The organism is Sphingomonas sp. ERG5, from assembly GCF_000803065.1.
Taxonomy (GTDB): Bacteria; Pseudomonadota; Alphaproteobacteria; order Sphingomonadales; family Sphingomonadaceae; genus Sphingomonas.
The window spans coordinates 1-42,341 of sequence record NZ_JSXI01000044.1; the positions used below are offsets into that span (position 1 = coordinate 1).

The 42,341-nt window shown below is 63.5% G+C and carries 40 protein-coding genes; 14 read left to right on the forward strand and 26 right to left on the reverse strand.

The genetic code is table 11. The annotated features are described in order from the left end of the window. From OO12_RS15305 to OO12_RS26955, 5 genes are all read right to left on the reverse strand, one after another. Positions 1-238 (reverse strand): hypothetical protein (locus OO12_RS15305; protein ID WP_152616464.1); only part of this gene is annotated, 238 nt, incomplete at its 3' end. A gap of 327 nt (positions 239-565) precedes the next feature. Beyond that, positions 566-1,195: a JAB domain-containing protein gene (locus OO12_RS27540; RefSeq protein WP_235364818.1), complete on the reverse strand. Its 630-nt coding sequence runs from the start codon at positions 1,193-1,195 to the stop codon at positions 566-568. Next, the gene (locus OO12_RS29140; RefSeq protein WP_235364815.1) at positions 1,090-1,578 is read right to left on the reverse strand and encodes a hypothetical protein; all 489 of its coding nucleotides are present in this window, start codon (positions 1,576-1,578) and stop codon (positions 1,090-1,092) included. Before OO12_RS29140 ends, OO12_RS27540 begins: the two co-directional genes overlap by 106 nt. Before the next feature lie 36 nt (positions 1,579-1,614). Next, a complete protein-coding gene (locus OO12_RS15315) occupies positions 1,615-1,956 on the reverse strand; it encodes a hypothetical protein (RefSeq protein ID WP_034159593.1) in 342 nt (113 codons plus the stop codon). Positions 1,957-1,999: 43 nt separating this feature from the next. Further along, on the reverse strand, positions 2,000-2,542 hold the full coding sequence (locus tag OO12_RS26955; RefSeq protein ID WP_052215917.1) for a helix-turn-helix domain-containing protein: 543 nt from the start codon (positions 2,540-2,542) through the stop codon (positions 2,000-2,002). 245 nt (positions 2,543-2,787) lie between these two features. Here OO12_RS26955 and OO12_RS15325 point away from each other — a divergent pair, with 245 nt between their 5' ends. Together OO12_RS15325 and OO12_RS15330 are read left to right on the forward strand one after the other, a co-directional pair. Beyond that, the gene (locus tag OO12_RS15325) at positions 2,788-3,669 is read left to right on the forward strand and encodes a TolB family protein (protein WP_160296821.1); all 882 of its coding nucleotides are present in this window, start codon (positions 2,788-2,790) and stop codon (positions 3,667-3,669) included. Positions 3,670-3,883: 214 nt separating this feature from the next. Then, the gene (locus OO12_RS15330; protein WP_034159594.1) at positions 3,884-4,093 is read left to right on the forward strand and encodes a hypothetical protein; all 210 of its coding nucleotides are present in this window, start codon (positions 3,884-3,886) and stop codon (positions 4,091-4,093) included. An 8-nt stretch (positions 4,094-4,101) separates the two neighbouring features. Here OO12_RS15330 and OO12_RS29300 read toward each other — a convergent pair whose 3' ends face one another. Continuing rightward, positions 4,102-4,224 carry a hypothetical protein gene (locus OO12_RS29300; RefSeq protein WP_268747925.1) on the reverse strand — a complete coding sequence of 41 codons (123 nt, stop codon included), beginning with the start codon at positions 4,222-4,224 and terminating at the stop codon, positions 4,102-4,104. Then, positions 4,221-5,306, reverse strand: coding sequence for a hypothetical protein (locus OO12_RS28925; RefSeq protein ID WP_200887485.1), 1,086 nt, complete (start codon positions 5,304-5,306; stop codon positions 4,221-4,223). Before OO12_RS28925 ends, OO12_RS29300 begins: the two co-directional genes overlap by 4 nt. 97 nt (positions 5,307-5,403) lie before the next feature. On the opposite strand from OO12_RS28925, the gene OO12_RS15345 reads away from it, so the two are divergent. Further along, a complete protein-coding gene (locus OO12_RS15345) occupies positions 5,404-6,345 on the forward strand; it encodes a LysR substrate-binding domain-containing protein (RefSeq protein ID WP_052215919.1) in 942 nt (313 codons plus the stop codon). Positions 6,346-6,430: 85 nt separating this feature from the next. Here OO12_RS15345 and OO12_RS26960 read toward each other — a convergent pair whose 3' ends face one another. The 4 genes from OO12_RS26960 to OO12_RS15365 form a co-directional block, all read right to left on the reverse strand. After that, positions 6,431-6,916 carry an SRPBCC family protein gene (locus OO12_RS26960; RefSeq protein WP_052215920.1) on the reverse strand — a complete coding sequence of 162 codons (486 nt, stop codon included), beginning with the start codon at positions 6,914-6,916 and terminating at the stop codon, positions 6,431-6,433. Then, on the reverse strand, positions 6,913-7,263 hold the full coding sequence (locus OO12_RS15355; RefSeq protein WP_034159595.1) for an ArsR/SmtB family transcription factor: 351 nt from the start codon (positions 7,261-7,263) through the stop codon (positions 6,913-6,915). The genes OO12_RS26960 and OO12_RS15355 overlap by 4 nt, the downstream gene beginning before the upstream one ends. A 203-nt stretch (positions 7,264-7,466) precedes the next feature. Then, a complete protein-coding gene (locus OO12_RS15360; RefSeq protein ID WP_052215921.1) occupies positions 7,467-8,663 on the reverse strand; it encodes an alanine racemase in 1,197 nt (398 codons plus the stop codon). Between the two features lie 110 nt (positions 8,664-8,773). Then, complete coding sequence (locus tag OO12_RS15365) at positions 8,774-9,106, reverse strand: winged helix-turn-helix transcriptional regulator (RefSeq protein WP_034159596.1); 333 nt, start codon at positions 9,104-9,106, stop codon at positions 8,774-8,776. Between the two features lie 108 nt (positions 9,107-9,214). Here OO12_RS15365 and OO12_RS15370 point away from each other — a divergent pair, with 108 nt between their 5' ends. From OO12_RS15370 to OO12_RS28100, 4 genes are all read left to right on the forward strand, one after another. Beyond that, a complete protein-coding gene (locus OO12_RS15370) occupies positions 9,215-10,084 on the forward strand; it encodes an NAD(P)-dependent oxidoreductase (protein WP_034159597.1) in 870 nt (289 codons plus the stop codon). A 59-nt stretch (positions 10,085-10,143) separates the two neighbouring features. Continuing rightward, on the forward strand, positions 10,144-12,636 hold the full coding sequence (locus tag OO12_RS15375) for a hypothetical protein (protein ID WP_034159598.1): 2,493 nt from the start codon (positions 10,144-10,146) through the stop codon (positions 12,634-12,636). 56 nt (positions 12,637-12,692) lie between these two features. Further along, complete coding sequence (locus tag OO12_RS15380; protein ID WP_034159599.1) at positions 12,693-13,328, forward strand: hypothetical protein; 636 nt, start codon at positions 12,693-12,695, stop codon at positions 13,326-13,328. Positions 13,329-13,500: 172 nt separating this feature from the next. Beyond that, positions 13,501-13,911: a hypothetical protein gene (locus OO12_RS28100; protein ID WP_152616465.1), complete on the forward strand. Its 411-nt coding sequence runs from the start codon at positions 13,501-13,503 to the stop codon at positions 13,909-13,911. Between the two features lie 229 nt (positions 13,912-14,140). Here OO12_RS28100 and OO12_RS15390 read toward each other — a convergent pair whose 3' ends face one another. Together OO12_RS15390 and OO12_RS15395 are read right to left on the reverse strand one after the other, a co-directional pair. Beyond that, positions 14,141-14,347, reverse strand: coding sequence for a hypothetical protein (locus OO12_RS15390; protein ID WP_034159601.1), 207 nt, complete (start codon positions 14,345-14,347; stop codon positions 14,141-14,143). After that, positions 14,344-16,665: a GH92 family glycosyl hydrolase gene (locus OO12_RS15395; protein WP_034159602.1), complete on the reverse strand. Its 2,322-nt coding sequence runs from the start codon at positions 16,663-16,665 to the stop codon at positions 14,344-14,346. The genes OO12_RS15390 and OO12_RS15395 overlap by 4 nt, the downstream gene beginning before the upstream one ends. 293 nt (positions 16,666-16,958) lie before the next feature. Between OO12_RS15395 and OO12_RS15400 the strand changes: the two genes are divergently transcribed. Then, positions 16,959-17,327: a hypothetical protein gene (locus tag OO12_RS15400; RefSeq protein ID WP_034159603.1), complete on the forward strand. Its 369-nt coding sequence runs from the start codon at positions 16,959-16,961 to the stop codon at positions 17,325-17,327. Between the two features lie 31 nt (positions 17,328-17,358). Here the strand turns inward: OO12_RS15400 and OO12_RS15405 are convergent, their stop codons facing one another. Beyond that, positions 17,359-18,444, reverse strand: a complete 1,086-nt coding sequence (locus OO12_RS15405; protein WP_235364816.1) for a cyanophycinase — start codon at positions 18,442-18,444, stop codon at positions 17,359-17,361. Between the two features lie 139 nt (positions 18,445-18,583). Here OO12_RS15405 and OO12_RS15410 point away from each other — a divergent pair, with 139 nt between their 5' ends. Beyond that, entirely contained in the window at positions 18,584-21,391 is a 2,808-nt protein-coding gene (locus OO12_RS15410) for a TonB-dependent receptor plug domain-containing protein (protein WP_034159604.1), read from the forward strand. Between the two features lie 95 nt (positions 21,392-21,486). After that, positions 21,487-22,476, forward strand: coding sequence for an MBL fold metallo-hydrolase (locus OO12_RS15415; RefSeq protein WP_034159605.1), 990 nt, complete (start codon positions 21,487-21,489; stop codon positions 22,474-22,476). Positions 22,477-22,703: 227 nt separating this feature from the next. Here the strand turns inward: OO12_RS15415 and OO12_RS15420 are convergent, their stop codons facing one another. Then, on the reverse strand, positions 22,704-24,230 hold the full coding sequence (locus tag OO12_RS15420; protein WP_052215923.1) for a M28 family peptidase: 1,527 nt from the start codon (positions 24,228-24,230) through the stop codon (positions 22,704-22,706). A gap of 76 nt (positions 24,231-24,306) precedes the next feature. Next, on the reverse strand, positions 24,307-24,855 hold the full coding sequence (locus tag OO12_RS15425; protein WP_034159606.1) for a hypothetical protein: 549 nt from the start codon (positions 24,853-24,855) through the stop codon (positions 24,307-24,309). Between the two features lie 322 nt (positions 24,856-25,177). Between OO12_RS15425 and OO12_RS15430 the strand changes: the two genes are divergently transcribed. After that, positions 25,178-25,576, forward strand: coding sequence for a hypothetical protein (locus OO12_RS15430; RefSeq protein WP_034159607.1), 399 nt, complete (start codon positions 25,178-25,180; stop codon positions 25,574-25,576). A gap of 29 nt (positions 25,577-25,605) precedes the next feature. Here the strand turns inward: OO12_RS15430 and OO12_RS15435 are convergent, their stop codons facing one another. Continuing rightward, complete coding sequence (locus OO12_RS15435; protein WP_034159608.1) at positions 25,606-26,919, reverse strand: sensor histidine kinase; 1,314 nt, start codon at positions 26,917-26,919, stop codon at positions 25,606-25,608. Next, positions 26,909-28,324 carry a sigma-54-dependent transcriptional regulator gene (locus tag OO12_RS15440; protein WP_034159609.1) on the reverse strand — a complete coding sequence of 472 codons (1,416 nt, stop codon included), beginning with the start codon at positions 28,322-28,324 and terminating at the stop codon, positions 26,909-26,911. The genes OO12_RS15435 and OO12_RS15440 overlap by 11 nt, the downstream gene beginning before the upstream one ends. Positions 28,325-28,739: 415 nt before the next feature. On the opposite strand from OO12_RS15440, the gene OO12_RS15445 reads away from it, so the two are divergent. Genes OO12_RS15445 through OO12_RS15455 form a run of 3 tightly spaced genes read left to right on the forward strand, consistent with a single transcriptional unit; the run spans position 28,740 to position 33,308 of the window. Further along, positions 28,740-30,092 carry an efflux RND transporter periplasmic adaptor subunit gene (locus OO12_RS15445; RefSeq protein ID WP_235364817.1) on the forward strand — a complete coding sequence of 451 codons (1,353 nt, stop codon included), beginning with the start codon at positions 28,740-28,742 and terminating at the stop codon, positions 30,090-30,092. A 3-nt stretch (positions 30,093-30,095) separates the two neighbouring features. After that, entirely contained in the window at positions 30,096-30,776 is a 681-nt protein-coding gene (locus OO12_RS15450) for an ABC transporter ATP-binding protein (protein ID WP_034159610.1), read from the forward strand. Positions 30,777-30,800: 24 nt separating this feature from the next. Next, complete coding sequence (locus OO12_RS15455; protein WP_034159611.1) at positions 30,801-33,308, forward strand: ABC transporter permease; 2,508 nt, start codon at positions 30,801-30,803, stop codon at positions 33,306-33,308. 20 nt (positions 33,309-33,328) lie between these two features. On the opposite strand, the gene OO12_RS15460 is transcribed toward OO12_RS15455, so the two are convergent. The 8 genes from OO12_RS15460 to OO12_RS15495 form a co-directional block, all read right to left on the reverse strand. Then, entirely contained in the window at positions 33,329-34,051 is a 723-nt protein-coding gene (locus tag OO12_RS15460; protein ID WP_034159630.1) for a FadR/GntR family transcriptional regulator, read from the reverse strand. 52 nt (positions 34,052-34,103) lie between these two features. Further along, positions 34,104-36,551: a TonB-dependent receptor gene (locus tag OO12_RS15465; RefSeq protein WP_034159612.1), complete on the reverse strand. Its 2,448-nt coding sequence runs from the start codon at positions 36,549-36,551 to the stop codon at positions 34,104-34,106. Positions 36,552-37,047: 496 nt separating this feature from the next. Then, a complete protein-coding gene (locus OO12_RS15470) occupies positions 37,048-37,986 on the reverse strand; it encodes a DUF4861 family protein (protein WP_034159613.1) in 939 nt (312 codons plus the stop codon). Between the two features lie 135 nt (positions 37,987-38,121). Beyond that, positions 38,122-39,129 carry a sugar kinase gene (locus OO12_RS15475; RefSeq protein ID WP_034159614.1) on the reverse strand — a complete coding sequence of 336 codons (1,008 nt, stop codon included), beginning with the start codon at positions 39,127-39,129 and terminating at the stop codon, positions 38,122-38,124. After that, positions 39,126-39,884, reverse strand: coding sequence for a 2-dehydro-3-deoxy-D-gluconate 5-dehydrogenase KduD (gene kduD / locus OO12_RS15480; RefSeq protein ID WP_034159615.1), 759 nt, complete (start codon positions 39,882-39,884; stop codon positions 39,126-39,128). The genes OO12_RS15475 and kduD overlap by 4 nt, the downstream gene beginning before the upstream one ends. A 66-nt stretch (positions 39,885-39,950) precedes the next feature. Continuing rightward, positions 39,951-40,790 carry a 5-dehydro-4-deoxy-D-glucuronate isomerase gene (gene kduI, locus OO12_RS15485; RefSeq protein WP_034159616.1) on the reverse strand — a complete coding sequence of 280 codons (840 nt, stop codon included), beginning with the start codon at positions 40,788-40,790 and terminating at the stop codon, positions 39,951-39,953. Positions 40,791-40,907: 117 nt separating this feature from the next. Then, positions 40,908-41,939, reverse strand: coding sequence for a LacI family DNA-binding transcriptional regulator (locus OO12_RS15490; RefSeq protein WP_034159617.1), 1,032 nt, complete (start codon positions 41,937-41,939; stop codon positions 40,908-40,910). 109 nt (positions 41,940-42,048) lie between these two features. After that, positions 42,049-42,341: enolase C-terminal domain-like protein (locus tag OO12_RS15495; protein ID WP_034159618.1), on the reverse strand; the 293-nt coding region annotated here is incomplete at its 5' end.

The window sequence follows — 42,341 nt, forward strand, 5'->3', positions numbered from 1 at the left end:
GCGTCGGGCACACCGCCGGCGCGCTCGTCGCGACATCGTAGCGCACCCGGTTGCCCGCCGGGTCGAAACAGGTCCCGGTCTGCCGGTTGGCGTTCGGCCCGCCGCTCAGCACGCTCCCGGTCAACCGTCCGAGATCGTCATAGCTATAGGTGGTCGTCTCCTGCGCCAGCGCACCCGCCGCGCCGCCGACCAGCGTCAGGCACGCCGCGCCGGCCAATAATCTGTGCTTCCGTTGCATGCGCCTCTCCGGGAACAAATCAGGATCAGCATACGCGAGAATCCGTGCGGATCCAGCGCTCAATCGGCGCTCCATCCGGAATGGACCATTCTTGTGTAGCAAGCGCGAAATCGGCTGAGGCCGTCACCTACCTCCGTCCTCGGGCGCGCCGTCTTTGCCCCTGCCAGGGTCTAGCGCACCCTTTCACATCATGAAGATATCAAGACGATCCCATGTCGAAGTCGCGAGTGTCGGTCTGGAGAATGATGGTCGGAACGGCTGCCTCTACGTCAAAAAGCTCTCGCCGGTCAGCCGACCCAAAGGGCTACCGCGTGGGCGCTATGCGCCCTACCACAATCCCAGGTCGACCATGCTCGCATGGCCGGTGCTGCCGATGATCACATGATCGAGCACGGAGACGCCGACCGTCCGGGTCGCGGCGGCGATCGACCGGGTCAGTTCCTTGTCCGCGATGCTTGGCGTGACATCGCCCGAGGGATGGTTGTGGACCACGATCAGGCCGCACGCGTCGAGTTCCAGCGCGCGCTTCACGATGGTGCGGATATGCACCTGGCATTGGTCGACGGTGCCGGTCCACATCACTTCGTCGCGGATCAGCCGGTGCCGCGCATCGAGGAACAGCACGCGGAACACCTCATGCCCGGCATAGCCCATCTCGGACCGCAGATAATCGATCACCACCGTCATGTTGGGCAGGAGCGGGCGTTCCTGCAGGTCAGTGCGCAGCGCATGGCGCATGGCGTTGCGGAACGCCGCGATCGCGCCGATCGCCGCCGTGTCCTGGCCCGATGCGCGCATCTGCGCCCGCCGGGTCGCGGCCAGCACGCGGGGCAAGCTGCCGAACTCGGCGATCAGCCGGGTTGCGGTGGCGGCCGGGTTTGCGGAAGCCCCCCGGGCAATGATCGCCTCCAGGATGCGTCGGCACCGTTCAGTGCTACGCGTCGCTGGTGGCGCCAGGTCGCCACAATCAGCAGCACCGCCGCCGGCCATCCCCAGAAGGACAGCATGATCTGATACGCGGTGCGGATGACGTGCGGGTCGAGCAGCTTGGCGATATGCCCGCCGACCGCCATCAGCATGAGGACGGTCATCCATATCGGCCATACCCGGTTGGCGGTAAGCATGACGGCGAGCACGGTGAAGAATAGCAGGACATCGACAATGAATACTCCTGTTTCTATGGCAAAATAGCGCTCCGGCTGCGAAGATCGCACGGCGATCGTCAACATATAAGCTGCGAGAAAAGCGTAGGCCGTAAGACGCTCCGGGCCGCCGCCGCGTTTAACGGCGTAGCTACAGGCGGCGATCAACAGCGCCAGGAAGATGGCGGTCCGTAACATCGACGGCGCGGACTGTATCATCCGCGCCGACGACTGTCACCCTATCGCGTGCAATCTTTCTCCCTTGGGATTATCGACCGGCGAACATTCGTCGCTGTCGCCGAACCAGGCGCGCAGGCCGACCGCGTCGCGCACCGCGGCAAGGTCGGGATGGAGCGAAATGACGTCGCGGCGCGCCTCGATCAGGCGAGTGGACAGCGCGTGCATGCGCGCCAGTTCGTCCAGCCCGGTGGCGAGCGGCACGCCGGACAGGGCCCGCGCTTCCATCATGGTGGCAAGGCAGCGGGTCGCGAGCATGGCGGCGTGATCGATCGCTTCTTCGGCGGGACGGAATGCGTCGGCAATCGACTGCGCGGCGGCCAGGCGTTGATTGAGCATAGATCTTCTCCCCACCGCGCGGGGGAGCGCGGCTGATCGGTTGTTATGAAGGGTAGGTCCAGCCGATGAGGAGCTGCTGCAGCTCATGGGCGATGGCCAGGAAACCCGCCACCAGTGCGACGAGCAGGAAGGTCGCGATGATCGAGACGATCATGCGGTGGCGATTGATCAGGTCATACAGGCCGGCCCTTTCCTGCTCGGCCCATGGCGGGGGCGGCGGGTGCGGGGTCGAATGGACGAAGGGAAGATGTTCCTCCCGCACCCAATCGACGCCGGCCTGCCGCCCATCGCCGACGGGCGGTGGTTGCGACGGCCGGTGTGCGGTGAAATCCCGGGGGGCGACAAGGTCGCGCGGTTCGTTGACGAAGGGTTCGTCATCGCCCCCGACAGGGTCGCGGAGCCGGTCGGCGGCCTCGAACCGGGTCGCCGCGCCGAGCAACCGGGTGGCGTTCTCGATGTCGCGGTGGATGGTGTGGTGCGACCGGCCAAGCAGGCGGGCAATATCCTTGGTGCGCTTGCCCTGACCGACCAGGCGCAAACATTCGCGTTGTCTTGCAGACAGTTGATCGAGTCGGTCGTCGCTCATTCGGTCACCGTCCGCCAAAACGGGGTGGAGGGGAAGCCGAACAATGATCGCCGACCGTGCAATATTTCTTTACGCATCCGTTTCGAATTGTCGCATTGGAAAGGAAAATAAATCCGTTGGGCAGCACAAGCGCGACAGGGTCGGCGGTGCGTGGCAGGAACGCCCGGAATCAAGGACGCATCGGCCGCACCGGGTTCCGCCACGGCGGACGACGTATGGCCAAGCCGGAGGAGGAGGAGGGACTGATGTCCGGAATGGTGAAGGCCGCGGTGCTGCTCCTGTTGCTCGCATCACGCGGCGGGGCCGCGCAGGACGCGCCCGCGGTGCAGGCCCGGGTCGAGCGGATGCCGTTCTCCACCGCCGTATCCGATGTGCGCCTCGCCCTTTCGCCGGACGAAACTCATGCGCTGTGGGGCATGGTCAACCGCGTGCCGGGCAGCGGGCTGGAGATCGTCGAATCCTGGCTGGCCGGCGGCGTGTGGAGCGCACCGGTGCCGGTGTCGTTCAATGGCCCGGCCAATGATTTCGACCCGTCCTTCTCGCCCGATGGCAAGCGGGTCTATTTCTTCTCCAACCGTCCCGGCGGTGCGGGCGGCGATGATTTGTACGAGGTTGCCTATGATCCGGTCACGCGCGTCTATGGCATGCCGCGCAATCTCGGGCCGCGGGTCAATACGCCGGGCGATGAATGGGCGCCGTCGCTGTCGCCCGACGGGACGGCCTTGCTGTTCTCCTCCAATCGCCATGGCCTGCGCGGCGGGCAGAACCTGTTCATCGCGCCGGTGAAGGGCGGGACGATCGGCATGCCGGTCGCGCTCGGGCCGGCGGTCAATGGCGCCGAGGATGATTTCGACGCGACCTTTCTCGGCAGTGCGCGGCGCATCGTCTTCACGCGCGGCGACGCGGCGGGGGACAAGGGAACCCGGCTCTATGCGGCGCACAAGGGGATGAAGGGCTGGCAGGTCGATGGCGTGCTGCCGCCGGAGATTAATTGTTCGAGCGGGCTGAACAACGGCCCATCCACCTCGTCCTCAGGCAAATTCTACTGGTCGGCGGCATGCGGCCCGGGCGATACGCGGCTCGACCTGTGGCGCAGCGATTTTCCGACCGCGACGGGCGCGCATTAGTCTTTTCCCGCCAATCGCTCGCCAAATCGCGCGGCAGCGGCTATACCCCGACAATCGCCGGCGCATAGCCTTGAGCATGCCGCGACTGAGGGCCGGTTTGTGCTCCCGCTTTACTGGCCCGCGATCATCGCTTCCGTCCTTGCCGTTCCCGACCGCCCGTCGGCGCGATCGCTGCACGTACGAACGGGAAGCGCGGCCGAGATGGAGAAGACCGATGTCGAGAATTCCCGTGCGCCCGTTCCTGATCAACAAGGATGAGACCGGCCAGTTCCGCCTCACCGTGCGCCACACGCGCTACAATTCGCAAAACTATCCGATCGTCACCGCGACATTGCAGGACGAAGTGTTCAAGACCGCCGCCGCCGCCAAGGTCTTCGCGCGCGACAATTTCGGCGCCGAAGCCGGGCAATACGCCACCAAATAGCGGCGCTGTCATCCCGGTCGGCCGCGGACGAGAGACAGATCCATCGACGTCGCGCCCGACCGCTGCCCGCTGAACGGCAGCCGGTCGCGCCGCGACCCGTCGAGCATCGGGGCGATGGCGGCGGTGTTCATGCCGTCCTCGTAAAGTCGCTGGTCCAGTTGACCTCCCAGGTCGCGCCGCCATCGGCCGACAGCGCCTGTTCCCAACGTGCCGAGGTGGCGGTGATGCGTGACCAGATGATCCGCGCCTTGACCGGTTTCCCCTCATGCACATCATCGCCGGTCAGCGTTCTCGACCCATTGGCGAATTTGCCGCTTACCGGCGCCGTGATTTCTTCCGGCGTGCGTCCGTCGAGCCACCAGCTGTTCCATAGGCCGGTCTCGCCGTCGAGCGCGCGCAGGCCGACGCCGCGGTAGCGGCCACCGGGCAGGTCGAACATATTGTCCCCGACATTGCCGTGCCCGCCAAGCACCGGCCAATTGGTCAGGGTGCCGCCAAACTCGATCCAGTCGGTGCTGCCGACCAGCCGCCGCGTCAGTTTGCGGTGCCGCACCGACCAGCTGCCGACCAGGAAATCCCAGTCGCCCGAGCCAGGCGCGGTGTCGGTTCTGGCGGGCAGGGGCACCGGCGTTGCCGAGGTGCGGGTGAACCAGTTGCGCCAGTTGATCTCCCAGGTCCTGCCACCATCGGTCGACAGCGCCTGGTCCCAATGCGGCCGGGCGCTATGAATCTCGTGCCAGCGAAACCGCGCGGTGACCGGGTGCCCTTCGAATATGTCCGGGCCGGAGAAAGCGCCTTCGTCGCCATGGAAACCGCCGCGCACCGGCGCGTCGATCCGCGTCGCGTTGCGCCCGTCAAGCCACCAGATCGACCAGGTCCCGCTGGCCGGGTCGAACGCGCGGATGCCGAGTCCGCGATAGGTCCCGTCGGGGAAATCGAGCGCATTGTCGTCGATCGTGCCGAGTCCGCCGAGCGTCGTCCACAACACGCTCTTGCCGGCAAACTCCTCCCACTCGGTGCTGCCGGCGAGGCGCGTCTTCAGTCTTTTGTGCGATACGTCCCAGCTGCCGCGCAGCCAGTCCCAGTCATGCGCATGGTCCACCGCATTGCCCGGCAGCGCCAGCACGCCGCCACCGGGCCACAATGCGCCGCCGCCGGCAATCGCCATGCCGGCCAGCACGTGGCGGCGCGAACAGATGAATGGCTCGGTCATGGCGGTGTCCTTGCAATATTCGTGTTGCGGGCAGGAATGACAGGGCGGGCCGATCACTGGCTATGCGAAGATGGCGGAGAGAGGCTAAGTCAGACTTATGGTCGATCCGCCCCGATTCCCGTCGCTCGCGTCGATCCGCGCCTTCGAATGCGCGGCGCGGCTCGGCAGCTTCACGCAGGCGGCGCGCGAACTCGGCACGTCGCCGGCGTCGGTCAGCTATCATGTCCGCCAGCTCGAGATGCAGATCGGGGTGCCGCTGTTTCGTCGCCATCCGCACAAGGTCGAACTGACCGAGCCCGGGGAGCTGGTTGCGCAGGAAACAGTCAATGCCTTTGCCGTGCTGCGCGCCAGCTTCGTCCGCGCCGCCGAACTGGACGAAGGGAAGCTCGCACTCACGACCTTGCCGACCTTCGGCACAAGCTGGCTGATCCCCCGGCTCGGCCTTTTTCGCGCTCAGCATCCGGAGATCATGGTCGATCTCGACTTGTCCGCCGAGGCGCAGGACCTGGGTGGGGGCGGGCATGACGCGGCGATCCGCAACGGGCATGGTCGCTGGCCCGGCCTGCGCACCATCCGGCTGATGCCGAGCCTCTTCGCGCCGCTTTGCGCGCCCGCGCTGAAGGCGGCCGTGGCGGGCCTGGCCGATCCGCACCTGGGGGCCGACGTACCGTTGCTCGGCCGGCCCGATTGGTGGGCCTTATGGTATCATGCCCTGGGCCACCCGGATGCAGTCCTCTCCGGCCGGTTCGGCACCAGGCTGGCGGCCGAACATCTCGATGTGGCGGGCGCCCTGGCCGGTCATGGCATCGCGATGGGCTCGCCCTTGCTGTTCGCGCAGGAAATCGCGGCGGGCCGGCTGGTGCTGGCGCATGATCTGGTGATCGATACCGGCCGGTCCTTCTGGCTCACCTTTCCGGTGACGCGTCAGCGCAGCACGAAGATCGCCCGCTTCCGCGACTGGGTATGCGAAGAAGCGGCGCGCGCGTGCGACGCGGGGGCGGACTTGATCGGCGGCGCGGTGCTGATGGAAGGCAGTTAGGACGGGTCATCGCTGGTTCGTCTCGAGCCCTGGACGCCTGCTTTTTTGCGGGCAGTTGAAGGGCTCGAAACGAACGGGGCAAGGCTCAGCGGCTCAGCAAGACCTCGACATAATCCGACAGCCGGTCGGCGATCGACGCCATGCCAGTGGCGATGCCGCCATCGACATGCTCGAGCCACATCGCCTCGCTGGTGAAATCAGTGATCACCGTCACGGTGGTCTTGCCGTGAAGCTCGTCGAACAGGATGGTCACGATCATCTTGTCCTGATCGGAATTCAGGAAGCCGTTATTGTAGACGATCTTCCTGTTCGGCTCGATTTCCAGATAGGTCCCGCCAAAGGGCGGTCCTTCCACCCCGTCGGGCCCGGTCAGCGCGAAGAGGATGTGGCCGCCGACCCGAAAATCCATCTCCACCCGCGTCGCCGGCCAGTCGCGGGGGCCATACCAATGGAGATAATGCTCGGGCGTCGTATGCGCCGCGAACAGCAGGTCGGCCGGCGCATCATAGACTCGAGCGACTGTCACGCGGCGCTCATCGCGATTCTCGTTGATGCGATTATAGGTCGTCATTCGGGCTGTTCCTTTTTCTTGCGTTTCAATTCTTCGACATAGTCGCCCAGCCGCTCGAGGCTCTCGTCCCAGAAGCGCCGGTAATTCCCCAACCAGGCATCGGCCTCGGCCATGCCGCGCGCGTTAAGCCGCACCGGGCGGAACTGCGCGGTGCGCCCCCGCGACACGAGCCCGGCTTGTTCGAGCACTTTCACATGCTGCGAGATGGTGGGCTGGCTGAGCCCGAACGGCTCGACCAATTCGTTCACCGTCGCCTCGCCGCGCGACAGGCGATTGAGGATCGCGCGGCGCGTGGGGTCGGCCAAAGCGGCGAAAATGTCGTCGAGCGGGTCACAGGTCAGCGTCATATATCGATTCTCATCTATATAGTCATTTGACTATATAGGAGTCGTAACGCGGTCAAGAGGGCAACGTCGCGAGCATTGCACGTTACCGGTCGCCGCTGGGATTTCCCGGCCAAATGTCCTTCTTACCGGGGCTCGATTTGATGTCGCTGAAGGCGCGCCCCACTCAGGGGAAGCGGATCAGATTAAACCCTTCGGCGCGCTCTTCATTCCGTAAAGGGCAGCCATTCGTCGACGACCCGGCCGTCTTCCACGACCTGAAGGGGACCAAATTGCAGCAAGGAACCCTCGGACTGATGCGGCCGTAGAAAGAGCCAGTCGTCAACCGTCAAAGGCTGTCGCTTGGGGCCCGAGAACATTGCCTGGTTATAGCTGACACCGAACCATTTGTTCGGCACGACTTCGGATGGCGAACATACTTCACCGCGCCAGTCGCCACCGTAAGTGAAATAGGTGCGTTCACGCGATTGCCGTCCGCCGAACAGCAGTGAGGAAAGCCATTGCGGGCCGGACAGATGAGTCCCGTCCCAGGCCTTGAGGATCGGCGACGCGATAAAGATCGCAGGTTCGAAATCGGCCAGCAGATCCAGGTCGAACATCGTTCCCTTGAGCAGGCACGCCCCGGCGCTGATGTCGTTGAGCGGTGACTCTTCGTTGTTGTGCAAGGCAACCGTCGGACTGCCCGCGCCATTCCAGCAAATGTCTTTGCTCAGTTCGGGAAACTGGGCGCGAGCGATGGTCTTGAAGGCGGCATAGGCTTGGTTTGCCTTGTTGAAACTGGTGCTCCGGCTTTCAACCAGCGACGGAATTTTGCCGACATGAGCATCATAGCCCATCAGCCCGGAGAATTGCAGATGATCGGCTGCCGCCCGAATGGCTTGCAGCATGGTCTGCAGCATGGCCGGATCGGTGACGCCGCCGCGGTGAAGTCCGACATCGATCTCGATGTTGATCCGCATGCGGATGTTCAACCCCCTGGCGAGCTGCAGATACTCGTCCAGCCGCTGTGGCGTATCCACCAGCCATTGTAGCTGCGTGGCCGGGTCGAAATGGGTATTGCCAAGATGGAGGTAGAAATGCCGCGCCGCCTGGGTGGGCATGGGTTTGCCCAGCAAGATGTCGCTGTCGGGAAAGCGATAGGCGGTCTGTCGCAGTTGCGGCTCGTGGAAGACCATCAGCGCCTGGGTTCCGGCCAATCGCATCAGCTCGTCCAGCATGGCGGGTACCGGCAATGATTTCTCGACCAGGCGGAGCCGTTTGGTCGGTGCAATAAGCGCCTTAAGTCGTTCAACGTTGCGCCGCATGCGGCTGCGGTCGAGCACCAGGGTCGGCCACGCAATGCCATGCTGACGCAGCGCGGACTGCAGATCGGCAAAGTAAGGCGCATGGGCGTTGTTCGTCATCGATCCGATCTCTCAAGCGACTGCAGCGAACCCGCCTTATAGGCTGGTAAAGCGAAGGCACAGCGGAGATCGCGGTCGCGGCGCTCGTCCGGGCGACCGTCGATCGAGCCTCAGCCCGGATAGCGCCCCATCGCCTTGGCATAGCGCTCGCCCCAATCGGCCACGGGCGCCAGGGCGGTGTTGAGCGTCATGCCCCAGTCGGACAGGGCATAATCGACGCGTGGCGGAACCTGATTGAACATGGTGCGGGTGACGAGTTCATCGCGCTCGAGCTCGCGCAATTGCTGGATCAGCATCTTCTCGGTCACGCCGATCACGCGGCGCTTGAGTTCGCCGAAGCGCAGCGGCCCGGCGTTCAATTCCCACAGAATGACCGCTTTCCACTTGCCGCCGACCACGTCGAACGCAGGGCCGATCCCGCAGGCATAAGTTTTTTTCGCCATGATTCCAACCTGACATACCAAAAGGTAAGTACCTGACAAAATAGTCGGTACTTGCTCGATCGAGTGCAGCTTTCCTATCTCCGCCGACACCAATTGAGGAGACGGAAAATGACTGACGTGACGATCATCGGACTGGGCCAGATGGGCCTGAAACTGGCGGAACTGATGCTGGAAGCGGGCAAGTCCGTCACGCTGTGGAACCGCAGTGCGGACAAGGCGGCCGAACTTGTCGCGCGGGGCGCGCAATTTGCGCCAAGCCAGGCGGCAGCGATCGCGGCCAGCCCGATGACGCTGATCTGCGTTTACGATTACGCGGCGGCGGATGAAATCCTCAACGCCGAGGGTGTGGGCGCGGCGCTCGATGGTCATCTCGTCATCAATCTCGGCACCGGCAGCCCGGAAGATGCGCGTGATGCCGAAGCCTATGTCACGCGGCGTGGCGGGCGCTATCTTGACGGCGCGATCCAGGCCGCGCCAAGTCAGATGGGGCAGGACGATACGCCGATCCTGATTTCCGGATCCGCCGCGGTGTTCGCCGAGGCGCTGCCCGTGCTGAACATATTGGCGGGCAATCCGACGCATCTTGGCGAGCGCATCGACGCGGCGGCGTTCATGGACCTCGCCACCTTGTCCTATGTCTATGGCGCATTCGGCGGCTTTCTGCACGGCGCGCGGATCGCCGAGTCCGTCGATATCAGCGTGGCGACCTTCGGCCGGATCGTCGCGCAAATCTCGCCGACGTTCGGCACGTTCTTCAAGCACGAAGCGGCGGTGATCGACTCCGGCGACTTCGCCATCACGGAAAGCCCGCTGCGCATTTCGATCCCGGCGGTCGAGCGCATCCTGCGTACGTCGGAAGGGCTTGGCATCAACACCGAATTGCCGGCCTTGCTGCACCAATGGCTTGGCAGGGCTGGGCAAGCAGGACTGGCGGACGAGGAACTGGCGGCGATGATCAAGATCCTCCGCGCCGGCTGAGCGGGTGCGGCGCGGGTCGATCGATTCAAACCGCCGCGCCGCGCCTGTAATCGGGGTGCATGCCAACAGTCCCGATAGAGCAGAACCGCATTGGCCTTGCCAGTGCCAGTGGAGCAACCCTTCGCCCCGGCGATTACAAAGATACCGGGCTGGAGGCCCTGGGCGCGGGGCTGAAGCAGCTCGGCGGGAGCGGTATGGCGGTGGCGGAGGAGGCGCATCGGCAGTTCGTGGTCGATGACGCGGCGGTGAAGGGTGCCTGGAATGGCTATTCGCGGGCGTCTCGTGCGGTGCTGGACGACCTGCAGCGCGATCCCGGCGATCCCGGGGCGAGTGGCGCGGCGACACATCAGATGCTGGGCGAGTTGCGCGGTCAGGTTCTGGCCGGGCTCGGCAATGACCGCCAGCGCGCGCTGGCGGCACGCTCGATCGACGAGCGGCTCGGGATCGACGCGCTGAAGATCCAGGGAATCATCGACGGCAAGCGGGCGGCGGCGCGGGAGCGCGAGACCTATCAGCTGCGCGACAATTCGGCGGATGATGCGGTCGCTCATGCCGAAGACCCCATGCTGTCGAAGAAGTTCGCGCGGACTGGTGAAGAGACGTTCGGCACGGCACATGAAGCGCTGCACTATCGCTCGGGCATCAATCTGCGCATCACCGACGCCCGGACGCGGACTGACCCACTGGCGGCGAAGGCGTGGCTGGAAAGTAACCGCGCGACCATGACGCCGGGGGATCTTGCTGCGGCGGAGCGGGCACTGACCACGCCGCTGGCCGATCTGCGCGCGGTGGCCGATGCGGATGCGCCGGAGCTGGCGCGAGCACCGCTCGCGCCGGTGACGCCGCCGATGGGCGGGACGGAAGAGCTCGACGCGAAGATGCGTGTCATCACGCCGCAGCTTATACCCGATGGCAAGGATGGTCTGGCGTCGCTGGTGCAACGTTATCACGGTGATGCGGCCAAGGCATGGGGTGCGATGCTGCTGGGCGCCGGCACGCTCGATGCAACGATCGCGCGCGAGGGCGACAAATGGTTCGCATCGCTTGCTGACAATGAGCGGGGTTTTATCGCGGAGAATATGGCGCTGCTCGGCGCAACCGCGTCGTCGCGCGTGGCGCTATCGCCCGAGCAGCGTGATGAGCAGCGGGGCTGGATCGAGGCGCAGCCATGGGACGAAACGCGCAAGGCCCGCGCGTTGGACGAGCTCGAGCAGCGCGATGCGCGCGAGGAGCAGCGCCGCACGCGAGCAGCAAGTGCCGCGAAGGACGCGGCATACGCGCTGACCGACGAACTGGGGACGGGGTTCACCTCGATCGCGCAGCTGCCACCGGAGATGCGTCGCGCGCTGGATGACGAGACACAGACGGCATTGACGCGGCAGGCCAAAGCGAATGCAAAGCCGGTGCCGGTTGAACCGCTGGGTGAGGATGCGCATGACCTTACGTTGCTCGCGGCGACCGACCGGCAGGAGTTCGTGAAGACGGATCTGCGGCTGTACCGCGACCGGGTCACACCGGAGGAATATGACGCGCTGGTCACAGCGCAGCAGGGCTGGCGCGCTTCGCCGCCAGCGATTTCTGTGGTGATGGGACAGCGGACCTGGGAGACGATCGGGCAGAAGACTGGGGAACTGGGCTTGCGATCGATCGAGCCGGCAATGCGCGCGCGACCCGAAAATGCCTTATACTTCCGGCGCTCTGGTGAGGGCGACGGTTTTCAATTTCATGAAGTTGCCGACAAGAACCGTACACCGTCCGGCTATATAAAGGATGATTATCGGACTCCAGCCGAACCCCGCGCATGGCTGGACGAGATCAAGCCGCCAGAAGGGAAGGAAGTTCCATATCCCGACGGCGGCCCCGGCGAGGAAGGGCTGACGATTGAGGGAAGACGTAAGATCAGAAAGGAGGTCGGGTATTTTTATACCCTTCCAGAGGTGAAAGCATTTCTGGATGTCCTCTCGCATACAGAGGGCACGGAAAAAGATGGATATAAAACAACCCATTTCCCTCGAGGGCCAGTAGACAATTTAGAGGCGTTCCCGAAGGAAAGGCTTCCATCCGGTCGATATCAAATAGAATATAGAAGATGGAAGAATCACGGCGGTGAATGGTTCTCCAGGACAGATTTTGAGCCTGTGACGCAGGATGTCGTTGCAATTACTGCCCTACGTCAAGGGAAAGTGATTTCCGCGTTACTTGATGGTGATTTGAACAAGGCGTTTTCGCTGTCGGCCAGAATATTCGCGTCGATCCCGATGAGTGCCGACGCTGATCGTAGCGGATTTGTCAGAGGTAAATGGAAGCCGAAAAATAACGACCCGAAGAAAGATGATGAGGGTCGTCAGCCGACTCCGGTGCGATTCAAAGATTTGCCAGCGTTGTTCGCTATGCGCCTGAACGCTCGCCGAGAAGAGTTCGAGAAAGCGAAACTGACTTGGGAGGCCGATCGCCAGGTGCCCCCCCCCATCATTCATCTCACCCTTTCAATGGCGTTCCTTCGGTATAAAGGGCTTCTGATGAATCCGATGGACATAAGGAGAACATTTTGACATTCTGGTAGACATCGTATCGCCTTTGCGGCGATTAATGTCTTATGGGGTAATAGATGAACCCGTTTCGGAGCCGGCTCTGGCTGATGTTGGCAATGGCGCTGCAAATCGCGGGGTGTCAGGGTGTGGAATCTCCGTCGCGCGCCGAGATTGGCGGGTTGGATAAACCCTTGTCAGTCATACTGGGGGAATTCGAAAAATGGGGCGGGTGTCGCATGCAGGCGCCTTCTGCCGTTTTTGGCATGGACTGCAACTTGCAAGGGGACGGGTTCGAGATTTTCTATGTGCAGGACAAAGCGGGGCAGGCTTTTGTCGGGCAGCCCTATTCGGTGCAGCTTTCCCTGCGAACCAGCGACGAGAATGAGGGCAAGGTTAGCTCCAGGCGCAAAGCCGAAATTATCCGCTTTGTCGAATATTTCGTTTCTGATTGGCCTGAGGCGGCCCAATGGCTTTCAGCTGCGATTGACAAAGTGAATCGAGGTAAGTTGGCCGATTGCCCTGAGTTCATACGTGTTCGGGGAATCGCGGTCATGATACAAAAAGATATGCTGGTCGCGGGGGAGCGTGCAGTACTTACGATAACCAGAGAATCCACCAATAAGAATCTCACAACATTAGATGTTTTAAAACGCTGTAATTTGTGCGGATACAATAAGGGTTTCTGCCTCATGAACTACCATAAATCCAGATAGAGTGGTTTTCGATTATAGGTAGATGCGTACTCCGAGTAGAGGCCAGAAAAACCGATTCGCTTTTTTGCACTTTCCGCATGAAAGGATTCGGCGTTAATCGACAGGGGGATGGGTGATTTTTCAGCATTTGCTACCGCGAGGAGCATTCATCGGCAGAGTGTGAATCGTTGCGATGGCCGTATTTCAGCTCTCTAGTTGCGGCTTCGATTCCGAGAACAGGAACGAAAGTGTTACGCAAAATGAGATCGGGAATATCAGTTTAATCGATACCGATACTCTATTGCCGGGTAGCGCGACTAATGTATTCATCGTCGAACGTCATTTTCAAGATACGATTCAATTTGTCAGATTCGATGCTGACTCGAGCGAGGCTGAAGCATTTTCGCGGAAATTCCTTGAAGGGAGAAGTCCCGTACTTGGTGAAGATCCACACCTCCCCGATTTGAAAGCGGATTGGTGGATCAAATCCTTTCCGAAAGGAGCGCGTGGCGGAAGGGTGGATAAAGTTCACCTGACTCGTCTCCTGGTCTTGCTGGATAAAGGCAGCAAATCCAGAGTTTGGATTCGGTTGTCCAATAGCTGAATTCGGGGAGTTATCAGCGCTGACAAAAAAGGACGGCGCCAGCTCGGGCATCCGCAATGGTAAACAATATCAGGTCACGGCTCAGCAGCTGAAAAGTTATGCCAAGGGGTCGGGAATATATGACAACTAGCCGCGCAGCATTGTGCATCACAATATCGTTATAACCATGCTTTGCGCGTCCGATTGTCCACGGCGACATTCAGATGGTGATCCTTCGGCATCAAGGGCTTCAGAAAAAAGCTTCCAGATGAGACCAATGAATAATTTCGCCCGGAATCGGATAGACAAGAAGCTGAGTGCTCCATTCCGCGACGTCCTGCCATTGTACCCAGAATCCACCGGAGCCGCCAAACCGCTCGGTTTGGACCTTGACCCCCAGCCAGCCAAAATCATCATCCTGACTGAACTCATAACGGAGCGTCAGGCTGGCGCTCATCGCTGCGTCATGCTCGACGAAAATGGCCGCTCCCCTGCTTTCGTCGCCCATAGCTTGTTCGGCCCGGCCTGCATCACGAACCGCAATTCGCCGCCGGCCATGATCTCGCCATGCCGGATGAACCCGCGTGCGAGCGGGCGGCCATTGAGCGATACGCTTCCGACATAGGGATGCGCATCGTCCAGCCCGTCGGCGATGATGGTGAAGGTCTTGCCCCCGGGCAGCGCGAGCGTCGCGCGGTTCAAGAACGGGCGGCCGATGACATATTCCAGGCTGCCCGGCGTGACCGGATAGAAACCGAGCGACGTGAACACCAGCCAGGCGGACATCTGCCCCAGATCGTCATTGCCCGACAGGCCGTCGGGGGTCGGCTTGTACTGGCTGGCGACAATCTGCGTCAGCCGCGCCTGGGTGCGCCATGGCGCGCCGGCATAATTATAGAGATAGGCAACGTGATGGCTCGGTTCGTTGCCATGGATATACTGGCCGATCAGGCCGGCAATGTCCTCGGCATGGCTGTAATCGAGCTTCGAATTGTCATAGTCGAACATCGCATCGAGCTTGGCGACGCTGGCCTTGTCCCCGCCCATCGCCTGAACGAGTCCGGCCTGATCCTGCGGCACGAACCAGCTATATTGCCACGCATTGCCCTCGGTATAGTCCGACCCGTAATTGATCGCGGTCGGGTCGAACGGCACGCGGAAAGCGCCGTCGCTTTTGCGTGCGCGGACGAAGCCGGTCTTCGGATCGAAAGTGTTGCGCCAGTTGGCCGCGCGCTTGTCGAACGTGTCGGCAATGTCCTTGCGCCCCATCACCCGCGCCATCCGCGCGATGGTCCAGTCGTCATAGGCATATTCGACGGTCTTGGACGCGGCCTCGGGCTCGCGGTCGATCGCGACATAACCCAGCTTCATATAGTCGCCGAGACCACCATAGGGCGCATAGCTGGCGCTCGCGACCATTGCGTCGAGCGCCTCTTTCGCATCGAACCCGCCCACGCCCTTGAGATAGGCGTCGGCTATCACCGGCACCGCGTGATAGCCGATCATCGTCCAGGTCTCGCGTCCCTGGAATTGCCATACCGGCAGGATGCCGTCCGGGCTGTATCTACGGCTGGCGAGCAGCGAGCGGATGATGTCGCTATTGGTCTTTTCCGGCTGCACCAGCGTCAGCAGCGGGTGTTCGGCGCGGAACGTGTCCCACAGCGAAAAGGTCGAGCGGAAGGTGAAGTCGTTCGCCCGATGCACCTGATCGTCAGGCCCGCGATAGCGTCCATCGGCATCGCCCGCGACCGACGGCGCGAGCAGCGTATGATAGAGCGCGGTGGCGACGCTGGTCTTCATCGGCGCCGGGGCGTCGATGTCGAGCACGCCGAGCGCCTTGTCCCATGCGGCTCTGGTCCTTGCGCGCACCGCGTCGAAATCGCCCGGCTCGCTGTCGAGATTGGCGACCGCGCCGGTTTCGTCGACCGAGGAGAGTGCGACCTTGACCTCGAGCGGTGCACCGAGCGCACCGAAGTCGAGCCGCGCGACCAGCGCCCGGCCGCTTTTCTCGGCCAGCGCGTCGCTGCCGCGGCCTGGACCCTGGAAGCCCTTGTACGCCACATCCTTTTCCGTGCTGACAAAGGCATGACCCTTGAGCGGGACGGAAAAGCGCATTGCGAAATAGAGCTTTCGCCCCGGCGCCCAGCCGCGCGTCTCGCGCGCGCCGGTGATCGTGCCGTCGGGGGCGAGGCGCAGCGACGACCAGAGGATCTTGCCGGGATAATTGTACAGCGAACTGCGCAGGTCGATCACCAGATGCGCCGCCTTGCCCGCTGGGAAAGTATAGCGATGGACGCCGATCCGCGTGCCGGCGGTCATTTCCGCGCGAACGCCCGGGTCGCTCAGCGTGACGGCGTAGTAGCCGGGCTTTGCAACTTCGTCCTTGTGATCGAAGCGCGATCGATAGCCCGACCCCGGTTTCGCGGGATCGCCCGGCTCCAGCGCCACGGTGTCGCCGGCGGCCGGCATGACCAGGAAATCGCCGAGATCGGAATGCCCCGCGCCGGAGAAATGGGTGTGCGAGAAGCCCTGGATCGTCGGGTCTTCATAGCGATAGCCCGCCGCCCATTTATAGCTGTCGCGGATGACATGGCTGGTGTCGGTATCGGGGCTCAACTGCACCATCCCGAACGGCGCGACCGCGCCGGGGAAGGTGTGCCCTTCGCCGCCGGTGCCAATGAACGGATCGACAGTGTCGCTGGCGGACTGGCCGATCGAGGGCGTCGCCAGGGTCAGTGCGAGCAGGGCGGCGATGGAGCGGTGGCGGGTTGACATGGCGGGATTAGAGCAGGGGATTGCGGGGAGGGGAAGCATGTTCAGGCGTCTGACAGGACCCCGGCAACGGCCTTTGCGCCCGCCCGGCTTTTCAATAGGGTGAGCAAGTCGGAGGGGTCGGGATGGCGGAATCAGGCGAGCAGCACGAGCCCATATGGGCAGGTAGACCTTATCAGGGCGTTTATTGGCGGCCCACCGACAGACTATGGGCCGTTTGCGCCATCGCCGCCGCTATACTGTGCGTCTTTCTGCTTGGCTGGCATGGCGGAGACTCGCCGACTCGCTGGCTCGTCTTGCTCATTGTCCTGCCGCTGGTCGCTTATGTGGTCTATTTCCGTCTCGAACATGATGCGGCCTGTCGGTCGAGGATCCGGTACGTGCTCACCGGGCGGGACCTGCAGATCTGGGTCGGGGACGATACTGTGCCGCGTCGCCGCGTGGCGGTCGATCAGCTTGGCGGCCTGAAGCCCGTCTGGATTGACAAACGCGGGATCGGCTGCATCGAGTTGCCAGCGACCCCGCCGGGCCTGCTGGCTCATGCCCTGTTCAACGGCAATGACATCATGGTTCCCGCAATGAATCCCGGACGCAGGCTGGAATTGATCGATGATCCGGCCACACTCATCGCGCTGATCGAAAAATTATCGACGACCGCGCGATAAGGGCGCGGCGCCGGAATATGGTGCGATCATTCTATTTCACCTCCACCATCTTGCCCTTCTCAACCGCATAGTCCCGCACGAAGCTTGGCCGGTCGACCTTGCCCGACGGCAGATGCAGCACCGACTCCGGTCCGATCCCGGTGACCCGCACGCCGGTCACGCTGAGCGGCCCGCCGGGTTTCAACTCGCGCAGCCTCTCGCCCTCGACCAGCCACGCGCCGCCGGTGGGCGCGGTCGCGTAAATTCGCGCCGAGCCGTCGGCTTCCACCGCCAGCCCGGCGCTTTCATCGACGCCCAGCCCGAGCATCGGCGCGCCGGCGCGCCCGGCCTGCGCCTTGGCGAGAAAGGCGAACAGCCGGCCGAGCCGGTCGCGCTCCTTGAAATGCGTGTCGGTGACGACGCCGCGCAGCAAAGCGAGATGGAGGAAGTCCGCCTCGATCGTATTGGCCGGGCCGAACGGATCGAGCAGTGCTTCCGGGCTGGCCAGGCTGCCGCCGTCCATCGCGCCGTAGAGCCGCTCGCCGAGCATCGCGAGCCCTGCGCTGGTCCCGCTCAGCGGCTTGCCGGCCGCGACATGCGCGTCGAGCGCCTTTGCAACCGGCGTTCCTTTCCAGAAGCGCACATAATTGGACTGGTCGCCGCCGGCGATGAAGATGCCGTCGGCCTTGGCCAGCCGGTCGAGCAGGACCGCATCGGTCGATGCCGCGCGGCTCTTGATCACGAAGGTTTCGGCTGAGGCGATGCCGCCGCGCTGGCGGAAGAATTCCTCGCCAATCTCGCCGGCATAGGACGCGCGCAGGATGACGATATGGCCGTGCCCGGCCTTGGCGAAGAACCAGCGCATCGCATTATCGTCGCGGTCGCCGCCGCCCAGCAGCAACAGTCCGCCGCTGACCGGACCGGGTGTCGCGGCGGTGAGGTCGCCGGCGACATAGTGATCGTAATCCTGCGCAAATGCAGCGCAGCCGGGAAGTGCCAGCATCAGGATCGGGGCAAGCAGGCGGAAGAGCTGCCGGACAAGGGCGATCGGTCGCCGGGGCAGGGTCATGCTCGTCATCTCGGTCTTTCTCCCCAGTCGTTGCGTGGTGCGCGGCGGCATCACCGAAACGGAATTCATCGCTGTCCTTCACTATTTCCGTCGATCGGTCGCGGCAATCTTGTTAGCGATGGTCGTGTAACGGGGGCCGATGCCGTCGCCGATCGGGCCGCCAACAGGCCGGACGGGGGCAGTACCGGGAAAAATAGGGGGCCCAAAAATGACGACGCCACGCAACGCATTGCGGATTTCGATGATGCTCGGCTGCTGTGCCGGCGCACTGGCGCTTGCCGCCCCGGCCTGGGCGCAGGACACTGCGCCGGCGGTCGATCAGCCGGCGGCGGAGCAGGTGGCCGATAGCGCACCCGCCGAGGATGTGGCGGCTGACATCGTCGTCACTGGCTCGCGCATCCCGCGCGCGCTGGCCGAGGGGCCCGCGCCGGTCACGGTGATCAACGCCGACACGATCCGCGCCAATGGCTATACCAGCGTGCCCGACATCCTGCGCGCGGTGACCCAGAATGGCGGTGAGACGCAAAGCCAGCAAAGCTTCAGCGGCGCGAGTTTCACGCCCGGTGCGCAGCAGGTCGATCTGCGCGGGCTCGGCCCCAACCATACTCTGGTGCTGGTCAATGGCCGGCGCATCGCTGATTTCCCACTGCCTTTTCAGGGGCGCAGCAACTTCACCGATATTTCCAACCTGCCGATCGGCCTGATCGAGCAGGTCGAAGTACTCAGCGGTAGCGCCTCGGCGATCTATGGCTCCGACGCGATCGCGGGCGTGATCAATTTCAAGATGAAGGACAAGATCGACGGCACGACGATCGACTATCGCTATGGCCTGACCGAACATGGCGGCGGCATGTCGCACCGCGCGACGCTGACCACCGGCTGGTCGACCGACCGTTTCCATATTCTCGGCGGCGTCGAATATCTCAACCAACGCCCGCTTTGGGCGTATCAGCGCTCAATCCAGGATAGCACTCAGGACAGTCCGACCAACAAGGCGGCGCGGCGGACATTCCTGCGCTATGATCCGATCGCCAAAGAGTATGTCGATCCAGGCGCCACGACCTGCGCCGCCTTGTCGTCGCTCAATGGCGGCAGCACCTATTATGCCTCGCGTCGAGGCTATGGCAATTATTGCGGCAGCGACACCTCGATCGGTTACGGCACGATCATCTCGCAGCGCGAGGGATTCAACAGCTTCGGCACCGCGGGCTTCGACATTTCCGAAGGCGCCAAGCTGTTCGTCGACGCGCAATTCGGCATCAGCAATGTGGCGTTGATGTCGGACGTGCTGAGCTGGGCGTTTCAGCCAGCCTCGGGCAGCAGTGACACGACCTTCTTCAACAACGCATATGGCGTGCTCGACGATTGGTCACGCCAATTCACCCCGGAGGAATCGGGCGGCTTCCGCAATGTGATGACTCGCAACCGACAAAAGACGTTTAGCGTCACGCCGGGGATCGAAGGGCGACTGGGCGGCAAATGGAATTATGAACTCGCTTACAATCACAGCGAATATTCCGCGGTGGTCAAATTCCCCCAGATTATCGCATCAAAGGCCAACGCGCTGTTCCTTGGGCAGCCGTTCGGCATCGATCCGCAAAGCGGCTATCCTATCTTTAGTCGCGACTCATCGCGGCTCTACACCCCGCTGACCCGGGCCGAATATGACAGCATCGCGGCCTATTCCGTTTATCGTCCGAAAAGCTGGACCGACAATGTTTCGGCGACGATCAACACCACGGAGCTGTTTCGTCTTCCGGCCGGGCCGGTCGGTTTCGCCGCCGTCGCCGAGGTCGGCAGGCAGGGCTATGATCTTAATCCCGATCCGCTCGCGCTGACCGATTATTATGTCGGCCTCAAGGACAGCGCCGGCGCCGGCAAGCGCTCGCACTGGGCGCTGGGTGGCGAGCTGCGCGTGCCGGTGACCAAATTCCTGCAGGTGTCGGGTGCGGGACGGTACGACCATTTCGGCTTTGCCGGGCAAAGTATCGGCAAGTTCACCTATAATGGCGGTGTCGAACTGCGTCCCACTTCGACCCTGTTGTTGCGCGCCGCCTATGGCACGGGTTTTCGCGCACCCGACTTGCATTATGTCTTTACCGGCCCGGGCAACACTCACCCCTCCGCAACCGACTATTATCGGTGCCGCAAATTTGAGCCGGGCGTGGACATTGGCGATTGCACTGAAGCGGATGTGGGCATTGTTGCCCAACGCAATGGCAACCGGCAGCTAAAGCCGGAGACCAGCAAATCGCTCAACGCCGGAATCGTCTGGGCGCCATCGCGTAACTTTGACGTATCGGTCGACTATTTCCGTGTCTCGCTATCCAACCAGGTGGAAGATTTGCGCATCGACGGCATCCTGCGCGACGAGGCCGATTGTAGATTGGGTACGACAACGAGCGGCGCCGTTGTCGATATCAACTCTCCGACATGTGTGGACGCGATCGCTCGAGTTAAGCGCTTCCCCAGCGGGGTGAAGGGCGGCAGGCTCGACTCCGTCTCGATCAATCCCATTAACATTGCGACGGAAAAGACCAGCGGCATCGACGTCGCGATACACGGGCGGCTGCCCACCAACTTCGGCGATTTCTCGCTCTCGCTCGCCCATACTCATGTCTTCAAGCATGATTTCCGCCAATATGTCGGCGATCCGATCATCAACAAGCTGGCGTTCGACAGCGGATATGACATCCCGCGCGACAAGAGCACGGCGAGCATTACCTATGCCTATCAGGGCCTGAAGCTGACCGTCGAGGGTAAGCGTCTGGGCAAGCTGCCCAATTATGACGAGGACGCCTATATCAAGGCGAGCTACCTGTTCAACACGACGCTGCAATATGACTTCACCGACCATTTCCGCGGGTCGCTGAGCGTCACCAATGTGCTTGATGCCAAGCCGGTCAAGGACCCGAGCTATTCGGCTTATCCCTATTACGACATCAGTTGGTTCGACAGCGTCGGGCGCAGCGTGTTCATGCAGTTGAGCTACAAGCTGGGCGGCAAGGGGCTTTGACGCATCGATCCCCCTCCCTTTCCGGGAGGGGGCATATCCGCTTGTGTGTCGTTAAATGCCTGTTGCCAGTCCGGAGGCACCGCTAAGACGATCGCATGCCCCGCAACCGTTATTATGCCGGATCGCCAAGTGCACATTTCGATGGCGAGCTCTTCTTCAATCCCGGACAGCCGGTCACCGACCGCTCCTTATGGGAAGTGCTGCGCTGGAAGCGGACCAGTGTCATCGCGAAATGGCCCGACAGCGTGCCCATTACCCCGGCCAGGCCGGCGGCTCGCGTCGACGGCCTGCGCATCGCCATGGTCGGGCACGCAACCCTGCTGATCCAGGCGGCGGGGCTCAATATCCTCACTGATCCGGTCTGGTCCGACCGCGCGAGCCCGCTCTCGTTTCTCGGGCCGAAACGGGTGACGGCGCCGGGTATCGCATTCGAGGATCTGCCGCCGATCGATGCGGTCCTGATCAGCCATAATCATTACGACCATCTCGACATCGCCACGCTGCGGCGACTGCACGCGGCGCATGCGCCGCTGCTGGTCATGCCGCTCGGCAATGATGCGATCGTCCGGTCGGCGGTGCCCGGGGCGCGGATCGTGAGCGGTGACTGGCACGACCGCATCGACCTTGGCGCGGGTGTCGCGACGACGCTGACGCGCGCCAATCACTGGTCGGCGCGCCGGCTTGGCGACCGGCGCATGGCGCTGTGGGCTGGGCATTATATCGACACGCCGGCCGGTAGCATCTGGTTTGCCGGCGATACCGGCTATGGCGATGGCGCAATCTTCCGCGAAATCCGGGAATTGTTCGGGGCACCGGACGTCGCGCTGATCCCGATCGGCGCCTATGAGCCGCGCTGGTTCATGACCGCGCAGCATGTCAATCCGGCCGAGGCAGTCCAGATTCTGCGCGATGTCGCGGCAACGCACGCGCTCGGCATTCATTGGGGGACGTTCCAGCTGACCGATGAGGCACGGGAGGAGCCCCGTCTCGCATTGGCCGCTGCGTTGTCCGCCGCCGGTGTTTCGCCCGAGCGCTTCGTCGCGGCTGAAGCGGGTGCCAGTTATGATTTCACCGCGCTGGCTTAGAGCCTGATGACGTCAGGTAGCTCTTCTCAGTCATACCCGCGAAAGCGGGTATCCCGCTGCCTTGCCCCGCACTGAGAAGAAGAAGCGGGATTCCCGCTTTCGCGGGAATGACCGGCTGGTTCAATCAAATCTCATCCCACTCTAGGCGTGGTCGATTCAACCTCAGCGGGTGCCATGACAGCGTGGCAGCGGACGTGATGATGGCTGCGACTCGCGCTCCGGCAGCCCTATTTCCGCCCCGGCCGCAACGTGCTGTCCGCTTTCCATTCGGGCGGCCGGTCGGCATCGGCGACGCGTGCGACAAGGTTGTAGAAAAAGCCGTTGAACTTCGCCGCTGCGGTCCAGTCGATCGGCTGGTCGAGATCATCCTTTGGCTTGTGATAGCCGGTCTGGTACCACAGCCTGTAGCGCCGCTCGGAATCAGTGCCGGCACGGTAGCCGAACACGAAGCCCGTCGCGGGAATGCCGGCGGCCAGGAACGGCCAGTGATCGGCGCGGCGCAGCAGGTTGCGCTCGGGCTCCGGATCATGCTGCACCGTGATGCCATCGGCGCCGGCAGTGACGCGCACCGCATCGCCGAGCGTCGTATCGTCGAGCGCATGGACCGTCATCAACTCGAGCGGGAAGATCGGGCGCAACTGATCAAGGTTGATGTTAGCGACCAGCGCGTCGCGCGGCACGGTCGGGTGCGCGACGAACTCGGTCGCGCCGAGCAGCCCCTTTTCTTCCCCGGTAAAGGCCGCGAAGATCACTGAACGGCGATAACCCTTGCCCTGGCGCCGCTCCGCCAGCCGCTGCAGCAACGCGACATAGGCGGCATCGTCGAGCGTGCCGTTGTACAGCCCGTCGCCCTTCACCGGTTCGCCCCGGCCATAGCCGTCGAGATGCGCGGACAGCACGACATATTGGTTGCGCAGCATCGGGTCGGTCCCGGGCAGCATGCCGAGCACATTGGCCGAGGTGATCAGTCTCCGACGCAGCCCGACCTTGGCGGCGAACGGCAAGGGCAGGTCGAAATTGGCCAGTGGCGCGCCCGCGCTGCCGGTGCGGATCAGCGCCCCGACATTGTGCCCGCTACCCGCCAGCAAGCGCGGCAACGCGGCGGGGTTGAGCGTCGCCGCAAACAGCCGGTCGGCAGCCGGCGCAGGCGCTCCGACTGGTGCGACGGTGCGCGCATAGGCCACCGGCCATTGCATCGGTTCGATGGTGAAGCCCGGATCGGCAATGGTCACGATGCCGATCGCCCCCGCCGCCTCGACCGCCGTGTAGCGCTCCGCCGCGCTGGTCAGTCCGGCGCGCCGCCAGCCATAGCAAAGCACAACCTTGCCGCGCACATCGCCAAGCGCTTCGCCGCCGCAATAGCCGCGAAACGCCAGCGGCGCGTTCAGCGCGCGCGGCATGTTGGGGGAAGGGCGCAGCGTGATGTCGTGCAACAGGCGCAGTGGGGCCGCGCCGATCTGGATGCGCGTCGCGCGCGCATCCACGGTCAGGTTGACCAGCTTCAATTGCTGGTACCAGCCTCCCTTTTCGCCTGCCGGCCGCAAGCCCGCCGCGGCGAAGCGCGCGGCGAGCAGTCGTGCGGCCCGATCATAGCCCGGCGACCCGGTATCGCGCCCCTCCATCGCATCGCCCGACAAGGCTTCGGTCGCTTGCCACCAGGCGCGGGTATCGGCGTCACCGATCTCGCTGCTGCGCGGCGCCGATGCGGCAATCGTCGCCAGCGCCGCGCCCAGTACGAGCCATTTCGAAATCATGTCCGGCGCCCTTCCGCGATTCAGCGGAACGCTAATCACCCGCAACGGTCGCGTCGAGCACTGCCGGACGGTCGGGTCATTTTTCACCGGGCAGCTTCACGTCCTTGACATAGGAGCATCCCAGCAGCGTCTTGCCGGGATGGCTGGACACGTTGGACAGGGTACGCGTGACCCGTGTCGTGATGGTCCAGCCGTTTTCCGGATCCTTCTCCACGGTCTTGAGTATTTCGCGCTCGCCGAGAAACTTGCTTGAGCCCGGCACGACATTCTCGATCTTCTCGTGTTTTACCAGCTCGGCCGGGTCGGCGATATCCAGTACCGCCATCACCGCATCGCTGCTGAACACGATGGTGCGCGTCTGGTGACCGGCAATCTCGATCGGCGCCGGCAGGCGATATTGCGACAGGAACAGATTGCCCGACTCCTGCTTGACCCAGCCGCGCTTGCGGTAGCCGGCGTCTTCGTCGCCCAGCGTGATCGCGAAGCCCATATAGTCGCGAGCATCGATCGCGCAGTTGATTGCGTCGACCACATCGATCTTGGCTGGATCGAACTCCTCGTCCGATTGCGCGGTCGCCGGCGAGGCGAACAGGATCAGCGCCGAGAATATCGCCTGAAATTTCATTGGTTACGCTCCACAAATTCACCCGGTCCGGGGCGGGCGTTATCATGTGTCGGTGCGCTCGCACATCCCGCACGGGCGGCGTGTGGTGCACGACCGCCGGTCAACCATGAGATGGCTGATGGACCAATCGCTGCGGTTCATTGTAAATTGCGTATCGATTGAGCGATTGTTGGTTAACGGTGCATCGTCCATCGCCGCTGATGGAGACGAGGCCTGGTAAGTATAACATGAATATCGTCGGATCCGGGCGGGTTACAATCCGTCAAAATCGGCCTATTAATGGTTCGGTTATATCGATGATATCTGCGGATCGGGGCACGCCATGACGACGCACTATAATTTCGATTATGATGCTCGCCGACGATTCCTGAAATTGACTCTTTCCGGCCTATGGGATCGCGAGACGCTCGCTGCTTTTCAGCGCGAGGCCGCTGCTTTGCTCAGCAAGGTCACGAATGCGGGCCATGCCGATGCCAGTGGCAGGATCCTGATCGACGTGAGGGACTATGCCGTTCAGTCGCAGGAGATCGCCGATGCGGTCAGCGCGCTCGTCCCGACCTATGGGGTGCTGGCGGAACGCATCGCGGTGATCTGGTCGCAATCCGCATTGCAGAAGATGCAGATGCGGCGGCTGCTGACGTCCGACAAACTGCGCTTCATGATGTCGGAAGAAGAAGCGCTTGCCTGGCTGTTCGACGCGCCGCTTGCCAAAACGGGCTGACCGCGCGGTGGCGACAGGAGCGGTGCGCGTCACAGCAGGATCCGGAACACCGCCCCTTCGTCGCTGTCGATCAGGTCGATCGACCCGCCATGCGCGATCACGATCTGCCGCACCAGATTGAGGCCAACGCCCGTCCCCGCCGCGCGCGTCGTGAAGAAGGGCAGGAACACATCCCTGCGGACCGCGTCGGGCACGCCGGGACCATTGTCCGCCACTTCGATCAGTGCGCCGCCATCAACGCGCCGCGCAATCGACAGCCGCACCTCACCGACCCGGCCCGCTTCGCTTGTCGCCTGAGCGGCGTTGCGCAGCAGGTTGATCAGCACCTGCGCCAACAGGTCGGGATCGGCCTGCAACGCCATGTCTGGCGCGACGTCGATGCTCAGCGCCACCGCCGGCCAGTCCGCTGCGAACAGCCGCCCCAGTTCGCGCGCAAACGGATCGGCGGCGAAGGAGCGGGCATTGACTTCGGGTGGCTTGGCGACCGCGCGATAGCTGTCGATGAAATGGCGCAATCCCTCGGCGCGGCGCACCAGGGTGGTCATCGCGGTGCGCGCGGATTCGATGTCGGGCGGATCGGTGTCGAGCACCGCGGCCGCCGTGCCGGCGAGCGATGTGACCGGGGTCAGCGAATTGAGGATCTCATGCGTCAGCACGCGAACCAGGTCGGTCTGCGCCGCCATCTCGACCGCGTCGAGCGTGCCCTGCACCGGCTCGACGGTGATTGCGCGCACGTGCACGCCGAGCCGGTCGAGCGCGCCGGTACGAACAATCGCGCGCTGCGGGCCAGCGGGGAGGCGCAGGATCAGTACCTCCTGGCCGGCTTCTCCGCTGCGCGCGAGACGCGCGGCGAAGGTCGCGCCATAACCCGTATAATCCTCCGGCCGCGTGCCCTGGCCATGGCCGAACAGGCGCCGTGCGGCCTTGTTGACCAGCCGGACGCCCTGTTCGTCATCGACCGTCAGCAGCGCGACGGGCACGTCATCGACCAGTGCCTCGAGAAAGCGCAGCTCGCGCAGCCCTTCGTCGCGCCGCGTCTGAAGTGCGCGCATCGCATCGTCGAGCGCTTTGCTCAACGTGCCGAAGCCCACGCCGCCACGACTGTCGAAGCGCGCGGTGATGTCGCCGAAATGCAACGCCTCGACGAAACGCGCGACCATCATATTGGTGCGCTCGACATGGCGCCATAAACCCCATGCGACGCCCGCGACGATCAGCGCGGCAACGATCCGCGCGACCGCCAGATCAGGTGTCTGCAGCGCGAGTAAAAGCCCGAGCAAAGCAACGAACAGCGCCGCGATCCATGCCGCGAGTCCGAGCGTGAAGCGGCGGTCAAAGCCCATGCTTCTCCATCCTGCGATACAGCGCGGCACGCGACAAACCGAGTTCGGCGGCGGCGGAGGAGATGTTGTAAGCATGCTTCTTCAGCGCCTGCTCGACCAGCTGGCGCTCGACCCGGTCGAGATTGAGATCGTTCGCGATCGGAGCGACCACTGCCTCCGGCGCGATGCTCGGGGTGCTGTGGGGCGTCGGGTTGCCGAGCGGGAAATCGTCCGGCTCAAGCGGCGCATCGCCGGCCAGGATCACCGCGCGTTCGATCGCATGGCGCAGCGCGCGGACATTGCCGGGCCAGCTATGCGCCATGAGCGCGGCGCGCGCTGCGGCGGTCAGGGTGGGGGCGGGGCGGTTATAACGCTTGGCATAATGGTCGAGGAAATGATCGACCAGGGCGGGCACGTCCTCGCGCCGATCGCGCAAGGGGGGCAATTCGATCTCGACCGTGTTGAGCCGGAACAGCAGATCCTGACGGAACAGCTTTTCGTCGCGCAGCATTGCCGGGGTCAGGTTGGTCGCGGCGATGACGCGGATATCGACCGGCACCGGCCGGTTGGCGCCGACCGGCGTGACCTGGCGCTGTTCCAGCACGGTGAGCAGTTTGGGCTGGAGGTGGAGCGGCAAATTGCCGATTTCGTCGAGGAACAAGGTGCCCCCGCTTGCTGCCTGGATACGCCCGATCCGGTCGCCCTTGGCGTCGGTGAAGGCGCCTTTCACATGGCCGAATAATTCGGAATCGATCAGTTCGGTCGCGATCGCGCCGAGATCGACGGTGAGCATCGGTTGCTCTGCGCGCAATGACTGACGGTGCACCGCGCGCGCGACCAGTTCCTTGCCCGTGCCGTTCTCGCCGAGCACGAGTACATTGGCGTCGGTCGGCGCGGCGCGCGCGATCAGCGAATTGACGCGCGCCATCGGCGCTGCCGTACCGATCAGCGGCGGCGTGTTGCCCGGCGCCGGGTCGGCGACCGCCGCAACCTTGGCGCGCTCGGTCGCGACCATCTTGCGCGATCCGGCCAGCGCCGCGGCGGTGCGCACGGTGGTCAGCAGCCGCTCGTTCGCCCAGGGCTTGGAGATGAAATCGGTCGCGCCGCGCTTCATCGCCTCGACCGCGATCTTCACCCCGGCATGCGCGGTGATCATCACAACGATCAGGTCGGGGTGCGCGGCCAGCAGCCGGTCGAGCAGCGCCAGCCCTTCCGCCGCATCGGTCGCCCCACGCGCGAAATTGGCGTCGAGCAGCACCACATCGGGCGCATGCGCGCCGGCTGCCATCATCGCATCGGCCGGGTTGGAGGCGGTGACCACCTCGCGGAACATGGTGCGCAGCAACAGCCGCGCCGCGATCAGGATGTCCTCGTCATCGTCAATGACCAGGCAGCAGTCGAATTCGGGGGAGGATTGGTTCGCCATATGACCGTTCTCGTACAATCGCCGTTCGATATCGGACAGTCAATTTCCATGCCATTCCGAACGAAACAAACCTTTCCCACGAGAAAATGGCGAAAATCTGCGGTTTACGAAAACTGGCACGACTGATGCGAAGCTATTCACATCGGCACACCCGCCGATCGGAGAATGACCATGAAGACCCCCTTCGCCTTTCATGTCCTGAGCGTCACCGGCGCTGTTTTCGCCACCTTGTGCCTGACCATCGCATCGGCTCCGCCGGTATTCGCATGAACGCCGCCCCAGCGGTCTCCGGCGTCCGTTTCCGGACACATGTGTTCGGAAACGGACAGGCTGATGTCGCTGCGCCGCGCTCCGCCCTCGTGCGGACCGCTGGCACGCCGCTTGCTAGCCATTCGGGCGAGAGGGATGAAAATTGATGAGTGTCGTGCGCATGCCCCAGGACCAGCCGATCTCCGCCACCCATAAACCGGGCATGAGGACCGGTGCGGCCGTCACTGGCTCCGGCATGGATCGCTCGGTCACGGTCCGTCGCATGCCGTCCTGGGCCAAATGGGCCACGATCGCCGCTGTAGTGCTCGTCGCTCTTGCCGCTTTCTGGTTTTACGCCCCGCGCACCGGCTCGCAGACCGTCGCCGCCGACCGGTTGACCATCTCGCCCGTGCGCAGCGGCAAATTCGAAGATTTCGTTCCGCTGCGTGCCCGCGTCACGCCGCTCTTCACCGTCTTTCTCGATGCGATCGAAGGCGGCCGGGTTGAAAAGGTCATTGCCGAGGACGGCGTTGACCTCGCCCCGGGCCAGCTCATCGCCATACTCTCCAATGCCGAACTTCAGCTCTCCGTGCTCGCGCGCCAGACCGAGGTCGAGCAGCAGATCAACAATATGCGCAGCCAGGAACTGGCGCTGTCGCAAACCCGTCTCGCCAACCAGCGCTCGGTGCTCGAGGCCGGCCTGTCCGCTGATAAGGCGCGCCGCCAATTCGAGCGTGAGTCGCCGCTCGCCGCCCGGGGCTTCGTCGCGGGCCGCCAGTTCGCCGACACGCAGGACCAGTATCGCTACGAACAGCAGCGCCTCGCCGTGCTGCGCCGTGGCCAGGCGACCGACGAGCGCCTGCAAGGCAGCCAGCTTGCGCAGCAACGGGCTTCCTCGCAATCGCTTCAGTCGAGCCTTGCGCTTGCCCGGTCGAGCCTGGAGGCGCTCAACCTGCGCGCGCCGGTCGGCGGCAAGCTGTCGGGCTTCGACATTCAGGTCGGTCAGTCGCTGAAGCGCGGCGAGCGCATCGGCCAGATCGACAGCCCGGGCCGCAACAAGCTGATGGCAGGGGTCGACGAATTCTATCTCGGGCGGGTCCAGTTGGGGCAGAAAGCGAATGTCGAACTGGCCGGCAAGAATTACCCCGCACGCGTCGCCAAAATCTACCCGCAGGTTCAGAATGGCCAGTTCCAGGTCGACCTGCAGTTCATCGGCGCCGAACCCGCCGCGATCCAGCGCGGCCAGACTTTGCAGGCAAAGCTGACGCTCGGCGATCCCGCACCGGCGCGGTTGATCCCCGCTGGCGCCTTCTACAACGAGACCGGCGGCAATTGGGTGTTCGTGGTCTCGCCCGACGGCAAGAGCGCGGTCAAGCGCACCGTTCGGCTTGGCCGCCGCAATCCGGATTCGATCGAAGTGCTCGAAGGCCTCGATACCGGAGAGCGCGTCATCACCTCCCCCTATACCGGTTTCGTCGACAAGGACCGGCTCGACATCGACCTCACGGCAAAGGACTGAAATATGCTTGAGATGCGCGCTCTTTCGCGGACGTACCGCACTGACACGATCGAAACCACCGCGCTGGACGCGATCGACCTGGACATTGCCGATGGCGAATTCGTCGCGGTGATGGGCCCATCGGGTTGCGGCAAATCGACCCTGCTCAATCTGATGGGCATGCTCGATACGCCGTCCGCCGGCTCCTATGTCTTCAACGGTACCGAAGTCGCCGGGTTGAACGAAGGCAAGCTCGCTGCCTTCCGTAAGGCCAATATCGGCTTCATCTTCCAGAGCTTCAATCTGGTCGACGAACTGTCGGTGCGCGAAAACATCGAACTTGCCTTGCTTTATCACAACGTCTCCGCCGCCGATCGCAAGCGCCGGACCGACGAAGTGATGGACCGGGTCGGCGTTGGCCACCGCGCGCGCCACCGGCCGAGCCAGTTGTCGGGTGGTCAACAGCAGCGCGTCGCGGTCGCCCGCGCGCTGGTCGCGGAGCCCAAGCTGATCCTGGCCGACGAACCGACCGGCAACCTCGACACCAACCATGGCGAGGAAGTGATGCGCATGCTGCAGCAATTGAACGCGGAAGGATCGACCATCGTGATGGTCACCCACAGTCCTGCCCATGCCGATTATGCCAGCCGCATCGTCAGCATGCTTGACGGCCGTGTCCTGCAGCAGCAGCGCCGCGCCGCCTGAAGCCCCAGATTCCGGAGACAGCCCATGTGGCGCAATTACCTGACCGTCGGCATTCGCGCACTCGCCAAGAACCGCGCTTATGCCGCCATCAACATCGCCGGCCTTGCGCTCGGCATCGCCGCGTGCCTGCTGATCCTCGGCTTTGTGCGTTATGAGTTCAGCTATGACGCCTGGCTGCCCAATGCCGACCGCGCCTTCCAGCTGCAGGCCTTTTATAAGGCGACGCCGCAAGGCGGCGAGGAAATGAAGCTGCAACAGACCAGCTACATTTCCGGCCAGGCGCTGAAGAAGGATTTTCCCCAGGTCGAGCACGCCGCCTATGTCAGCAACCAGCCGATCGTGATCATCAAGGATGGTCAACCCAGCACCGTTCCCGGCGCGCTGTTGACCGACAGCAATCTGTTCGATGTGCTTGAGGTCCCTTTCATCAAGGGCGATCCCAGGCACGCACTCGACGATCCCCATTCGCTGGTGCTCGGTCAGAAGGCCGCGACCAAATTGTTCGGCGCCGCCGATCCGATGGGGCAGACCGTGACTCTGAGCAGCGGCGACCTGAAGGCCGATTACCGTGTGACCGGCGTGCACCAGGATTTGCCGAAAAATTCCTCGCTCAGCTTCGGCATGGTCGCACGCTTCGACCCGGTCACATTCCGCGCAAAGGCGCCCGAGGCGCTGACCAGCTGGAACTGGCAGGAGGGCACTTACTGGGTGAAGCTCAAATCAGTTGGCGACGACAAGCTGATCAACAGCCAGATTCCCGCGTGGAAAAAGCGCAACATGCCGCCAGAGGCCAGTGTCGTCGACGGCCGTGACCCGGGTGAATTCCAGGACTTCAAGCTGACCAATATCCGCGACGTCCATCTCGGTGAGGCGCAGAATGGCGCGCAGCGCCCGGGCAATGATCGCGGCACGATCGTTACTTTCGCGATTATCGCGCTGCTCATCCTCGGCATGGCATGCGTCAACTTCACCAATCTCGCCACTGCCCGTGCGACACAGCGCGCGCGAGAAGTCGCCTTGCGCAAGGTGCTGGGCGCGACGCGAGGTCAGCTGATCACCCAGTTCATCGGTGAATCGATCCTGCTTGCCACCGCGGCGATGGTCGTTGCGCTGGCGATCGTCGAACTGACGTTGCCGGCGCTCAACGGCTTTCTCGATGCGCAGATCTCGATCCGCTATTTTGCGCTCGACGGCTTGATCGGGCCGGTGATCCTGCTGACCTTGCTTGTTGGCCTGGCTGGTGGCCTCTATCCCGCCCTCGTCCTGTCGCGTTTCGAGCCCGCACGGGTGCTGAAGGCGAACAAGTCGGCGGCCGATGCGGAAGGGTCCGGGCGCCTGCGCAGTGTCCTTGTCGTGGGTCAGTTCGCGGTGTCGATCGGTCTGATCATCTGCACGCTGATCGTCTATACGCAGACCGTCTATGCGCGAAGCGCGGATGGCGGATTCCATCGCGAAGGCTTGCTCCAGATCACCAATCTCGATCGCCCCCAGGTCGATCAGATCGCAACGTCGCTGGTCGATGAGATCAAGCGCATCCCGGGCGTTACCTCTGTCGGCCGGACCTCGATCGCGGTCGACAATGGCCGGCACTCGGCCACCGGCGTGAAACTGGCGGGCAGCGCGGACGTCGTTCAACTCGGGGTCTATCCGATCGATCCGGGTTTCGTGCCGGCAATGGGCATGAAGCTGCTCGCCGGGCGTAACTTTTCCCTGGGCCAGCCGATGGACGATGCGAGCCTTCCATCACCCAGAACGCCCGAAGCGCAACGTGCGCTGGTTCAACGCGGCGCCAACATCATGCTGAGCGAGGAAGCGGCGCGTCGCCTGGGCTTCAAGACTCCGGCGGCAGCGATCGGTAAGCAGATCATGGTCAGCATGGTCTCCGATGAATACGGCCTCGTGCCCGCGACGGTTATCGGCGTGGTCAATGATGTCCGGTTCCGCTCCGCCCGTGAGCCGCTGCAGCCGAACTTCTACTTCTTCAAATCGAGTGGCTATCCCGAACTGATGGTGCGCTTCCAGGGAGTGGAGCCCAAGGTGATGTCGGAACGTGTCGAGGCGAGCTGGAAGCGGCTCGTGCCAGATGTTCCGTATCGGGCGCGCCTCGTCGATGACATCGTCAACGAGATGTACAATCAGGATGCGGCACGGGCGGCGCTGTTCGGCGCTTTCGCGATCCTCGCCGTGGTGATCGGTTGCCTCGGCCTGTTCGGCCTCGCCGCCTTCACCGCCGAGCGTCGCACCAAGGAAATCGGCATCCGCAAGGTGCTGGGTGCGGGCAATCGCGATATCGTCCAGCTGCTGGTGTGGCAGTTCAGCCGGCCCGTGCTGATCGCCAACATCATCGCCTGGCCGCTCGCCTGGTGGGTGATGCGCGGCTGGCTCAACGGCTTCGACACACGCATCACGCTGACCCCGGTGCCGTTCCTCGAGGCGGGGTTGCTTGCCTTGCTCATCGCGGTCGGCACGATCAGTGCGCATGCCTATCGTGTCGCGCGCACCAATCCGATCAAGGCGCTGCGCTACGAATGAGGATCGGTTCCTCCCCTCCGTCAAGGAGGGGAGGAGGCACCCGTCTCTCCGCGCAGGTCCCGGTGCCGATCGAGGCTCTTCTGCATATGTCGTCGCGCAGCGGCGCGTGCGCGCGTCGGATTTCCCGCCTCGATCGCGCCGAGGATCGCGTCATGATCGCGATAGATGCCGCGCGCATAGGCGCGGTGTTCGGTATCGGCGCGATCGCGCAAATACAGCCGGCGCGGTGGCACCAGACGGACGCCGAGAAAGTCCATGAAGCGCAGATAATAATCGTTGCGCGTTGCCGCGGCGATCGCGCGGTGGAACGCCATGTCAGCGGTGACCGCTTCGTCGATATCGATGCTGTCGCGCATGCGGTCATTGCATCGCCGCATCTCGGCGATGTCGGCGACGGTGCGGCGGCGCGCGGCCAGGTCGGCCATCTCGGCCTCAAGCGCCATGCGCATCTCGAGCAGTTTGAGGACGTCATCAACATCGCCCATTTCCTCGGGCGTGACCTGGAATGCCTGGTAGCGCGCCGATTGCGCGACATAAGCGCCCGACCCCTGTTTTGATACGAGCAGGCCACGCGCGGCGAGCCGGGCGAATGCTTCGCGCACCACGGTGCGGCTCACCCCGGCGCTGTCAGTAATCGATTTCTCGGTCGGGAAGCGGGATCCGGGCGGCATTTCGCCGGCGGCGATACTGCGCTCGAACTGCCGAACCAGGTCGTCGGCGAGCGTTGCGGCTTTGGTCGTCATGCCGCGGTGATAGCAGAGTCGGCGGCGGGTGACACCCGCCGCCATCAGGTCGTCAGAAGCTGACCGAGGTCCTCACCCCGACGTAGCGCTGGCTGTCGCGGCCCGGCTTGTAATTGACCGCCAGGGTCGGGGTTGCGGCCCCGACGCTGTAGTTCCACACCCCGTCGCGCCCGCTGGTCAGGACATAATGTTTGTCGAACAGATTGTTGACGAACAGCGTGACCTTGACCGGCCCGGTTTCGATCCCGGCGCCGAGATTGATCAACGCATAACCCTTCTGCACCGAGTCCGGATCCTGCAACAGGCTGAAGATCACCTTCGACTGGTAATGCGCGCTGGCCAGCAGGAACAGCTTGGTGCTGTCGCTTACCGGAATGTCATACTGGGTGTTGGCGCTGAGGTTCCAGCGCGGTGCGTTGGGCAGTGACTTACCCGACAGATTCTGCACGCCGGCGACACAGCCTTGCGCCGCATTCTGTTGCGGGAAGCACGTCGCGTTGGGGAAATCGTCCATCCGCGCGACGGTATAGGCGCCATAGGCGTTGAGCGTGAAATCGCGGCTCAACCGGGCCGAAACCTCGGTCTCGACACCGCGCGATGTGACCTTGCCCAGGCTGTTGAGGATGTTCTGGCCGGTGGTGTCGTCGCGGCTCTGCGCCTGGAAGCCGCGGAACACCTCGTAGAAAGCGGTCATGTTGAAGGTCACCCGATCGTCGAGCAATGTGGTCTTGAACCCGAGTTCGAACGCGTCGCTGTTTTCCGGTGCGACCGGCTGGCGCGCGGCGACCGCGTCGGCGACGGGCACGCCCTTCAATGGACCGGAGGCCAGCGGCGTGCGCACCGTGTAGGTGCTGGTCAGGTCGTAGGCGAGGCCCTTGTAGCCGCGCGCATAGCTGGCGAAGAGCATCACATCGTCAGACGGGCGGAATTGCAGCGCGGCCTTGCCGGTGACCACGGTATCGCTGTCGCAGGTCGAAATCTTCACGCTCGCGGTCGGCGTCGCGGTCGCGCAATCGGGCATGCCATAGGTTATGTTGTTGCCGCGATCACGGAAACGATAGCGGATATTTTCGCGATGGACGCGCAGGCCGCCGGTGATCGAAAACGCGCTCGACACGTCATAGGTCGCCTGCCCGAACGCGGCGTAGGTCTGTTGTGAGCTTTGCGTGAAATAGCTCGAATAGGCGATACTGTTGGTCGAGGGCAAAGAGGCGAGGCCATTGAAATTGCCCAGCGTGTTCGACCCCCGAACATAATCGCGGGTCGAGTCCGTGCTGCTGTAGAACAGCCCGGCGACATAGCGGAGCGGCCCGCCATCCGGTGAGGTCAGGCGGAATTCCTGAGTGATGGTGTTGATCTTGAAGAAGCCGCCATTGGCCGAACCGCCCGCAGGCGCGGTCGGCGCGATGGTGCGGAAATCGAACGCGCTCGAATCCGTGTCCTGCAGGTCGACCAGTTCATAGCGATCAAATGACGAGATCGAGGTGAGTGTCAGTCCGCCGTCAAAGGTGTGCGACGCCTTCAGCCCCGCGCCCCAGTCGCGTGAATCACCCTTGGCGTCGATGTCCATCCGGGTCAGGCGGTTGTTCGATCCGGGCACGATGCCGCCAAGGATCACCGACTGGTTGATGTTCGATTTGCTGAAGGTGACGCCGGGGCTGAGGAAATATTGCGCCGGCGCGCAGCAGGTCGATTTGGAGCGCACGAAATAGGGCGACAGCGCAATCGACGTCGACTCCGACGGTTCCCATAACAGCTTGCCGCGCAGCACCACATCGGACTGACCATTGAGCCAGTTGTCGGTGTAGGTGTTGTAGATCGTGCCGCGATATTTGCTGTAACTTGCCGAGAGGCGCGCCTTCAGCGTCGGGCTGATCGGCCCGGATAACGTGCCTTGCACGCGCTGTTCGCCGTCATCGGTGAACAGCACTTCGGCCCGGCCACTGAGCTTGTCGCTCGGCGCCATGGTCGTGATGTTGATCGCGCCGGCCGACGCCGCCTTGCCGAACAGGGTGCTTTGCGGCCCACGCAGCACTTCGATCTGCGCGACGTCGGCGAGCGACGTGAAAGCGGCAGCCTGGAACGCCTGGGGAATGTCGTCGATCACCACCACGACGCTGGGTTGAGTCGAGATACTGTAGGCATAGGTGCCGATGCCGCGGATGTTGATGCTGTTATTGGCCGGCTGGCTGGTCTTGGTGATGGTCACCGATGGCGCCGCCTTCACCAGATCGTCGAAATCGCGGACATTGGCGCGTTCCAGTCCGGCAGCGGTCATCGCCAGCACCGATGACGGCACGTCCTGGACATTCTCCGCGCGTTTGTTGGCGGTGACGACGATGTCCTCCAGCCCCACATTGTCCTGCGCCTCCGGGGCGGCCTGAACCAACGGGCGCGCGGGTGGGACGGGGGCGGCGGCGTCCTGTGCGAATGCCGGGCCGATCGCCCAGCCCAGGACTGCGATCGACGCGCCGAACTTCACCGCTGCGTGCATGCTCATTTCAGACTCCCCTGGAGATCGTCCGGCTTGATGCTGGATCGACAGGTTTTGATACCGGTGTCATTAGTGCCGTGCGATCCGGATTGGAGTCAAGTGTTGTATGACAAGTTGCTGGAAAGAGACGATGATCGGTGTGATTGGCGAACCCTCTCTGCGCTCTCCGCGCCTCCGGGCGAACAATGCTCGGCCCGGTGAGACAGCGTGGAGCCGTGGCAATCTTGTTTTCCGACACTGAGAAAGAGCGCGCCGATATCAGCCCGGCAAGGGATGGTATGGCCGATCCTGTGTCATGGTTGAATCGCCATCGGCCGCAGCGCCGCAGGGTTCGGTGGGAGGAGATATGTTACACCGGAATGTAACATATTTCGTCCGCCGACGCTTCGACGGGATGTCAGTATATCTGTTGCATATCAGATGGTTATGATGAAATTACCACCCTCGGCTGTGCGGCGGGGAAGAGCAGGGCTCTCCCCTGCCGGCACGCCTTCCGATCCGGCTAGTGTTTGGGGTCGAAGTCCGGCTTCTGCGCCGTCACATAGGATTCCCACTCGGTGCGGTTGTGGAAATCCAGTCCCCCGTCCCACGCTGCGCCCATATAATAGACGAACGGCGTGTCCGGCCTGACTCGCACCAGCACGATGTAATTGTCATAATCCTCGGTCACACCGGCGAGCGCCGCCGGATCGACCATCAGCGCGACTCCCATGGCGCCCTTGACCGGATCGGTCGGGCCCCACCACGATATCCGCCCGGTCGTTTTGTCCGCAGTGAAAGTGCCGAGCCTGGTCTCGTCGGTCGCCCGCTTGCTGATCCCGATCCCGACGGTCAGGTCGCCTGGCTTGCTGGCATGGAACGTGGAGACCATGCGCGTGAAATTGGTGCCGGCGGGCAAGGTGAAGCGCCGCGTTTCCCAGACGTTGCGGCCCACGCCGACCGGCCAGGGATCGTAATCCACCTCGAAGCTGGCGACTTGCGGCCCATTCTGCAGGATGCGGTAGCGCGCATAATTGCGCGATACCCATAGCTTGTTGTCGTCCCAGATGCCGAGGCCACCGGCGCCGCGGAAGCTGTGTACATTGTAGAAATCCAGGCCCTCGCCATGATATTCATGCTGATGCCCGGTGCGCAGCTGACGGTCCATATAGGGCCAGCGGACATTCTTGCCCCAGGCGTCGATGCCCGAACTGGAGGGCGGCTCGACTGCCTCAAGCGCGCGGCCATAGATGCGGTGCGCGGTGCGGTCATTTTCCCACAATATGTCGTCATAGCGATAGGGCGCGAACACCACTGCGGCGCGGCGTTCGCGGTCGGCGGCGGAAGGCGGGGGCAGGGGCGTCTTGGCGACCAGCTTGGGGGGATCGGCGGGCGCTTCCTGCGCCGCCAGCGTGCCAGTGATCGCCAGTGTGGCGATGGCGATCAACGGTGCGATCCTCATTTCGGTTCTCCCTCAATACCTTACCCACTTGATTCCCGGGCGAAAGCCGAGGCGCAGTGGTTGCAACGCGAGACGTTGGATTGCCTCGGCCATCCCGACTGCGCCCCCGGCTTTGCCGGGGAAGCCCGCATCGACCTATCGCCGCACATCCAGCCCGCCGGCCAGGAATGCGTCGATATCGGCCTGGCGGAACAGGCTCGCATCGCCCGGCAGCGAATGTTTGAGTGCAGTCAGCGCCAGGCCGATGCGCGCCGCTTCGGCAATGTCGGCACCGCTGCGCAACGCATGGAGCAAGCCGCTGGCAAAGGCATCGCCCGCGCCGATCCGATCGACGATCCCAGCCAGAACCACTTCGTCGGTCTGGGCGAAGCCGTCGCGCGCATCGATCCGCGCCGACAGGCGATGGTCGTCGACCGTCACGACATGGCGCGCGGTGGAGGCAATCATCTGCAGATCCGGGAAGGCCGCGAATGCGGCATCGGCCGCCTCACGTCGCCGGTCCTCGCCATCCGCTGAGAAGTCGCGGCCAAGCAGCAACGCAATGTCGCGATGGTTGCCGAACATCAGGTCGGCATGGCGCACCAACTCGGTCAGCGTCGCGCGCGGATCGCTGTCCCAGCGCTCCCAGAGCTTCGCGCGGAAATTGCCGTCGAACGAAACGGCAATGCCGCGTGCCTTGGCCGCACGCACCGCGGCGATCGCGCTCTCTCCCGGCACCGGGCCAAGTGCGGGGGTGATGCCCGACAAATGCAGCCGGTCGACGCCATCGAGCAGCGTGTCCCAATCCCAGGCATTCACCGGCGCCTCGGCAAAGGCCGATCCGGCGCGATCGTAGATCACCTCGGTCGCGCGCATCCCCGCGCCCGAGGTGACGAAATACAACCCCATCCGGTCGCCGCCGAACGCGATGCCGCCGGTGTCGACACCATGTCCGCGCAGCGTGGAAATTGCCGCGCGGCCAAGGTCATTGTCGGGCACCATGCTGGCAAGGCCGACCTGATGACCGAGCCGCGCCAGTGCGGTCACGACATTGGCTTCCGCGCCCGCGACCCACACATCGAACTTCGGCGTCTGCAGCAGCAGTTCGCGGCCCGGTGGCGACAGGCGGAGCATGATCTCCCCAAAGGCAAGCAGCTTGCTCATCGTGCCAGCCACCCGCCATCGACCGCCAGAATATGGCCGGTGACATAGCCCGCCGCGCGCGATGCGAGGAATACCGCCGCGCCGCCAAGATCCTCCGGATCGCCCCAGCGTCCCGCCGGAATGCGATCGAGGATCGCCTTGTTGCGATCCACATCCGCGCGCAGGGCGGTCGTGTTGTTGGTCGCGATATAGCCAGGTGCAATTGCGTTCACGGTCACTCCCTTTGCCGCCCATTCATTGGCGAGCAGTTTGGTCAGCCCGCCGATACCCGATTTGGACGCGGTATAGCTCGGTACGCGAATGCCGCCCTGAAAAGTCAGCATCGACGCAATATTGACGATCCGTCCCGATTGCTGCGCGATCATGTGCCGCCCCGCCGCCTGGCACAGGAAGAACACCGATTTCAAATTGGTGTCGATCACCGCATCCCAGTCTTCCTCGGTGAAATCGACCGAATCCGCGCGGCGGATGATCCCGGCATTATTGACCAGTATGTCGAGCCGGCCGAGCTTCGCGATCGTTTCATCGACGACGCGTTGCACCGGCTCGATCGTCGACAGATCGGCGGAGACGATCTCCGCGCGCCGTCCGAGCGCACGCACCTTGGTCGCGGTTTCCCCGGCCGGGGTGCGCCCGACGGCGGCGACGTCGGCGCCCGCCGCCGCGAGCGCCAGCGCGATCGACTGGCCAATGCCTGTATTGGCACCGGTGACGATCGCGACCTGGCCAGTGAGGTCGAAGAGGTTATTGGACACCAGTCTCTCCTGTTCCGTTCCAATGCTTCCCCGGCGCAGGCCGGGGAAGGCGAAGGAAGTCGGGCGTCACGCCAGCTGGCAGATGTCGAGGACGTTCATGTCGGTATAGTCCTGGTTCTCGCCCGCCATCGCCCAGATAAAGGCATAGGCTTTGGTCCCCGATCCCATATGCACCGACCAGGGCGGGCTGATCACCGCTTCCTCATTGGCGATGACGATGTGCCGCAGCGCTTCGCCTTCGCCCATATAATGGAACACGCGGTCGGCCGGGCCATCCAGTTCGAAGTAGAAATAGATTTCCGAACGCCGCTCATGGATGTGCGGCGGCATGGTGTTCCACACGCTGCCGGGCTTGAGCACGGTCAGGCCCATGACCAGCTGGGCTGAGTCGCACACGCCGGGAATGACCAGCTGGAAGATGGTGCGCTCGTTCGATTCCTCCAGGCTGCCGCGCTCCAGCGCATTGGCGTCGCCGATCGACAATTTGCGCGTGGTGAAGCCCTTATGAGCCGGGCAGGAGGCGAGATAGAAGCGTGCGCCTTCGCCTGAGAAGGCCACATCCTTCGCGCCCATCGTGACATAGAGGCAGTCGCGATTGCCGAGCGTGAAGGCTTCGCCATCGACTGTCACCACGCCCTCGACCGTGCCGACATTGACGATCGCCAGTTCGCGCCGCTCAAGAAAGGGATGGCCCGCGGCTGACGGCGGCTCGGTCTGGTCGGGCAACTTCACCGGGCTGGCGCCGACCGCCACGCCGCCGATCACGAAGCGGTCGGCATGGGTATAGTTGAGCACGCATTCGCCCGCACGGAACAGGTTCTGGATCAGATAGCGATCGCGGAGTTCGTCGTTGGATACGCATTCCATCATGTCGGGGTGAGTGGCGTAATAGGTGCGATCGAACATGGGGAGGATCTCCGTTGGGTCGTCAGGCCGCCGGGGCGGCAGTCAGGGTGGGGAATAATGGGCTGATGCCAGTACAAGTAACCGGTGTCAGCCCCGATGTCAGCGCGGCCATCGACATTATTCCGGTTGTGGCCGTGCGACGGACGAACGGCGGATCAGCTTGGACAGGAACAGCGATGGCTCCTCGATGCCGTTATCGTCGTCGAGCGTGCCCGTCAGCAGCTTCAGCGCGGCGGAGCGCGCCATCGACGTGATCGGCCAGCGCACCGTGGTCAGCGGCGGCCAGACATGGCCGGCAATCTCGGTATCGTCGAAACCGATCACCGACAGGTCCTGCGGCACCGCCAGGTTGCGCTGACGCGCCGCATGCAGCACGCCCGCCGCCATTTCGTCGTTCGACGCGAAGATCGCGGTCGGCATCGGCACCTGATCGAGCAGACGGTTGCCCGCCTCGACGCCCGAATCGAAACGGTAATCGCCATTCGCGACCAGCCCGCGCGGCAACTTGATCCCTGCCTCTGCCAGCGCCTTTTCGAAACCGGCGCGGCGCTCCATCGCGGAGCGGAAGCCGTGCGGCCCGGTGACCAGCCCGATACGGCGATGGCCCTGTTCGATCAGATAGCGCGTCGCTTCGGTCACGGCTTCGGCGTCGTTCGACGCGACTGAATGATGATCGTCGTCGAGCTTGGCCGAGCCCATCCGGACATAGCGGCAACCAAGCGATTCACACAGTTTGGCGAGTTCGTCATTCTCCGAAATCGGCGGCAGCAGCAGCACGCCGAACAGCCGCTGGCGTTCGAGGAAATGGCGCACATCGTCGAGCATTGCCGGCGATCCGCGATCGACCGGGCGTACGACCAGCGCGAATTCGGTTTCGCGGATCGCCTCGAGAATGCCTTGCTGTACCCCAAGCACCATTTGTGAGTTGGGGTTGTCATGGATCAACCCGATCAGGAAATTGCGCCGGAGCGCCAGGCCACGCGCCTGCGGATTGGGGGTATAGCCAAGCTCACCGATCACGGTCTCGACGCGCTGTCGTGTTTCGTCGCTCAGCAGGGGGGATCGGTTGATCACCCGGCTGACGGTCTTTTTCGACACGCCCGCCAGGCGAGCGACGTCGTTGATGGTTGGATTGCCGCCTGTTTTCATGGGGAGGGAGCATATCGCCGCGTCCGTGGCTTGGCGAGCGCCGCGGTAGGGCGCGTCGCTGCGCGCATGGGAACGGCGTGGTCGCGGCAGGGAAGGCATGCTGCGTCACTCACCAGCTGAACATGGTGCCGTCTTCCAGCCGGTTCACCGGCAGGTAGGCGCGTTTATACTCATGGGTTGCGGCGAGCGCTTCGTCGATTTCGACCCCGAGCCCAGGCGTGTCGCCGGGATGCATCATGCCACGGTCGAAGCTGTAGGCGTGCGGGAAGACCGCATCGGTCTCGGGCGTGTGACGCATATATTCCTGCACCCCGAAATTGGGCACCGACAGATCGAAATGCAGCGCCGCCGCCATCGCCACGGGCGACAGATCGGTCGCGCCGTGACAGCCAGTGCGGACAT

Bases quoted from the DNA above. Each gene is read 5' to 3' on its own strand.
- OO12_RS29140 (WP_235364815.1), bottom strand. From the start codon at position 1,578: ATGTTACGGACCGCCATCTTCCTGGCGCTGTTGATCGCCGCCTGTAGC.
- OO12_RS15315 (WP_034159593.1), bottom strand. From the start codon at position 1,956: ATGCTCAATCAACGCCTGGCCGCCGCGCAGTCGATTGCCGACGCATTC.
- OO12_RS26955 (WP_052215917.1), bottom strand. From the start codon at position 2,542: ATGAGCGACGACCGACTCGATCAACTGTCTGCAAGACAACGCGAATGT.
- OO12_RS15325 (WP_160296821.1), top strand. From the start codon at position 2,788: ATGTCCGGAATGGTGAAGGCCGCGGTGCTGCTCCTGTTGCTCGCATCA.
- OO12_RS15330 (WP_034159594.1), top strand. From the start codon at position 3,884: ATGTCGAGAATTCCCGTGCGCCCGTTCCTGATCAACAAGGATGAGACC.
- OO12_RS29300 (WP_268747925.1), bottom strand. From the start codon at position 4,224: ATGAACACCGCCGCCATCGCCCCGATGCTCGACGGGTCGCGGCGCGAC.
- OO12_RS28925 (WP_200887485.1), bottom strand. From the start codon at position 5,306: ATGACCGAGCCATTCATCTGTTCGCGCCGCCACGTGCTGGCCGGCATG.
- OO12_RS15345 (WP_052215919.1), top strand. From the start codon at position 5,404: ATGGTCGATCCGCCCCGATTCCCGTCGCTCGCGTCGATCCGCGCCTTC.
- OO12_RS26960 (WP_052215920.1), bottom strand. From the start codon at position 6,916: ATGACGACCTATAATCGCATCAACGAGAATCGCGATGAGCGCCGCGTG.
- OO12_RS15355 (WP_034159595.1), bottom strand. From the start codon at position 7,263: ATGACGCTGACCTGTGACCCGCTCGACGACATTTTCGCCGCTTTGGCC.
- OO12_RS15360 (WP_052215921.1), bottom strand. From the start codon at position 8,663: ATGACGAACAACGCCCATGCGCCTTACTTTGCCGATCTGCAGTCCGCG.
- OO12_RS15365 (WP_034159596.1), bottom strand. From the start codon at position 9,106: ATGGCGAAAAAAACTTATGCCTGCGGGATCGGCCCTGCGTTCGACGTG.
- OO12_RS15370 (WP_034159597.1), top strand. From the start codon at position 9,215: ATGACTGACGTGACGATCATCGGACTGGGCCAGATGGGCCTGAAACTG.
- OO12_RS15375 (WP_034159598.1), top strand. From the start codon at position 10,144: ATGCCAACAGTCCCGATAGAGCAGAACCGCATTGGCCTTGCCAGTGCC.
- OO12_RS15380 (WP_034159599.1), top strand. From the start codon at position 12,693: ATGAACCCGTTTCGGAGCCGGCTCTGGCTGATGTTGGCAATGGCGCTG.
- OO12_RS28100 (WP_152616465.1), top strand. From the start codon at position 13,501: ATGGCCGTATTTCAGCTCTCTAGTTGCGGCTTCGATTCCGAGAACAGG.
- OO12_RS15390 (WP_034159601.1), bottom strand. From the start codon at position 14,347: ATGAGCGCCAGCCTGACGCTCCGTTATGAGTTCAGTCAGGATGATGAT.
- OO12_RS15395 (WP_034159602.1), bottom strand. From the start codon at position 16,665: ATGTCAACCCGCCACCGCTCCATCGCCGCCCTGCTCGCACTGACCCTG.
- OO12_RS15405 (WP_235364816.1), bottom strand. From the start codon at position 18,444: ATGAATTCCGTTTCGGTGATGCCGCCGCGCACCACGCAACGACTGGGG.
- OO12_RS15410 (WP_034159604.1), top strand. From the start codon at position 18,584: ATGACGACGCCACGCAACGCATTGCGGATTTCGATGATGCTCGGCTGC.
- OO12_RS15415 (WP_034159605.1), top strand. From the start codon at position 21,487: ATGCCCCGCAACCGTTATTATGCCGGATCGCCAAGTGCACATTTCGAT.
- OO12_RS15420 (WP_052215923.1), bottom strand. From the start codon at position 24,230: ATGATTTCGAAATGGCTCGTACTGGGCGCGGCGCTGGCGACGATTGCC.
- OO12_RS15425 (WP_034159606.1), bottom strand. From the start codon at position 24,855: ATGAAATTTCAGGCGATATTCTCGGCGCTGATCCTGTTCGCCTCGCCG.
- OO12_RS15430 (WP_034159607.1), top strand. From the start codon at position 25,178: ATGACGACGCACTATAATTTCGATTATGATGCTCGCCGACGATTCCTG.
- OO12_RS15435 (WP_034159608.1), bottom strand. From the start codon at position 26,919: ATGGGCTTTGACCGCCGCTTCACGCTCGGACTCGCGGCATGGATCGCG.
- OO12_RS15440 (WP_034159609.1), bottom strand. From the start codon at position 28,324: ATGGCGAACCAATCCTCCCCCGAATTCGACTGCTGCCTGGTCATTGAC.
- OO12_RS15445 (WP_235364817.1), top strand. From the start codon at position 28,740: ATGAGTGTCGTGCGCATGCCCCAGGACCAGCCGATCTCCGCCACCCAT.
- OO12_RS15450 (WP_034159610.1), top strand. From the start codon at position 30,096: ATGCTTGAGATGCGCGCTCTTTCGCGGACGTACCGCACTGACACGATC.
- OO12_RS15455 (WP_034159611.1), top strand. From the start codon at position 30,801: ATGTGGCGCAATTACCTGACCGTCGGCATTCGCGCACTCGCCAAGAAC.
- OO12_RS15460 (WP_034159630.1), bottom strand. From the start codon at position 34,051: ATGACGACCAAAGCCGCAACGCTCGCCGACGACCTGGTTCGGCAGTTC.
- OO12_RS15465 (WP_034159612.1), bottom strand. From the start codon at position 36,551: ATGAGCATGCACGCAGCGGTGAAGTTCGGCGCGTCGATCGCAGTCCTG.
- OO12_RS15470 (WP_034159613.1), bottom strand. From the start codon at position 37,986: ATGAGGATCGCACCGTTGATCGCCATCGCCACACTGGCGATCACTGGC.
- OO12_RS15475 (WP_034159614.1), bottom strand. From the start codon at position 39,129: ATGAGCAAGCTGCTTGCCTTTGGGGAGATCATGCTCCGCCTGTCGCCA.
- kduI (WP_034159616.1), bottom strand. From the start codon at position 40,790: ATGTTCGATCGCACCTATTACGCCACTCACCCCGACATGATGGAATGC.
- OO12_RS15490 (WP_034159617.1), bottom strand. From the start codon at position 41,939: ATGAAAACAGGCGGCAATCCAACCATCAACGACGTCGCTCGCCTGGCG.